Source organism: Paenibacillus sp. J31R98 (genome assembly GCF_056269245.1).
The window spans coordinates 1-57,671 of the sequence record NZ_JBWDNO010000012.1; the positions used below are offsets into that span (position 1 = coordinate 1).

A 57,671-nucleotide genomic window follows, 5' to 3' on the forward strand; every position below is an offset into this window, starting at 1 on the left:
ACGTGTGCAGCTGACGAATACTAATCGGTCGAGGGCTTATCCTAAATAAGTGAAATCCAGCTAAGCAAGAAACCTTCGCAAAGGTTCGTATCCAGTTTTCAGGGTGTTAAGCATTACCTGAACATTATATTGTTCCCTGATAGCTCAGTTGGTAGAGCACTCGACTGTTAATCGAGTTGTCACAGGTTCGAGTCCTGTTCGGGGAGCCATTTGCTCTCATAGCTCAGTCGGCAGAGTGCATCCATGGTAAGGATGAGGTCACCGGTTCGATTCCGGTTGAGAGCTCCAGTGACTTTTTAGTACGGCCCGTTGGTCAAGTGGTTAAGACACCTCCCTTTCACGGAGGTAACAGGGGTTCGAGTCCCCTACGGGTCACCATTTCTTATCTTTACGGAGGCTTAGCTCAGCTGGGAGAGCATCTGCCTTACAAGCAGAGGGTCGGCGGTTCGATCCCGTCAGCCTCCACCATCTAACTGATGGGGATTAGCCAAGCGGTAAGGCAACGGACTTTGACTCCGTCATTCCCTAGGTTCGAATCCTAGATCCCCAGCCATTTTATGTACGAGCCATTAGCTCAGTTGGTAGAGCACCTGACTTTTAATCAGGGTGTCGTAGGTTCGAGTCCTACATGGCTCACCATTTTCATCTCAATGTAGATGAAAATTTATAGTAAGCGCGTATGGCGGAATTGGCAGACGCACCAGACTTAGGATCTGGCGGGCGACCGTGGGGGTTCAAGTCCCTCTACGCGCATCAGACAAGAAGACCCTGTATAAGGGTCTTTTTTGTGTATAGATTTGTGAATAACAATTTCAAACGGCTAGAAACTCGGTAGTGTCGGGTTTTCTCTATCCATACTTCATGCTGATTTCATCCACAAAGTTGTTTAACTTACTTAATAGTAAACAGGATTAGGAAGAACAACATTTGTAACTTGACGCATTTACTGAGAATGATTATCATATAAAGTATTGAGAAATATTATCAAAGGATCGGTAATCGAAATTAAGGGGCTGTCGCAAGATGCAATCATTCGAAACATCGAAACTAAACATTGGCTATGAGGAACGTCTCATCGTCGAGGATCTAAATATCGCTATTCCAAAGGGCAAGATCACTGCACTCGTCGGTGCGAATGGATCGGGTAAATCAACGATCTTGAAGACGATGGCTCGGTTGATGTCGCCTTCCGCAGGCACCGTTATGCTTGACGGTAAGTCGATCCACAAGCAGTCTACGAAGGAAGTGGCGAAACAGCTTGCCATTCTGCCTCAGAACCCGACAGCCCCAGACGGCCTAACGGTGTCTGAGCTCGTCTCATACGGGCGTTTCCCTTATCAGAAAGGGTTTGGTTCTTTAACCAAAGAGGACCGCTCTGTGATCTCCTGGGCTATCGAGAAGACCGGGATGATGGAATTCGCTGATCGGCCAATAGATCGTCTCTCAGGCGGCCAGAGGCAGCGTGCATGGATTGCGATGGCACTTGCGCAGCAGACTGAAATGCTATTCTTGGATGAGCCGACTACTTTCCTCGATATGACGCATCAGCTTGAAGTGTTGGAGCTGCTCATACAGTTGAATGCAACGGCTGGTAGAACCATTGTCATGGTAGTTCACGATCTGAATCACGCTTCACGATACGCACAGCACATGATTGCGATTAAGAGTGGTAAGGTTGTTGGTGAGGGAGCTCCTCAAGCGGTTATGACGAAGGATGTCTTGCGTGAGGTATTCAGCATCGAAGCCGACATTATCCCTGATCCGCGTACTGGAGTACCGCTTTGTCTGCCTTATGCGCTCGCGCGCAAAGTATCACCTGTGGAAGTTGAAGCCAATGAATTGGTGGAAGAGGCGGCAATGATGAGTATCTCTGTCTAGATGGCATGTGTCAAAATATTTTCAAAAAAAGACTTGCAATCTTATATCGAGCATGATATATTATTACTTGTCGCTCAGGAAATACGACGACACAAATGCGGAAGTGGCTCAGCGGTAGAGCATCGCCTTGCCAAGGCGAGGGTCGCGGGTTCGATTCCCGTCTTCCGCTCCATTAGTGCCCTTAGCTCAGCTGGATAGAGCATTTGACTACGAATCAAAAGGTCGGGAGTTCGAATCTCTCAGGGCACGCCATTTCTTTAAAGCAGTAAGATACATAACGGGATGTAGCTCAGCTTGGTAGAGCACCTGGTTTGGGACCAGGGGGTCGCATGTTCAAATCGTGTCATCCCGACCATTTCTTCTGCGGGTGTAGTTCAATGGTAGAACTTTAGCCTTCCAAGCTAATAGCGTGGGTTCGATTCCCATCACCCGCTCCATAAAACAACAACCAAAGCCTTGGGTAACCAGGGCTTTTTCTTTTTATTCATTTATGTTTCCTTTTTTTAGATATAGTGAAAAAGCTTCAACCGTATGTCGTTTTGTAGTATGATATGGTGAGTTATATTCAAATCAGGTTGTATAAATAAACGTTTGAAGAAGAATTCATGCATGAAATTCGTAAAAACTAAGTACATGCTTTACGAAGTGGCTTTCTTCGCAAAACCTTGAGGAGGATTAGAATGTCGGAACAAGCTGGAACTGTTGCAACAACCAACCGGCCGCAATCCAATAACTTGCTGCGCCGCGATGTGCGTTTCCTGGGTAACATTCTTGGAGATGTACTTGTGCATCAGGGCGGACACGAACTGCTGGAGAATGTTGAGAAAATCCGCGAAATGAGCAAGGCGCTGCGCGCTGAATTTCTGCCGGAGCTGTATGAAGAGTTCAAGCAGGTGATTGATGCTTTGAACCCGGAGACGCGCCATCAGGTCATTCGCGCATTCGCGATTTATTTTCAACTTGTTAATATTGCTGAGCAGAATCACCGGATTCGCCGGAAACGCGATTATGAACGTTCTGCAGGCGAGGATGTACAGCCTGGCTCGATCGAGAGCGCGATTCAAGTTCTGAAAGAAAAAGGCATCTCTGTTGAGAATGTAAAAGACATTATTGGTGACATCTCGCTCGAGCTTGTCATGACTGCGCATCCAACGGAAGCAACACGCCGTGCGGTTCTGGACATTCATCAGCGTATTGCTGCTGAGATGATGGAGCTCGATAATCCGAATCTGACTTATCGTGAGCGCGAGAAGCTGCGTGAGAAGTTGCTGAACGAAGTGCTGACGCTGTGGCAAACAGACGAGCTGCGTGATCGTAAGCCAACTGTTATCGATGAAGTGCGTAACGGTATGTACTATTTTGACGAGACGTTGTTCGAAGTGCTTCCAAGCGTATATGAAGAACTGGAGCGTTGCTTGGACAAATACTATCCAGCTGATCGCTGGCATGTTCCGACTTACCTTCGTTTTGGCTCGTGGATTGGCGGCGACCGCGACGGTAACCCGTCCGTTACAGCCAAGATTACTTGGGAGACACTGACGCTTCAGCGCGGGCTTGTGTTAAAGAAGTATGAGCAGCTGCTCAAAGAAGTCATGGAACAGCTTAGCTTCAGCACGAATATTATTACGGTCTCTGATGAGCTGCTTGAGTCCATCAAGAAGGATCGTGAGACGATCGAGCTGCGCAGCGTAGAATTGTGGCGCAATGAGAAAGAGCCGTACAAGATTAAGCTCGGCTATATGCTCGAGAAGCTGGCGAATACGTCAGATGATTCTCTGAAAGGCTCTTCGAAGCGCTATAACAGCGCGGATGAGCTGAAGAACGATCTGTGTATTATCGACCACAGCTTGCGTAACCACTTTGCCGATTATGTTGCGGATACACATATCCGTAAGCTGATTCGTCAAGTGGAGCTGTTCGGCTTCCATCTGGCAGCGCTGGACGTTCGTCAGCACAGTAAAGAGCATGAGAATGCGATGACTGAAGTGCTTGCGAACATGAACATTGTAGAGAATTATGCTGCATTGAACGAGGAAGAGAAGATTGAGCTGCTTCATTCGCTGCTTAAGGATCCGCGTCCTCTGACTTCGCCGCATTTTGCATATTCGGATAGCACACAGGAATGTCTGGATGTTTATCGCACGATCTACCGCGCTCAAGCGGAGTTCGGCCTAAACTGCATCTCCAGCTACCTGATCAGTATGACACAGGGCGCGAGCGACATGCTTGAAGTTATGGTGTTCGCGAAGGAAGTCGGCCTGTTCCGCAAAGAAGCTAACGGTACGGTTCGCTGCACGCTGCAGGCGGTACCTTTGTTTGAAACCATTGATGATCTGCATGCAGCGCCTGGCATTATGGAGCAGCTGTTCGCACTGCCGATCTACCGTCAATCCGTTGAAGCGCGCGGCAACCTGCATGAAATTATGCTTGGTTACTCGGACAGCAACAAAGATGGCGGCGTTGTAACGGCAAACTGGGAATTGCGCGTAGCGCTTAATGCAATTACAAGTGCTGCGAAGAAATACGACGTGAAGCTGAAGTTCTTCCACGGTCGTGGCGGTGCGCTTGGACGTGGCGGCATGCCGTTGAACCGGAGTATTCTTGCACAGCCTCCTCACACAGTAGGCGGCGGTATCAAGATTACGGAGCAAGGGGAAGTATTGTCCTCCCGTTATTCCATGAAGGGTATTGCATACCGCAGCTTGGAGCAGGCGACTTGGGCGCTTGTGACAGCATCACGCCTTGCGAAGTACCCTGAGCAGGAAGCGGATGCTACTGCAGAGTGGGATGAAATTGCGAAGGGCATTTCGGAGACAGCGCTGAACAAGTATCAAGACTTGATCTTCCGCGATCCGGACTTCATGACGTTCTTCAAAGAGTCGACGCCGTTGTCGGAAGTAGGCGAGCTTAACATCGGTTCCCGCCCTGCTAAACGGAAAGGAAGCGACCGCTTCGAGGATCTGCGTGCGATTCCGTGGGTATTCGCTTGGACGCAGAGCCGTTACTTGTTGCCAGCATGGTATGCGGCAGGTACGGCGCTGCAAGAATATGTAGGCAACGATGTGAATCGTATGGAAACACTGCGCGTCATGTATGCAAAGTTCCCATTCTTCACGACACTCATCGATACGCTGCAAAATGCGCTGGCTAAAGCGGATCTGCAGATCGCCAAAGAATATGCGGGCATGATTGCGGATAAAGAAATTCGCGATCGGATCTTTACGCAAATCGAGAACGAGTACAAGATGACGTCCTCGCTTATCTTGCAAATTACAGGACAAGCGGAGATTCTGGACAACTTGCCGGTTATCCAAGAGTCGATCCGTCTGCGTAACCCGTACGTGGATCCGCTCAGCTACATGCAAGTTCAGCTGCTCAAGGAGCTGCGCGAGAAGCGCGCTAACGGTGAAGCTGACGAGCCGGATCTGCTGCGTGAAGTACTGCTTACGATTAACGGTATTGCAGCAGGTCTCAGAAATACGGGTTGATACCCGGATTCAAATACCGGATCGAGGCAGCTTAGCTGCTTCAGATCCGGTTTTTTTGTTTAAATATATTATTGCTGCAGAAAAGTAGTTTTTTGCCATATGCTTAAGTTTCCATGTATAATCATGGAGGTACGATTCGTTCCTTTCTATATATAACGATTGGCCGTTTGGAGGAGTAGTGTTGAAATCAGTTGAGGCGAGGTTAGCAAGATTAGCTCTGAAAGGCGATCAGCGGGCTTTTGCCGAGCTTGTTGAGATGTATCAGGACAAGCTTTATCATATGGCTTACCGAATGCTATATAACCGGCAGGAAGCAGAGGACGTTGTACAGGAAGTGTTCCTGCGGGTATACAAGAACTTGGAGCGCTACGACGATACGATGAAGTTCTCCACTTGGATCTACCGGATCGCAACGAATCTGTGCATCGATCGGCTGCGCAAGCGCAAGGCTGTTTATTCGCTGGATGCGGAATCGAACGAGCATGAAGGGCTCGATGGCTATGCAATGATTCCAAGTGATAACCGGACGCCGGAGAGCGAGTTGCTGCTGTCGGATACGCAGCGGATCATTCATCAAGCGATCGAGACATTGCCAGTGAAGTATAAGTCCGTTATGGTTCTGCGGTACTTAGAGGAGCTGTCGTTGCAAGAAATCGGAGACGTGCTGGGGATGCCGGTAACGACGGTGAAGACGCGTGTGCATCGAGGCCGGGAGTTCCTTCGCAAGAAGCTTGAGCATAAGCTGTAGCAGATGGGCGAGAGTGGAAAGTTACATTTTGGCAAGCGGAGCTTCTTAAAAAAGTGAAACATCTCTGTCGGTGACACGTAACCTATACTACTGTAGATTATAATGAAGAAAGGATTGGCTGCTATGAATTGCAACGTCGCCATCATGCAAATGCATGATTATTTAGATGATGAGCTGTCTTACGGCGAGCAAGCTGAACTAAAGCTTCATATAGATTCCTGCGCGTCATGCCGTACTAGGCTAGAGCAGCTCGAACGGACCGAGGCGCTCACCGAATCGATGATGGATAAGCGGCGTATAGTGTTGACGAACGAGCAGTCCTCAGCCCTTACAGCGCGTATAATGGACGCGGTTCCATTCAAGCGGCGCCGCAGAGCTGGATTCGCAAGCTGGGTGCGCAGTCATCCGGCGATCTCAGTCGCAGCGGTATTCTTCATCGTCATGTTCTCAAGCTTCCTCGCCATGTGGCAGCAGGATAGCGAGCTAACGGTAAGCGGCGCGGATCTGGCGCAAGTCGTCATTCAAGGCGATACGGTGACTGTCCCTGAAGGCGCTCACTTGAAAGGCGATCTGGTCGTTGAGAACGGCAAAGCGAATGTTTACGGTGAAGTGGATGGGGATGTAACGGTCATCTCAGGTAAGCTGTATCAAGCGTCTACTGCCCATATTTCCGGAGAAGTGAAGCAGATTGACCAGGCGCTGGACTGGTTTTGGTACAAAGTGTCACATTCCATCAGCAGTTTGGCGTACTGATTTGCATTGCTAACCTCCTACTATGGGAGGTTTTTTTGTGAGAAAAAAGGATTTGTAGCCCTATTTCTAGAAGATAATAAGGTTAGAAATAAGGTAAACAGATTAATGATACCTAGGCAGATGTGTTTGGGGGTGGACGATGGATGAACTATTTTGCTGATCTGACCTGGAAAGGCTGGATCAAAGATCTCATTGATATCTCGATCGTGAGTTATATTATCTATAAACTCATCTTGCTCGTTCGCGGAACCCGGGCGGTGCAGCTGCTCAAAGGGATTATCGTGCTCGTCGCGACTTGGGCGCTCAGTACGTGGTTTGACCTGTATACGCTAAAATGGCTCATGAATCAGATGTTCACTTTCGGTGTCGTGACGATTCTGATTATTTTTCAGCCTGAGCTTCGCAGGGCGCTCGAGCAGCTTGGACGAGGCAGCTTGTTCAGCCGATCGTCTGTGGTGGAGCGGGATATAAGCGACCGCATTAACGAAATGATTAAGTCGATTAATTATATGGCCAAGCGCAAAATCGGCGCGTTAATCGTGTTTGAACGGAGTACGGGGCTCTCCGACTATATTGAGTCCGGCATTCAGATGGAGTCGATTGTCAGCTCGGAGCTGCTCATTAATATTTTCATCCCGAATACGCCGCTTCACGATGGTGCCGTCATTATTCGAGGCAATCAGATTATGGCTGCAGGCTGTTATTTGCCGCTCTCGGAGAACCCGTTCATCAGCAAGGAGCTCGGGACAAGGCACCGCGCCGCAATTGGCGTCACAGAGGTGTGCGATGCCATCTCGGTTATTGTGTCTGAAGAGACGGGACAAGTCTCCCTTGCGGTCGGCGGCATGATCGTTCGCGACATTAAAGAGGAGTCGCTCATCTCGAAGCTGTTCGAGGAGCTGAATCCGAATTCGAAGGCGCGCGAGCGTGTGCGCAAAAAGACGCCTTTCTGGAAACGGAAAGGAGGCAGTCAGCATGGATAAATGGCTGAGCCATCCGACGGCGATCAAGATTATTTCGCTGATGATCGGGATCCTTATGTGGGCTGTTGTACATTTTGACTCGGAGAAATCGCCGAATACGGTTGCGACCTTAACGGAAACGCGTGAGATTGATGCGGTTCAGGTGAAGCCGATTGGCATGGATGATAAAAACTTCGCACTGCGTCTGCTGGACCCAGTCGAGGTGCATTTGACGGTAAGCGGCTCGCGGTCAGATTTCCTTATCGCGGAGCGCAACAATGATTATCAGGTCACGGTGGATCTCAGCCAAGCGACAGAAGGCCGGAAGGTACTGCCGCTTAAAGTGAATCTGCCTCGAGGACTTGAGCTCATTGAAGTAAGGCCAAGCAATGTCACGGTCGTTCTGGAACGGCTGCTTACGAAAGAATATGATGTGACGATACATACCGAGGGCAAGCCGGGCAAAGGGTACAAGACCGGGCAGCCGGTCGTGAAGCCTAACCGCGTGCATGTCACGCTGCCGCAGGATCAGATGGACCTTGTCGCCTCTGTCGGGGGCACAATCTCGGTAGAGGATGAAGAGGAAACCGTCGCAGATAAGAAAATGAAGCTAGCCGCTTACGATAAGGACGGCAATGAGCTGACGGATGCGGTCATTAGCCCGAGCGTGGTGGAGGTCGAGGTACCGATCACGAAGCCGTTCAAGAAGCTTCCGCTTCAGATCGGATTCACCGGACAGCTGCCCGAAGGGCTTGCGATTGCTTCCTTCAAGCAGAGTGTGGATCAGATCACGGTGTATGGACCGCAGGATGTACTCGATACCTACGAGTACTATGACGGCCTCATGATTGACTTGTCGAAATTGAAACAATCGGGTACGATGGACCTCAATGTGGTGCCCACCGGCGAGATCGCTTCGGTGGACCCGGTTAAGGTAACATTCGACTATACGATTGTGCCAGCGGAGTCACGAGTGATCTCAAGTTTGCCTGTAACGCTCATTGGGCTCTCGGATGGCTTGAAAGCGAATATTTCGCTGCCTACGACCGGCACGGTGGATGCGATTATACGCGGTGCGCCAGATACGCTGGCCGCGCTTGGCGTCAAGGATGTCCAGCTTATTGCCGACTTGAGTGGGCTTGGACCTGGCAGCCATGTTGTGCCGCTGGAGATGCATCTGCCGCGGTTCGTGGAGCAGGCACCGAATGCGCCGCTCAGCATTACAGTAGATATTACGGATGGTACGACGTCTTCGGTGACGCCAACGGATGCAGTCCGGACTGATGGACAGCCGAGTGCTGGCAGCGGCGGTAACAGTAGCGGTAACGCGACTGCGCCCGATAGCACAGGCAATGCGGCTGGTGGTGAAAGTGACGGCGGTACGGGCAATGGGACGGCAACGGAGTCTCCCGCTGGCGGAAATGACGCAACAGCAAGCGGCGGAAGCGGGCAGAATAGCCAGAATACCGCTGGCAACAGCAGCTCGAATAAGAACGATGGAGCGCAAGAATAGCTGGGCAGGGGAGCTTGTACTTACTACGAATAGACAAAAGGGGAATAAGAGAAATGGGTAAATATTTCGGTACGGATGGTGTTCGGGGCGTCGCGAATCGCGAGCTGACTCCGGAGCTTGCATATAAGATTGGCCGCTGCGGCGGATATGTACTTGCCGGACAGGCGGAGCGTCCGAAGGTTGTTATTGGCCTGGATACGCGTATTTCCGGTCCGATGCTGGAAGCTTCGCTGATTGCGGGGTTGCTGTCGATCGGAGCTAGCGTTGTGCGTCTTGGCGTCGTATCTACGCCGGCAGTCGCTTATTTGACACGTGAGCTTGGCGCTGATGCTGGCGTTATGATATCAGCTTCGCATAATCCGGTCGAGGATAACGGCATTAAGTTCTTTGGCGGTGACGGTTTTAAGCTGTCTGACGATACAGAGCTTGAAATCGAGCGTCTGATGGATGCTGAGGTAGATGAGCTACCTCGTCCAGAAGGCGGCGATATCGGTACGGTAACGGTGGATGAATCGGCGACGCGCAAGTTCATCGACTTCTTGAAGACGACAGTTAAGCAGAACTTCGCAGGACTGAAGATCGTCCTTGACTGTGCGAATGGTTCAGCCCATGAAATTGCGCCAACGGTATTCCGTGAGCTGGGCGCGGAAATTATCACAGTAGGCGCTGAGCCGAACGGCCTGAACATCAATGATGGCGTTGGTTCCACGCATCCGGAATATCTTCGCGAGGAAGTGCTGAAGCACGGCGCTGATTTCGGCTTGTCCTTCGACGGCGACGCTGACCGTCTCATCGCAATTGATGAGAACGGCGACGAGGTAGATGGCGACTTCATTCTATGCATCTGCGGCGACGCGATGAAGCGGGCTGGAACGCTTAAGAACGACACCGTCGTAACGACGGTGATGAGCAACATCGGCTTCTTCAAAGCGGCTCAGAAAATCGGACTAAGCACGGCTCAAACAGCTGTTGGCGATCGTTACGTAATGGAAGAAATGCGCCGTGGCGGCTTTAACCTTGGTGGCGAGCAGTCTGGTCATGTGATCTTCCTCGACTATAATACAACTGGCGACGGCATTCTGACAGCTCTGCAGCTGACAGATACGCTCGTGGCATCCGGCAAGAAGCTTAGCGAACAGAAATCGCTTATGCGCAAATTCCCGCAGGTGCTCATTAACGTGCGTGTAGCCGACAAGAGCACATATAAGGACAATGCAGCGATTGCAGCTGTTATTGCTGAAGTGGAATCGGAGCTTGGCGACAACGGCCGTGTGCTCGTTCGTCCGTCCGGTACGGAATCGCTGATTCGCGTTATGGCTGAAGGACCGGATAAAGAGCAAGTCGAAGCCTATGTGAGCCGGATCGTCGATACGGTACGCGCTGAGCTTGGCGCAGAGTAACTGCTAGTTGTTGGTAAGGTTAACATAGTTAACATGTCTGCAAGCAATCCTGGACGTGCGGCAACCGCGGCGTCCAGGATTGTTTTTTTGCGCTCAGAAAAAAGTACAAAATGATGACAAACCTCGACTGTTTTTGAAAGCGATTACGGAAATTATTTGTTGCACCTTCGCATAAAAATGAATATAGTAAGAAAGTACATTTAGGAATGGAAAGCGAGGGTCGTGGTTAAGATTTACTCAAGCGCCAGAGCTTGCGCGGGTTTGTATAGCTGCTGTGTATCGTTCATATTGGAAATGGACGCACGGCGTTTCACCGGCTGTACCAATCGGCAAGCTGACGAGGTGGAGGTGTTCGGAATGTTCGGCGGGGACCTCCCGGTATTGCATTTGACCGTAAGCCGATACTCAAATAGACTGGGCAACTGGTCTGACAAAAGTTCGGTAGAATGCTCTATAGCTAGAATGGATGCGCACGCGGCAACGGAGGCCGTGGTGTGCGGTTATGATTCGAAGCAGACATAATGGACTGCTTTTATTGTGTTATTCTCGAATGTAAGCATTATTTTGCCATTTGCATGCAGGGCGTGCTCTTTATTTCTTATTGTCTTTTTCCCTGGATGATTTCATTCATGATTCATATTTAACCCTTGGCAGGACGGAGCCGGCGATGAGGCGGCCTTGCGCCGCCATGCATAGCAATCGAGGCATCCGACTGAAGCGGGGGTACTATACCCAAATTCGGAGGTCTATATATATGTGTGGAATTGTAGGATATATCGGTAAACGGGATTCGCAGGATATTTTGATTGAGGGCTTGAAGAAGCTGGAGTACCGCGGTTATGACTCCGCTGGTATCGCTGTTTTCACGAAGAATGGATTGGAAGTACAAAAGTCGATCGGCCGTCTTAAGAACCTGGAAGAGAAGCTGGGTGGTCAGCCGCTTGAAGGTTCTGTTGGTATCGGTCATACGCGCTGGGCGACGCACGGCAAGCCATCTGACGTAAACTCTCACCCGCATACGGATAACACGAATAAGTTCTCCGTTGTGCATAACGGCATTATCGAGAACTACCTCGACTTGAAGGATGAACTGATCGCAAAAGGTGCGCAGTTCGTATCGGAGACAGATACAGAAGTAATATCCCACCTGATCGCATCGGAATACAATGGCGATATCGTCAAAGCGGTTCAGCGTGCGGTGAAGCGCATGCGCGGTGCATATGCCCTTGGCGTATTGACGGAGTTCGAACCGGACCGCCTCGTAGCCGTTCGTTTTGCAAGCCCGCTCGTTATCGGCGTAGGTGAAGGCGAGAACTTTATCGGCTCGGATATTCCAGCAATTCTGGAGCACACGCGCGATGTGTACATCCTGAATGACGGCGAGATGGCGCTTCTGACGAAGAACGCTGTCGAACTGATGACAATCGAAGGGAATTTTATTTCCAAGGAAATATTCCGTGTCGATTGGGATCTGGTAACAGCTGAAAAAGCGGGCTTCGATCATTTCATGCTGAAAGAAATCTATGAGCAGCCTAAAGCATATCGCGACACGATGATGGGCCGTATCTCGGATGATGGCCGCAGTGTTGTCCTGAAAGAAATCGGCATGACTGCAAATCAAATCCGCAGCATCCGCAAAATCCATATCGTTGCATGCGGTACAGCTATGCATGCTGGTTTGGTAGGCAAAACCGTCATTGAAAACCTGGCTCGCATTCCGGTTGAGACGGACGTTGCTTCCGAGTATCGTTACCGCTCGCCAATCATCACGCCGGATACGCTTGTTATCGTTGTTAGCCAATCCGGTGAGACAGCAGATACGCTTGCGGCACTGCGTGAAGCGAAGCGCTGCGGCGCACGTGTCATGGCTATCACGAACGTGGTTGGCAGCTCGGTAGCGCGTGAAGCGGATGATGTTATCATCACGCAAGCTGGTCCTGAGATTGCCGTAGCTTCGACGAAAGCTTACACGTCGCAGCTGATCGCGTTCTTCCTGTTCGGCTTGTTCCTAGCCGACACGCTTGGCACTCGCGACGCGGATGCAATCGCAGAAGTGGTTGCAGCGATGCATGAGCTGCCCGAGAAAGTGGAGCGGATTCTGACGGAAGCACCAGTGCTGAAGACAATCGCGGAATCGCTCGCGAAGCATAACAACCTGTTCTTTATCGGCCGCGGCGTAGACTTTGCAGTTGTGCAAGAGGGCTCGCTGAAGCTGAAAGAAATTTCGTATATTCATTCCGAAGCGTATGCAGCAGGCGAACTGAAGCATGGTACGCTGGCGCTGATCGAGGATGGCATTCCGGTCATCTCGCTCATTACGCAAGAGGATCTGTATGAGAAGACACTTAGCAACATTAAAGAAGTGAAAGCTCGCGGTGCGCATGTACTTGGTGTTGTGAACGAAGGCTTGGAAGTAGAAGTCGGCAAATCCGTCGACGAGCTGTTCGCGATTCCGAAGACGCTGCCGTTGCTTTCTCCAGCATTGTCGGTCGTGCCATTACAGCTGATCGCGTACTATGCGTCGCTTGCTCGCGGTAATGATGTTGATAAGCCACGTAACTTGGCGAAGAGCGTTACGGTGGAGTAGTTAATGTGAAAAAGTGAATTATATATATCACTTATTAGAAAAGTTCCGATGATGTTCTATATGTCATCGGGACTTTTCTATGAAGGATTCAATAAAGGTCGGAAACAATCGGTACCCGAAGCGTCGCTCCTAAATCCCGTTTTCTTTTGACCCCTGGGATGCTACAATGAAGCCAGATTTATTGATATTCGGCAGAGGCCATAGAAGCCACTTGTCCCCCTTTGTGAGAGGCACAGAGGGATAGAGTGGCTTTTTTATTTCTTCATTAAAATGATAGCGCTAACATAGGAGGTTCATTCATGTCGGTTGATACGATATGCGACATTGTGCTGGTGGACGACGAAGCACTAATTAGACAAGGAATCAAGCACTTTCTCGCTTGGGAAAGTGAGGGCTTTCGCATCGTTGGCGAAGCTGCGAACGGTAAGGAAGCACTGACCATCATCGAGAAAACCCGCCCCCACATCGTGCTGACGGACATCGTGATGCCCGTGATGGACGGCGAAGAGCTGACCCGCCGGATCAAGTCCCTCTATCCCGAAATCGAGGTTATCGTCTTGAGCAGCTTCGGAGAATTCGATTATGTCCGGTCCACCTTCCAGAGCGGCGTCGCCGATTATATTCTGAAGCCGAAGCTCGAGGAGAGCGAGTTGCTGCGAACTTTGAAGAAAACCGCGGCCCGAATTCCGGCGCTCTCCGGTAAGGCGTCGGTATCTCCGGGGAAGAAGGCGCTCCGGCAAGCGGTTGAAAAGCTCATGGATGGATTCAGTGAAGTGCTGGACGAGACGCTGATAAAGACGTTTCTCCCTCACGCTTATTTCTACCTAATTGGCGTCCAGATTCAGGGGCAGAGTGCCATGAAGCCCGAGACGACTGGGGTCATGGCGACAAGCTTTGAGGAAACACTGGCTCTCATAGCGCCTTCGGCGGCCTTCTGCATGCTGGAGCCGAAAGATGGCACCATCCTGGCGCTGCTGAATACGGAGAGTCGCACGGTTGAAGACGCATTTCATGTCTTGAAGACGGTATCACAACTGACGGAGGAGCGTTTCCCGCTGGCCGTTTTTGCCTTGAGCGGCGTTTATGAGGATGCCGCCCGGACCGCGGACGTGTATAGGAACGAGCTAATCAATTTGTTCCAGCGCCGCTTCTACTTCCCGAGCCTGCGTGTCATCCTAGAGGAGGATTTGCCTCCTCCGGGTCAACCGCCCGGCCCGTTTCCGCTCAATCGGTTTGCCGATAAGCTCCGCGGGCGTCACGAGGAAGCTTTCGAGGACTTAAAGGCCTACGTAGCACAATCGGCGACCTGCCACGGGATGGATGTGTTTGCATTTAAATCGTTCCTCACTGCGATCATATTCAATATCACGGTGCTGCTGGTAGAGGGTCAACATAAGTTTCGAGAGCTGGAGCGGGCGAAATACGCGTACTTCAATGAAATTAACGTGGCAGTCTCCGCTGTCGAGGCAGTTAACTGTCTCTATGCTTTCATGGAGGAAGCGAAACGGTGCATCAGGGAGTCGGAGCCTCAGGGAGGCAGCAATATGAAGATGTTGCTGGAATATGTCGAGAACAATTATGCAGAACCCCTCACGCTGAAGGATATGGCCCGGCATTTCCATTTCAATCCTTCGTATCTCTCCAGTTATTTCGCAGCTCACAATAAGGAAGGTTTTACAGAATATCTCAATAAAATCCGCACGGGAAAAGCCGCCGATCTGCTCAGGGAACGGGAGGCGACTATTGCCGAGATTAGCGAGCGAGTCGGCTACTCGGACCACAGCTATTTCTCGCGAGTATTCAAGAAGGCGACGGGCTACTCCCCGAGCGAGTACCGCCGTTATCACTGGAAATTGTAGAGGGTGGAGAATGTGAAAGCAATGAAGCCGAGTATAAAAGGGATGAAATTCCATGGCTTGTTCATCAAGATGTTCATCGTTATCGTGGTCAGCATCGTCTCCGTATCTATCCTCATCTCATGGAGTACGATCCGGATCTCGGAGCGCCTGTTCATGGATACGTTCGGCATCACGAACGCCAAGGTCATCACTCAGATCAGGTCTGGATTCGAATCATTTAACGACTCACTATCCACGTCCATTGTCAATATTCAGCAAAGCGGGACTGTGCGGCAGTTTCTTACGGAGGGAGAGGCTGATTCGGCAAGTTTAATGAAGACTTATTACAACATGAGCAAGCAGATCAAACCGAGTAGATCCAACCTTGAAGCTTACAACGTCGATCTCCTGCTGCTTGGGCGCAACGGTCGCACATTCTCCACCAGCCGCAGTGTCTGGGCTGTAACGGATGCGGAGCTAAAGGCGAGTCCGCTGACCGAGCAGGTCTACTCGAATCCGAACAAGCTTCTGTATCATTTCAGCTACGATCGGGCGGATCAAGAGCCGATTATCGTCGTGGCCAAAGCACTGATGGACAGGACGAGCCGAAAGATCTACGGGGCTTTTTACGCCGCCTTTCCCGAGAGCCAGTTGCGCAGCTTCTACAGCAGCTTTACGAGCCGAGGCAACTCAGTGGTTATCCTAAGCAAGACTGGCTTCATCGTCTCCAGCGACATCCCCGCTCTCGTCGGTCGCAATTCGCCCGAGTTACTCCAGCAAGTGCGGGACATTGAGGAGAGGGGGCTTGCTTACAAGGACGTCAAATTCATGGGCAAGAAAGACTTGATTCTCGCGGAGAATCTCTCCTCCGATGACATGTACATCGTTAACTTAATCGACAAGCAATGGGCACTCGGACAGCTCATCGACACGCGGTCGATCATCCTTATCTGTGTTGCGATCGTTGCCGGAGCCTTGATCGTGGTTTTCTTCATCACTCGAAGGATGACAAAGTCGCTGACCCGCTTGGTCAAACAGATCTCAACCATTTCCAAATACGAGTTCCATCATTATGTGAGCGTATCCGGGAGCTACGAGACCCGGCAGCTCGCAACGGCATTTAACTTTATGCTGGACGAGCTTCATGAATACGTGGAAGAACTTGTGCAGACTCAGCAAAAGCAGCGGAGGGCAGAGCTAGACGCCTTGCAGCGCCAAATCAATCCCCACTTCCTGTACAACACGCTCGCTTCGGTGAAGTTCATGGTCAAGCAGGGCAGCCGCGAGAAGGCAGCCGAAACGATCAACGCGCTGATTTCACTGCTGCAGAACGCCATTGGAAACGTCAGCGAAACGGTAACGGTCGAGCAAGAGTTGGAGAATTTGGGACATTACGTCTTCATTAATCAGGTTCGGTACGGCGAACGCATCCGAGTCCAGTACTTCATCTCGCCCGAATGCAGGGATGCCCTGCTACCGAAACTTGTTATCCAGCCATTCATCGAAAATGCCTTCTTCCACGCCTTCAACTCCAAGCCGGAAGGCTACATTTACGTCTCGATTATCCGGGAAGGCCAGTCGCTGGTCTGCGAGGTCGTAGACAACGGTGAAGGCATGGATGCCTCTGGATCCGGCGGCAAGCAGACCACAAACAAGCGGCAGTTGTTCACGGGAATCGGCGTAAAGAATGTCCATGACCGGTTGATTCTGCTCTATGGGGAGCCTTATGGAATTACGATTGACAGCAGGATAGGGGAAGGCACTCGAATCACGATTCGGATTCCTTTTCAGAAAGTATAACTTCAGTCCTAAATTCAAAAAAAAGTCCAAATGAAAGGGCTGTCATTTGCAAGGAGGCAACGATTGTACCAGTTGAAGCAAATAATGTGCTACCTCTCTCAAAAACGAAAGTGCTACGATGATGTCAAAGCGGAAAACGCTTACAAAATGCATCGAATGGGGGGTAATACACGATGAAAAAGATGATCATGCTATTGGCTGTCGCTATGCTTCTGGTATTAAGCGCATGCGCTTCCAATGGAAATTCTTCAAACGGATCCACTTCATCAAACGAATCCAATTCATCAAACACATCGAACGCCAATACGAGTGAGCCGGCTCAAGGCGGGACGGACGATTCGCAGGAAATCACAATTTGGGCGTGGGACAAGAATTTTAACATCAAAGCGCTGAACTTCGCCAAGGACTTGTACATGAAGGACCATCCTAACGCGAAATTCAACATCGTGGAGAATGCACAAGCCGACATCGTGCAGAAGCTGAACACTGGCTTCGGCTCTGGCTCCACGAAAGGCCTTCCGAATATCGTCCTAATTGAAGATTATCGCGCTCAGAGCTTCTTGCAGGCTTTCCCGGATATGTTCACCGACCTGACGGGCTCTATTAATGGCTCTGAATTCGCACAATACAAAATCGGACCTACGAGCCTTGATGGAAAGAACTACGGCCTTCCGTTCGACTCTGGCGTAACCGGCCTGTTCGTTCGTACGGACTACCTGGAGAAAGCCGGCTATAAAGTAGCCGATTTGCAAAACATCACGTGGGACCAGTACATAGAGATCGGCAAGAAGGTGAAAGCGGCTACGGGCAAAGACATGCTCGGCCTTGATCCGAACGATCTCGGTATCATTCGTACCATGATTCAGACAGCTAGTTCCTGGTACATGGATAAAGACGGCAAGAAGCCTTACCTGGCAGACAATGCCGCGCTTAAGGAAGCGTTCAACGTCTACAAGAGCATGGTAAAAGGCAACATTGTCAAGCCGGTTTCCGACTGGAGCCAATACCTAGCAGCCTTTAACAGCGGCGATGTTGCTTCCGTTCCTACAGGCAACTGGATCAGCGCATCCATCAAGTCGCAAGCCGATCAATCGGGCAAATGGGCAGTCGTACCGATTCCAAGACTCGCTGGTCAGCAAGGTTCCGTCAATGCTTCCAACCTGGGAGGCAGCTCCTGGTATGTCCTGAACGTGCCGGGCAAAGAGGCGGCAGTTGACTTTATGGCTAAGACTTTCGGTTCCAATTCTGACCTCTATCAGAAGTTGATTACGGATATCGGCGCTATCGGCACATACGCTCCGGCTACTTCCGGAGAGGCGTACACCAAAGAGGATCCGTTCTATAACAACCAAAAAGTGCTCACTGACTTCGCGAACTGGACGAACCAAATTCCACGTGTAAACTACGGCGCAAGCACTTACGCAATCGAAGACATTCTGGTTGTGGAGATGCAAAACTTCCTGAACGGCAAGTCGGTTGACGATGTGCTGAAGGATGCTCAACAGCAAGCTGACGCTCAAATTCAATAATGATTGAACCTACCCGGGCGTTCGGCGGCAGGCGGAGTCATTCCGGCCGGCTGCTGGACGCCCTTCCCTTTATTATCAAGCTCATCCGAAAGGAGCTGCTTCGTCATGAATGCGAAGTCCACGGCTAGCATGCAGCGCAAATCACAGGCCATCGGCTGGACATTCATTTCCATCGCCGTCGTGCTAATCTGCGTCTTTTATTTTTATCCGATGATCCAAGCCTTCTTGCTGTCCTTAAAGACGGGCAAAGGGACTAATCTGCATTATGCGGGTTTCGCCAACTATAGACGCCTGTTCGGCGACGTCACGTTCATAGCGGCCGTGAAAAACACGTTCACCTTCCTGATCGTTCAGGTGCCGATCATGATCGTGCTGGCCTTGTTCATATCCGTGCTGCTCAACGACAGAGGGTTGAAGTTCAAGGGCTTTTTCCGTACGGCTATTTTCCTGCCTTGCGTGACTTCCCTGGTTGCTTATTCCGTTATTTTTAAGTACATGTTCGGCCAGGACGGCCTCATCAACACCGCGCTGGTCAACTTGCACTTGATTTCCCAGCCGATTGGCTGGCTGACCGACCCGTTCTGGGCGAAAGTGACGATCATCGTTGCCATTACGTGGCGCTGGACTGGTTACAACATGATTTTCTATCTCTCCGCGCTTCAAAATATCGACAATTCGATCTACGAAGCAGCACGTATTGACGGTGCAAGCCCGTTCCGCCAGTTCTTCGGCATCACCGTACCGCTGTTGAAGCCCATTATTCTATTCACCTCGATCACGTCCACCATCGGCACGCTTCAATTGTTCGATGAGGTTATCAATATTACCAAAGGCGGTCCCGGCAACGCGACCACATCCATCTCGCAGTACATTTACAATTTGTCATTCAAATACACGCCGAACTTCGGCTATGCGGCCACCGTATCCTACTCCGTCGTGTTACTGATCGTCCTGTTCTCCTTTATCCAGTTCAAATTGGCAGGTGATCGCAATGGTTAAAACGAAAAAAATGTTCTCTTACCTATTTTTGATGGTCGCCACCATCGTATCAGTCTTTCCGTTCTTGTGGATGATCGTTAGCGCAACCAACAAATCGGTCGACGTCACGCAAGGCCGCTTGTTCCCTGGCAGCCATCTGCTGGTCAACTTACGCAATTTGTTCAACCAGTACGATGTCATGACCGCGCTTGGCAATTCCGCAAAGATCTCGGTGTCAACCACAGTCCTGGCACTTCTCATCGGCTCCTTGGCCGGGTACGGCTTCGAAGTGTACCGCAGCAAGGCAAAAGACGTCGTATTCAACATCCTGCTGCTATCGATGATGATTCCGTTCGCATCGCTGATGGTCCCGCTGTACCGGATGTTCGCGGATATCTCCAAGACATTCCCGTTCATAGGCATCAATACGGCAAGCGCTGTCGTGTTGCCGACGATGACGACCGCGTTCCTGATTTTCTTCTTCCGGCAAAGCACGAAAATGTTCCCTAAGGATCTGCTAGAAGCGGGGCGCATCGATGGTGTCAGCGAGTGGGGACTCTTTATTCGTATCTACGTCCCTACGATGAAGACGACTTACGCGGCTGCGGCGATCATCACGTTCATGTCCAGTTGGAACAACTATCTCTGGCCGCTCATTGTGCTCCAATCGGAGGATACCCGCACGATTCCGCTGCTTATCTCCAATCTCGGAGCGGGTTATACGCCGGATTACGGCATCATTATGACCGCGATCGTCATCGGTACGCTCCCGACCGCGCTCGTATTCTTCCTCATGCAGAAGTATTTCGTCGCAGGCATGACGGGAGCGGTCAAATAATTGCCGCAAGAGATCATACAAAAAAGAGCAGAAGAGAACTTCTGCTCTTTTTGTATCCTCTTATCTCTTAACCACAGGAACCCAAAACTCCCCGTAGAACGTGCCGTCGCCGTTATCCTTGCGATAAGTCGCATTGGGACCGCCGATGTAAGCATAATCCGTAACTTGGGCCAAGACTTCGCCAAAAGCGCGGTAAGTCAGCTGATCAAACAACGTTTCCTTGTCGCCATTTCCTGCGACCACGATGTACTCGCTCTCTGGAAACTCGATGATGCGCGTGGCGTCAGTCACGGATTTGCCAGCTTCTACTGCGAAATAATTCCACGGTTTTCCTTGATAAACCTCATTGACGGACCACTCGCGATCATCTTTTGCCGCGTTCTTGAGCTTATTGAAACGACCGTCAGCCCGAAGTCTGCCCCAGAACTCGGTCTTTTCCTTCTGCATAGCCGGCATGTCTTGAAAATTCGATTGGATGGAGAAACCATAAGCGGTCAGCGTGAATGACTTCTTGTGTTCAAGTGTGTACTCTGCCATGTGAGTGCTGCTCCTTTATCGCGAGATTAGCCTTCGACTTTCTTAACGCGAAGCCACATTTCTCCGTAGAATTGACCGTTCTCATCTGCTTTGACGAATGTTGCGTTGCCAGGACCAACGTAGTTGTACCCTGTGATTTCTTGCAGTAATCCGCCGAAAACTTTGCCTGTAATTTCGTCAGCAAGGCGGTCTTTGTCAGCGCCTGTGCCAGGCACGACAAGGTAGTCGCCAGCGAGGAAATCGAGAACGACCGCGCCTTCCACGTCGAACTCGCCCATCACGCCGAAACCACGCCAAGGCTTGCGGTCGAGGTTGTAGTTGATTTGATATTCTTGCCCGTCAGCGAGCGCGAGAAGTTCGGCAAGCTTGCCGTTTTCCGTGATTTCAGCTTTTTTCGCTGCCGTTTTTGCCGCATTGCCCGCCCAGTCGTTGAAGTCTTCGAATATAACACCAAATGCAGTCATTTTGTAATTTTCTGAGATGGTTTGGATGGAGTAGTTAGTCATATTATTCTCTCCTTTGAAATGATTTATCTTCTACAAGACTGATTCTATTTCCTGAATGTATCATAAATTGATACCTTTATTTTGCTACATTTTTGATACAATAAAATCATGAAGAAAACAGAACGAGTGAACCTGATCATGCGCTACATTAATAACCGTGCGCATTTTACGATTGCTGAGATTCAGCGGGAGTTCAAGATCTCCCGTGCGACGGCAATACGAGACATTAACGAGATTCAAGCGATGGGTTTCCCGCTCACGACCGAGCTTGGGCGAGGTGGCGGGTACTATGTGCTGCAGAATCAGTATCTGCCCGCGGCCCGCTTCACTCCGGATGAGCTGAAGGCGATCTTTATCAGCTTCATCGCTTCGAAAAATTCGCAGCTGCCTTATCTGCAGAATCGCCGCTCCATCACTGAGAAACTCATCGGCATCGCATCGCAAACTCAGCAAGACGAGCTCATCGAGCTGAATAATATCCTGTTATTTGAGAACACGAATCCGGCGAATCCGAATCTTCTAGAGCTCGATGACGCAGCGCCTCCGGAGCTGAATCAACTCATTTCACTCGCTGTGCGGGATAAGCATTTGCGCGTGACTTATGAGCTGAGTCTGGGCTGGCCGCAGTTGCTCGACGTTTATTTGCTGCATATCTTTAACTCGAACGCGCAGTGGCTTGTCGAGGTGTATGATTTGGATACGGATGAGTTTCGCTATTTGCCTGTTGATATGTTGCGGGATTCGGCTATTTCCGAGCAGGAGATGAAGCTGTCGGAGCAAGAGATTCTAAGCAAAAAGCTGCTTCGTGCACGGGAGTCCAACCTTGTTGTGAAGCTTGATGCAACGGGGATTCAGCGCTTTAAGCGCATGCACCCGCCGGGGATCATTCTATCCTTTACCGGGATGTTTCAGTCGAGCGGGATATTCAGTGTTCAGCTGGATGTGACCGATGATGAGGCGCTGGAGTATTATGCGGATTGGCTGTTATTTCTGGGGCGAGGTGTCCGGTTTGACCGGATTCCGGATGAACTGCGCATGATCTTGGAAGAGCGATTAGCAGAGTGGAATGCACAGCATTGACAATAGCTAGTAACCGATCCATAATTGAACTGACTAGTCAGTTCAATTCATGGGAGGTTGTTTATGATGAAGTGGGCGAGCCAATATGATTTGCTTCCTCTAGAGCGGTACCAACAACAGCGTGCGGCAGGTGCGGCGTTGTTCGACTCGGATAACGGTTCATGGTCGGTCTATACGCATGATAGCGTCAAGCGCATTCTTGCCGATTTCGAGCATTTCTCTTCTCAGATGCAAGAGAATCCATCGGAAGAAGAACCGATCGAGGGCAGCATTTTGCGGCGAGATCCGCCTAAGCATAAGCAGATGAGATCCCTCATTGCGAAAGCCTTTTCTGCGAAGGTCATAGCGTCAATGGAACCTCGAATCCGGAAGATTGCGGAGGAACTGCTTGAACGGGCTGCCGACGCTTGCGTATTTGAAGTCGTCAGTGATTTTGCAAGTCCGCTGCCGGTAATCGTGATTGCGGAAATGCTGGGCATTCCTCCGGAAGATCGAGTTCTGTTCAAGAGGTGGTCCGACGACCTCGTTGGAAAAGACTATTCACGTTATTTGCAATGCCAGAAGGAAATGACGGATTACTTCCGAATCCAGATCGAAGCGCGGCGCGTGCAGCCTCAGGATGACCTGATCACTGCGCTCGTGCAATCCTGCATGGCCGATGAGAACGGGCTTAGCGAGCTGGAAGTGATCGGCATGTGCATCTTGCTGCTCGTAGCTGGGAACGAAACGACGACCAATCTCATCTCGTCGATGATCATGTGCCTTGAGAGCAGCCCGGGAACATACAGCGAGCTTCGGCTGGATCGTGCGTTAATTCCCGGCACGGTAGAGGAAACGCTCCGTTTCTGCTCGCCGGTGCAGATTATGGAACGCAGGGTGAAGGCCGATATAGATTGGAACGGGCATTTAATGAAAGAAGGGCAAAGGGTTTACACTTTCATTGGAGCATCAAACCATGACGAGAGCGTATTCGAGAGCCCGGAGAAGTTCGACATTAGGCGGAGCCCGAACCCGCATCTGGCTTTCGGTCAAGGCATTCATTTCTGCCTGGGGGCGATGCTGGCTCGGCTTGAAGCCAAGGTAGCCCTTAACGTCATCGCTGATCGGATCGAACGGCTGCAGCGTGAAGGCGACGAACCGCTCGAAAGGCTGGAAAGCGATATGATGTTTGGCATTAAACAACTGAGGATTCAGATATGAATGGAGGCTAACGCCTATGAGCAGAGCCAAAATATTGGACGCGGCGGCCCGAATGTTCTCGCGCAGCGGCTATCACCGCTCGAGCATGGACGATATCGCGCTGGAAGCGGGCGTTGCCAAGGGAACGCTGTATTATCACTTTCCGAGCAAGGCGCAGATGTTCCAGGCGCTGATCACGGAAGGATTACAAATGATTACCGATACGATCAAGACGGAAATCAACAAGGATCGTTCGCTTCAAGAGCAGATTGAGCTGGTCATTCGGCTTAACGTCGATCTTTTCTTGGAATACAGCGAATTGGCGCATATCTTCTTCAACGAGATCACGAACGGCATCGAGGAAGAGGCGCTAATCGCCGTACGGAATGAACGCGACGCGTACATTCAATTTATTGCCGATATTCTTGTAGAAGCCGGCATGGCAGAGGAAGACGGACGAATGGCAGCGTCCGGCGTTCTAACGATGCTGAACGGCTTGTGCAGCTATTATTTGCGGCACCCTAGCGAAGCGCAACGCGAGCAGATCAACCGACTCCTGTATGCTGCGGTGACGACAGGATTACTGAAAGAGTCGGAGTGAACGTATCGACGTCGTCTGTTTGAACAGGTATCATAGTCGAAGTGAATCACCGCCTGCATGATCTTACATGATTCGGTTGCTCTGTGCTCTGCGCAGGGCAACCTTTTTTCTATTAAATTGCCTTGACATCCTTCGGCTCGCAGGTAAACATTGGAGAAGGAAGAAACTACGAGCATAAGGTGGAATATAGAGTGACTCTTCGAATTGGGATAGCGGGTACGGGCTGGTTTGGACGGATGCATGCGGAGAAGCTTGCTGCGATGGAGGGTGTCAGCGTTGGCGCTTTCTGTGGGACAAGTCTCGAGAAGGCAGAGATGGCGGCAAGGCCATATCGCGATGCACGCGGTTATGAATCCATTGAAGCGATGCTGGAAGATCGCAAGCTGGATGCGGTATATATCTGTACGCCTCCATTCGCGCATGGCGAGATTGAGTTAGCGCTTGTGGAGCGGGGCATTCCTTTCTTAGTCGAGAAGCCGATTGGCGTTGATGAAGAGACGCCGTCCCGGATCCGGCAGGCAATTGCAGATAAAAGACTTATTACATCGGTTGGTTATCACTTCCGTTATATGGACAGCACCGATATAGCGAAGGAGCTTCTTGCGGGCCGAACGCCGCTCATGGCTTTGGGGCAATGGATGGGCTCGATGCCCGGCGTGTACTGGTGGCGTAAGATGGAGACCTCTGGCGGGCAATTCGCAGAACAAACGACACATATCGTTGACCTGATGCGTTACTTGCTCGGCGAAGTGAATGAAGTGTATGCGGCGTATGGCAGCAGACATATGACTCATGTAGAAGAAGGCGTGACGGTGCCGGATGTCGGTACGGTAACGATGAAGCTGTTGAGCGGGGCGGTTGCTACCATCAGCAATACATGCGCGATACCGGCGGGAGATTCTGCAGGTTTGCAGATCTATACCAATACAGGCGTGCTGCAAGTTACAGGCGAAAGCCTTGTGGATATTGAGACGGACAAGAAGACTGAATACAAGTCTGCGAACAACCCGTACGAACGGGAGAATGAAGCTTTCCTTCATGCAGTCCGAACAGGTGACATCAGCCGAATTCGATCGACCTACGAGGATGCTTGGGAGACGCATCGCGTGACCATGGCAGCTAACCAATCAGCAAGAACAGGACTGCCTGTTAACCTCAGATAACGTTTGCCTAATGGATCGACGGATTCTGTAAATCGGATAGTTCAAGTGTAATTTGTTCACTAGGAATGCGAACAAGCCCTATGCTATATTCTCACCGAGAAGTAAAAACGAATCGAGGAGGAAATGTAGATGGGCAGCAAGAAAACAAAACTCGTTCCCGCGGCATCCTTGGTTTTATCTGTTCTGGTAGCAGGAACAGTATACGCAGGCGACACGTGGCCATTCACCGGCAGCAGTGCGCCTGGCGTAAACCAGCCGAACATCCACGGATACACCAGCGGGCAAATTCTTAATTGGAGTGCGACAACGGACCCGGATGCAGTGAATCTGCGCTCCAGAGTGCCTCTGCAGTCGCGAAATGCTGCATTCACGGCAACGCAAGCGAACCCGAGCATTGACCCGAACGTGCAAATGAATACGGTTGCGGGTGATTATGGAAACGCATTCATAGACAATGCGGCGTATACAAACAAGTTCGCGCAGTACCATTTCAACTACTGGCAGTACCTCGATTATTATACGTTCTGGCATGGCACGGCGACAGCCTACACGCCTCCGTCCTATTACGATGCGACTGCACAGGCGGATTATACGCAGAAGTGGTTTGAATTCGGGATCTTGAACATTCCGAATCCGACGTACACGGATGCTGCGCATAAGAACGGAGTTAAGTCACTGGCGGGTATTTTCTTCTCCAATAATGATCGAGGACAGCAGACGTATAAGCAGATGATCGTGAAGGATGCGAGCGGTAATTATCCAGTTGCACTGAAGCTCGTGGAGATGGCGCAGTATTTTGGCTATGATGGCTACTTCTTCAATCAAGAGGAACTGTCGCCTAACGTTGCAACCGCGGACATTCCGAATTACAAAGGGTTCCTGAAGACATTGAAGAACGCAGGCCTGTATGTCTTCTGGGACGACTCCTTGAATACAAGTACAGGGGCCAATGCTTTCGCAAGAACATTCAACTCGACAAACGCCTCCATGCTGCATGATAGCTCGCTCGGTCAGATTTCGGACTCGTTCTTCTTTGACTATGGCATGACCAATTCGTTAATTACGAGCGCGAAAAGTTACTTGAATACGATGAATAGCACGTATGGGACAACCTACAACATCTTCAAGCAAGGTTTCGCAGGTATCGAAGCGGGACGCGATCGGTTTACGTCCACCAACGGAACGGCATTAAGCAATAAATCCACCAGCGGTTTGTTGAATGTTAGCCTAGTTACGCTTGGCGCGGATTTCGTACATGCCGGACTTGATGAAGATATGGGTCTTGCTTATCCGAGCAACCGTCGTGCGGACAACTCCTACCAGTGGATGACCAACGTTCGGGAGCAGTTATGGTGGTCGGGTCCTAACATTAATCCGAAGAACACCACGGTCTCGTCAACGAATACCGCATCCGATGTGTACGCCGATAATCGTTATTGGAAGGGAATCTCATCCGTCATTGCGGAGCGTTCCGTTATTAACGGCACTAACTTCTATACGAACTTTAATACGGGCCATGGTCTGAACTATTACGCGAATGGTGCAATCAACAATAGCGATGAGTGGTCCAATATCAGCCTTCAAGATATTCCGCCATCATGGCAATGGTGGCAGGATACAACGGGCAACCGGCTCGTGGTTGACTTTGACTACGGCAGTGAATACAACATCGCGACGACAAGCCGCTTCGATTATCAGCAGATTGGCGGCTACAATGGCGGCAGCTCACTCGTTGTGAACGGTAACTTGAATGCGGAGAACTTCCTTCGCCTCTATAAATCGAATTTGAGCGTGAATGCCAACTCCAAAGCGTCGATTACGTACCGGAAGCCTTCTGCAACCGATGCTTCTACGATGTCGCTTGGACTTGTCTTCGCAGATAACCCAAGTACCGTCGTCAAAGTTGCAGTACCGAGCTCCGGCACGCAGTCCAGCAGCTGGGTTACGCAAGAACTGAACTTAAGCGCCTACGCTGGCAAAACAATTGCAGCATTCGGCCTTGTATTTAATAATGGTACCGGCACGATTACGAATTACCAGATGAATGTGGGCCAATTGCGTATTTACGACGGTTCCGCGGTTACGCCAGCAGCGCCAACAGGCCTTGCGGTCTCCCAGGCTTTCCAGAACTCGGATGAAATGAATATCAAGTGGAATATGAGTACGAACTACAGCCAGGTCAAGCAATATAATGTTTACGTCAATGACGTCTACATGGGCGGCAAATTTGATGATAATTTCTACATTAAGAAGCTCCCTGCGAAATCCGGAACGATTAAGGTTGTGCCTGTAGGCGCGAACGGTCTCGAAGGAACAGCAGCGACGCTTGCCTACAACTTGGGCACTGGCGCCTCAGGCATCAACGTCACTTCCAACGCTAGTGGACAAGTGAATGTAAGCTGGACGAATCCGACAAGCGGTCCCGGCTCCACTACAGTTGCGATCAAATCGGTGAATTGGACGACAACGGCTTCTCCGGTGAACACGCAGACGACCGTTGCTTCCGGAGTAACCACAGCAACGTTTACAGGAATGCCGACCAATGGAGACGATTATATCGTCACACTCACCACAGGAAGCGGCAACCCAGTTACAATCAGCGGTAATTTCATCGATACGACGATTGCTCCGTATGCGGAGGCTTGGTCGTGGAATGGAAATACGCTCAGTCTGCCAATGCCGAATACGAGAGATTGGCGCTACATCTACGTTTACGAGAATGGCGTAGCCAAGTCGTTCGCCACCACGTACAGCAGCGGCAATAAACCGAGAATTATTCGCGGACGCTCGACGAAGGCGAGCTTGAGCTTCACATCGACGGCAGCGAATGTATCCATCGTGATGGAGGACTACGCAGGTAATCTCTCAACTCCTGTGTTCGTTCGCGGTAGCTAAGCGGGCGATGATCTCACGAAATGAGAACGAATTAGGATAGGCTTTGTTCAGATGTACGATGTACGGGATTGCTCCTTAGAGGGCAATCCCGTTATTTATAGCAATCTATAAACTAGGACATAGAAGCGAACAGGAGATTGGGCTATGAAGATTTCATCTGTACTCGGGCGCAGATTCACCATTTTCCCCAAAATCATTATTGCTTTGCTCGTTGTCGTTGTTCCTATGGATATTCTGAATCTCCTGATGAACCAATCCGGAGTAAGGACGGTCCGCCAAGAAATATTGCAATCCAGCGCGTCGAATGTTCACTTTTATTTGAGCTCGCTGGAAACAGAGATGAACCGAATTATGAGACTGGAGCGGGAATATATCAGCAGCGATGACGATTTCCGCAAGGTGGGCGTCATACCTGAATCGATGGATGATTACGAGAGAGGGTTAACGATTCTTCGGATCGAGAACAAGCTGTCGATTCTCAAGAGTTCAAGCCCGTATATTAAGGACATTAAGATTTATTTTCCGAGACTGGGAAGGACGATATGGACGACTACATTCAGCGAGACGATTCCTCGCGATGAGATAGATGCAATAAGGCGCAGTGAAAGAACGTCAACCTCACCGTTCACCTTTATCAACAACAGAATGGTACTGGGAATGGTGTATCCTTCGATAGGCCGTGAAATGTTATTTACGATGGAGGTCGAGTTATCCGTTCCGCTCCTGCGTGAATCGCTTGCCCAAATGTCCAATAAGCAAAACTCAGGCTCCTTGCTTCTCAACGAGTCCGAGCATTGGCATGTGAGCGATAAAGGGCAAGAGACGATCGAATCGGAGATCCGCTCCTTCCTGGCGAAGCAAGGCGATGAGGGAGCGCTCTATGGAAACAAACGAATGAAAATAGGACATCAAATGTATTTGCTCTATTACGAGCGTTCCAAGTCGCTGGGGCTGACCCTTGTTCATTATGTGCCGGAGACGGAAGCGATGGGCGTGCTGAACCAATATCAAACCTGGTATGTCTACATTGTGCTCGCTTCGCTCGTATTTGTGTTTATTTTCTCATATGGGATTTTCCTGCTTATCCATAAGCCAATGCGGCGGTTAATTAATTCATTGTACCAAGTAGGGAAAGGGAATTTGAGCATACGGCTGCATCATCGATTCAATGACGAGTTTCAAGATGTGTACCTTCAGTTCAATACGATGGTTTCTCAAATTCATAAGCTTATCGGGGAGGTTGCGGAACAGCAATCCAGATCGCAGCGGGCGGAGCTCAAGCAGCTGCAATCCCAGATTAATCCGCACTTCTTGTATAACAGCTTGTTTGTCTTACTGTCCTTAATTAAGCAGGAGAACCTTCACAGTGCGGAGAGACTCGTCATTCATATGGGCAATTACTTCCGCTATATTACGCGTAACGGCGAGGATGAGATTGAGCTGGAGAAAGAATTCAGGCATGCCAAAGCTTACGCGGGCATTCAATCCGTCCGGTTTCCGGATATTCAGATTCATTTTGACCCGATTCCCGAGTCTTATCGAGACATTAGAATTCCACGGCTGATTCTTCAGCCTTTAATCGAGAATGCCTATCTTCACGGATTAGAAGAGTTGGACGGCTATGGCGCGCTTCGCATTCAAGTCTTGGAAGGGGAGAACTGGCTTGAAATCAGCGTTGAGGATAATGGCAATGAGCTGACAGAGCTTAAGCTCAATCAGCTTATCTATAAGCTAGAGCAAGCGGGACAATTAGATAAGTCGGAAGAGACGACTGGGATCATTAATGTGCATCGAAGATTGCAGCTTAGATATGGGACAACGTATGGCCTTACGCTGACAGTGGGGCAACTAGGCGGGATGAAGGCAACGTTCAGAATACCATTGATCGCGGAGGTAAGACATCATGGCTAACCTATTGATTGTCGATAACGAGAGAGTCATTGTGGATGGACTTGTTGGCTATTTCATCGATTTGAAGATTGAGGGATTGGAAGTGTACGGAGCGCACTCGGGGAAGGATGCCATCGAGCTGCTGGAGAGAGGGAAGTTCGACGTCGTGCTCTCTGATATTCGGATGCCGGGCATGAGCGGACTCGAATTGCAAGAGGAAGTGGTACGGCGATGGCCGCGGTGCAAGCTGATCTTCCTATCCGGGTATGATGAATTTGAGCTCGTCCAGCAAGCGATTCGGGGCGGAGCACGCAATTATATTCTAAAAACAGAAGGCTATGAGGTTGTTGCCGAAGCCGTACGTACCGCTCTGAACGAGCAGCTCGAATCCGCACGGTTCGAGGAGTTGCTCGCAGAGTCAAGGCAGCAGCTGACTGCGTCTCTGCCCCTCATGAGAAAAGAGCTGATGCAAGGCATCTTGTTAGGCGATCCGCTGTCTGAAGAGTATCTGTCCAAGCAGTTCACGCAGCTTCAATTTCCGTTAAACGATAAGGAGCAATCGCTGCTAGTCGTTGGACGTATCGACAACTGGAGGGGAATATCCACTCCATCAGATCGGGCGCTTGTGACGTATTCCATCCAGAATGTTGCCGATGAATATTTTAAACCTTTCGTTCGTCAGTACTCCTGTGTCTATGAAGGCTCACGAGTGATATGGGTGATTCAGCCCTTCAACCATTCCAGCGAAATGGATCGCGCAGAATTTCAGAAGCGATGCATGCTGTTCGTCCAGCATTCCACCCAAGATATTCAATCCGCATGCCGGGAATTGCTCAATATTAAGCTATCCTTCGCGGTTGGAAGCTCGTTCCTCTCGTGGAATCAGCTTCAAGAGCAGTTTGAAGCATTGAAGCTATTGCTCAATATGGGACTTGGCACATATGAAGAAGCGATTCTGCTCCATAATCCGGAGCGTGAAGATGCCGATATAATGAATATGGAAGATTCCGCCCAGACGATATCGTATAGGATTCAGAAACTGCAAAACTATCTGGAGGTCGGTGAGAAAACAGACTTCTTCGGTTTATTGGCTAACTTGTTATTGTTCCCTGCGCAGCACGGTGAGGTAGAATCCAAGCTGGAAATTGCTTTATCGCTTGGAGGCGTGTTTCTATCCGCCATTAATAAGTGGCGCTTGCATCAAGAAGTCGGCAAAAAGATCAATCTGGACCTGCTGTATCGGCTGGACATGGGACGCGAATGGAAGGAGTATGTGGATTTCTTCAACAAATTGGGTGAAGCGTTATTCGCGCTTCGTGTGTCCAAGAGGGTCGATCAGGAGAACGATGTGGTCGAGAAGATACAGTCCTATGTTCACGCTCATCTGGCCGATGACTTGTCGATGACCAGGCTTGGTTCCGTGTTTGGACATCATCCCTACTATCTATCGCGCATGTATAAACAAATTACGAGAGAAGGACTGCTCGAATATATTACGGATGCCCGTATGGAGAAAGCCAAACAGCTGCTTCGCGAGAGCGAGCTGAAGATCCACGAGATTGCGAGAGCGGTAGGCTTCGTGTCGGAAGGGTATTTCTATCGTTACTTTAAGAGGGCGTTCGGGCTAACGCCAAGCGAATATCGCGAATTGCCTAAACGTTAAATAAGTCAGTGAAAGTGCAATTCCTTCAGTAGAGGGCAAAGAAATTGCTATGCTATAGTCAAAAACAGGAAGAGCGGCCCTCTTCCTTAAGCACCGGGGGGAACATAAAAGAATGATCCAGATCAGCACCAGAAATCGCACCGTGATGGTCAGTTTAATTTCGGTTACAGCGATAGCAGCCATGCTATCAGCATGTGCCACTGACGACAATATCAGCGATTATGTATCGTCATCCAAGAATGGAGCGGGCGACTCCTCGTCGTCCGCGAACGGTTCCGGCTCTAATCGTGCTGCGGCGAAGAACCTCAATGCCAAATATGATCCTCCGATTACAATTAAGGCGGCTCAGCTTGCCGAGTCAACCTGGGTGTATGATGCTGGTGACGATCTGGACAATAACGTATGGACAAGGCACTTTGCCGATGCGCTTGGCATTAAGTTTGATATCGACTGGACGGCCGCCAAGGTAGAGGATTACACGAACAAACTGAACGTCATCATAGGTTCCGGCGACACTCTTCCGGACATGTTCCAGGTCGATGCGACTCAGCTGCAGCAATTGGCTGAAGCGGGCCAGCTCGCTGACTTAACGGAAGTCTTCACGAAGTATGCGAGTCCGCTGACGAAGCAATTAATGAGCAGCGACGGTGGCATCGGTCTTAGCTCCGCTACCTATGGCGGCAAGCTGATGGCGATCCCGAATCTGGCAGGCACAATTACGGCCAATGATGTGCTATGGCTAAGATCCGATTGGCTTACGAAGCTAGGGTTGTCTGCACCTAGATCCATTGATGATCTGGTGGCCATCTCAGAAGCGTTCGTCAATAAAGATCCGGATGGCAATGGAAAGAAGGATACGTTAGGTCTTGGTTTGACAACGGGCCCATTCCTCACTCCGGGTGATATGGCGGATCTCGGGGGGTTCTTCTCCGCTTACCATGTTCATCCCGGCATGTGGATTAAGGATGAATCCGGGAGGATTGTATATGGGGGCATTCAGCCTGGCGTAAAGGCTGCGCTATTGAAGCTCCAGGAGATGTACAAGAAAGGGTTAATCGACCGGGAGTGGATTGTTAAGGATGGCGGTAAAGTTGGCGAGGATATCGCGAACAACAGACTGGGCATGTGGTATGGCGCGAACTGGAACAGCTACTGGCCGGTTAATATGAAGAGCAATAAAGACCTTGTGAACTTGAAACCCTATTCGATCGTATCTGTGGATGGGAAGCAGCCCGTTGTTCAGGTCGTGAATCCTTCTGTGGCGCAGTACACGGTGGTGAAGAAGGACTTTAAGCATCCGGAAGCCATTATTAAATTATTGAATGAGTTCCAAGAGAAAATGTGGGGAGCAACCTCGGATAATGCGAAGTTTGGGGAGAACAAGAATGTCACGCCTTCGATTAGCTACTTTAAATATCCTCTTGTGCAATCCTGGCCGATGACGAAGGATGTTCCCGATAACCTTGATGCCGTTAACCATGCATTCGCTACGAGCGATACATCTAAGCTGAATTCGGAGCAGCTGGGGGTCTACGACGCGATCAAGGCATTCAATGACGGCGACGTTGTGAGAGGCTTCGGCAACAAACGGCAGTATGATGCTTTCGAAATAATTAAGAAGGATAACTTGTACAATCAGCAGTATTCCGAGTTCTACGGAGCGCCTACACCGACCATGATCCTGCTCAAAGCCTCGCTCGATAAGCTTGAACAAGAAACGTATACGAAGATCATTATGGGCAGAGGCATGGGAGAGGACTTCGATAAATTCGTAACGGACTGGAACAAGCTAGGCGGAGAAGAGATTACGAAAGAGGTCAATGACTGGCGAGCTGGGCACTAACGGGGTAGATGACAATGGGGTGAACGATAGGTATGAGCCTATTAAAGAGTGTGAAAGAGCATGCGTTGTTGCATGTGATGCTGCTTCCTGCCGTTGTTCTTGTTCTGGTGTATAGCTACTATCCGATGGTTGGCATCGTCATTGCATTTGAGAAGTTCTCGGCGTTTAAGGGCATGTTCAGATCCGACTGGGTGGGTCTGGCAAACTTCGAGTACTTATTCAGAATGCCGGAGTTTCCAGTCGTCATCAAGAACACAGTAGGGATCGCACTCTTGAAAATCATCGGTAATCTGACAGTGCCGCTTATCATCGCTTTACTGCTTAACGAGGTAATGAGCAGTATGGTGAAACGAGGCGTTCAAACGCTCATTTATTTGCCTCACTTTCTATCCTGGGTCATACTCGCCGGTATATTGAAGGATGTCTTATCGCCGTCGTCTGGCATCGTGAATCAAGTCATCTCTTCCTTTGGAGCAGATCCGGTGTTCTTCCTAGGGGATAATCGCTGGTTTCCCTTCGTGCTGGTAGGCACAGACGTATGGAAGGAATTTGGATTCCATACAATCGTATATTTAGCTGCGTTAACGGCGATCAATCCGGCCTTGTATGAAGCGGCGCTAATGGACGGAGCCTCCAGGTGGAAGCAGACGTTATGCGTTACGTTGCCGGGCATCGCGCCAATTGTTATTTTGCTAGCGACACTTAGTCTTGGCAATGTGCTGAATGCGGGCTTTGATCAAATCTTTAACCTTTACAGCTCAGCCACTTACGATTCTGGCGACGTTCTGGATACGTTCATATACCGTGTTGGTGTTGCGAATGCGCAATATAGTATCTCGACGGCAATCGGGCTCTTCAAGTCAGTTGTATCGCTTGTGTTGATTTCCTCTTCGTACTACTTGGCATACCGGCTAGCGAACTACAGAATCTTCTAACTTTCTAACCAAGAAAGGTCTGCGATATGCGAAACCGAGCCTTAAGCCGCAAAATATTCACCTGCTGCAATTATACGTTTCTGATTGCGCTGTCCATCGTATGCCTGCTGCCCATGCTGAATGTGCTTGCGGTTTCGTTCAGTTCGGCGGGGGCTGTTAGCGCGGGAAGAGTGACGTTCTGGCCGGTGGAGCTGAACCTCGAATCCTATTCGGCGGTCATGAGACAGGGTGCGTTCATGGATGCCTTCCTCGTATCTATCGAACGGCTACTGCTCGGGTCATGCATGAGCATGCTTCTTTGCGTGTTGACCGCGTACCCCCTTTCCAAAGAAAACGAACGGTTCCCATGGCGAACGATCTATGCTTGGCTGTTCGTCATCACAATCCTGTTCAGCGTCGGCCTGATTCCTTGGTACTTATCGGTGAGACAGACGGGGATTATGGACTCCATCTGGGCGTTAATCCTGCCAAGTGCGGTGAATGTGTTCAACATCATTCTGATTCTTAATTTCTTCAGAGGACTTCCTAAGGAGCTAGAGGAATCGGCCCATATGGACGGTGCCAATCACATGACAATCCTCTGGCGAATTTTCGTTCCGCTCTCCGTTCCCTCACTTGCTACCGTACTGCTGCTCACGATGGTATTCCACTGGAACTCTTGGTTCGATGGCTTAATGTTCATCAAGAAACAGGGCGATTATCCACTGGCGACGTACCTGCAAGCCGTGACGATTGATGCAAGCTCGCTCAAGAACCTGCAGATGCAGGACCCGGACACTTTGAAGTTTGTTTCGGATCGTACGGGCAGGGCGGCGCAGATATTCTTAACGGCATTGCCTATTCTACTCGCCTATCCGTTCCTGCAGCGATACTTCGTGAAAGGCTTGGTGCTTGGCAGCGTGAAAGGATAGAAGGGGAATAGAGGGACACTTTCTTGTTGACAAAACCTAATGAACACCTTTACATTATCGTTAAAGTAAGGGTTCTTTTATTGTTTCTGCATACTTGTTCCAATCAGGAGGAAGGGAGAGCAAAGTCATGTTGAAGTTGTTTGTGTCCGATATCGACGGCACTTTAATGAATGCCCGTAAGGAGATTCTCGAGGAGGATGTGCGAGCCATTCAGGAGGCGAGCCGCCTTGGAGTAGCGATCTGTCTGGCTTCAGGGCGGATGTATGAGGAAATTACAAAGGTAATGGAGACGCTGGACACGGCATGTTACGCGGTTTGCCAGAACGGGGCCACCATTATTGGCCTCGATGGGGAGGTTCTGCGATCGAATGCGTTTGACGCGGAGCTTGCTCTATCCTTAGAAGCGGCCACGAAGCTGCCGGGGTTCGTACCAGTCATTTGCAGTGCGGATTGCAATTATGTCATACAGGCTACGGATCATACCGAGCGGGTCGGCCGGCGGTTCCTGACGCCTCTTCAAGAGAATCCGCAGCTCGTAGATGAAATACGTGATGGACTGCCTATCACGAAGTTCTCCATCTATGGTGAGATCCCAGCGCTGGAAGCTCTTCTTGAACAGCTGCAGGCTCAATATGGGGATCTGATTACGGCTTCTTTCTCCGATCCGGACGGTATAGATGTCATGCCTCATCAAGTAGATAAAGGCGCCGGCATTCGCTTGTTAATGAATCATATCGGGGTCCCTGCTGAGGGAGTAGCCTGCATTGGAGATTCGTTCAACGATCTAGCGATGTTCAGGGCATGCGAGCAGAGCTTTGCCATGTCTCATGCTCCGCAAGCCATACGGGATCAAGCGGCATTCGTTGCGGATACGGTTGAGAATGCGCTTCGGAAGCTGTTTTGAAAGCGATAACAAACTTTTGATTTACATACAGTAACGTTAATGATAACCTTATTGTGAATTTACATTAACGTTAATAATGAGCCGTTGTTCGAGTCAGTCAGCAGCAGTAAACCAAGGATCTGCAATACTTACTTTATATAATTTGGATGGAGGAATACACAATGAGCAGCATCACTAACGTACCGCAAAAGATGGCTATCCCTTTATTTATCGGCAATGGAAAAATCAATTACGGCGAGAGTCCCGTTCCGGTTCCCGGCGAAGGCCAGCTTCTTCTACAGGTGAAAGCGAATGCTCTATGCGGCTCAGACCGCCATCAGTTCTACGAGGGAAGCGTAGTGACGCCAGGGCATGAAGCATCCGGCATCGTAGTTGCTGCTGGTCCAGGAACGAAGACGTCTGTCGGTACGCCTGGCGTCGTCTTCCTGATGGATTTCTGCGGCGAGTGCCGCAGCTGCAAGCAAGGCTTCACGAATCAGTGCTTGAGCAAGAGAGCGGATTATGGCTTCTCGCATAGCGGCGGATATGCCCCGTACATGGTTGTGAACGAGAATGTATTCTTCGCGATTGATCCATCTATTCCGCTAACAGAAGCTACGATTCTGCTCGATATTATGGGCACTGGCGGACATGCCATTAAGCGGGCTCAGCTCGTTCACAAGGACATCCAATCCGTGCTCGTGGTCGGCGCGGGTCCAATCGGTCTAGGCGTGCTCGCGATGGCGAAGATTCTGCTAGGTTTCCATATCCCTGTATTCATTATGGATTTTGTTCAATATCGACTTGATCTTGCTCAGCAAATGGGCGCGATTCCGGTGAACCTGGCGAATCGTTCGATCAAGCAGGCGCTTGAGGAAGCAGGTTACCAGGGCGTCGATGCAGCAATTGATACAAGCGGCAAAACCGCTGGACGGCATGCCGCGCTTGAAGTACTTGCGCAGCGGGGAGCTCTCGTCTGCGTAGGGCACGGCCAGGAGTTGAACCTCAACGTATCCAGCGATTTGATCGCTCCGGAACATAGCGTGCTGGGCAGCGAGTACTTCCAGTATCACGAGATTGCGGAGAATCATCCGCTGCTGCTTAACCATATGGCCTATATGCAACAAATTATCACGCACCGCTTCGGCATGGACAAGATTCAAGAAGCGTACGAATTGTTCTTCCAAGGCGACACGGGGAAAGTTGTGATCGAACAATGAGCGACAACAAGAAGCTGAAAGTCGCTTTGATCGGCGCGGGCGGCTCTTCTGGCGGCCGCGGATTGTCTGCCGGGTTTACGAGTGCAGGCAGCTGGGGACTTCAACACGCAAGAATTTTCTCGACGCGCCCGGACGTAGACTTCTGCGCGATCGTAGGAAGAGATGCGAAGAAGACAGCGGACAAAGCCGCCGAGTACGGTACGAGGCCATACACTTCGATTGCCGAGATGCTGGAGAAGGAAACGCCGGATTTGGTGAGCTTGTGCCTGCCGAACCAAGGCCATTTTGCAGCTACACTAGAGATTATTCAGGCCGGTGTTCCGCTGCTGGTGGAGAAACCATTGGTGTTCGATCTGAAGGAAGCCGATATTCTCCTTAATGAAGCTGCGAAGCGCAACCTCTTCTTCGCAATTAACTTCAATCACCGCTATGCGAAGCCTGTGGAGCTGGCTTATGAAGCGATTCGCTCCGGTCGTCTCGGCGATCTGACCTTCGCTTCGTGGCGCTTCGGCGGCGAAGGGGGAGCTGGTCATCCCCATGCGAACCTCATTGAAACCCAGTGCCATGGCTTCGATTTGCTGGAGCATCTGTGCGGACCGATCGAGTCCGTGATGGCGGAGATGACGGACAAGACAGGCGGAGGCTACCGGACGATGTCCCTTGCGTTTCGTTTCGCGAGCGGCGCGGTAGGCAGTCTGATCGGTACCTACGATTCCTCCTATGCTTATCCGGACACGCATCGCATTGAGCTTGACGGCACGCGAGGGCGCGCCGTTATCCACGATACGGTGAAGCAATATACCTTCCACTCTGCAGGCAATGAGATCGGGGAGAGCTGGGAAGCAGGATACTTCAATGACGTCGACCGCGACTTCCATCGGACGTTCGATAAGCATGTCGATGGCTTGCTTGACGCGCTCCGCAAGGGTGAAGCACCTCCGATTCACGCAGAATCCGGATATCGAGCACTGTTAATTGCAGAGGCGGCTATTCAGTCTTACGAGAGCGGGAAGCGGGTTAAAGTCGGGGGCGCATTGTAATCATGATCCTATTACAGGGATAAGAGGTGTACGAGTAGCAATGATAGACAACGATACGGTTCGAAAATCCAGTCAATCCGTAAAGCCTACGACATACGACAAGCAGAAAATTACGAATCTGCCAGTAACCGCGGTCCGAATTACCGACCGCTTCTGGAGCCCAAAGCTGCAAGTTTTGCGTCATGTAACCGTACACGATGTGCTGAATAAATTCGAGAGCGACGGCGCCTATCGCAACTTTGATTTTGTAGCGGGAGGCAAAGGGGGCTATCATTGCGGTGAGCCTTGGTTCGACGGCCTCGTCTATGAATCCATTCGCGGCATATCTGACCTATTGGCAGCCGAGTATGATCAGGCTATCGATAGCAGGGTCGACCAGATTATCGAGAGAATTAACAAGGCGCAGCTCGCAGTTGGAGACGGCTATATCAATACCTATACACTGCTAGACCGTCCTCACCAAAGATGGGGAGATAACGGAGGCAATCTGGTCTGGCAGCATGATGTCTACAATGCCGGATGTTTGGTGGAAGCGGGAGTTCATCATTATAAAGCGACCGGCAAAATCTCGCTGCTGCAGGCCTCCGTCAGATTCGCGAACCATATGAGCGACTTGATGGGACCGCCGCCGAAGCGCAATATCGTTCCGGGACATTCGCTGCCGGAGGAAGCATTGCTTAAGCTATCCCAGCTCGCGAAGGAGGAGCCGGAGCTTGCCGCTCGCCTCAACTTGCCGTTCGATGCGGACAGCTACTTGGAGCTGGCGACATTCTGGATTCACCATCGCGGCAATCATGAGGGCAGAACCTCATTCAAAGAGTACGCCCAGGATCATAAGCCGTTCGCTGAGCAAGACGAGGCAGTAGGGCATGCGGTTCGGGCAACGCTCTTCTACACGGGGCTGTCCGCGCTATACCTCTCAACGGGCGATGAGCAATATTATGAGCCTGCGAAGAAGCTTTGGAATAACATTGCATACCAGAAATCGCATATCAGCGGCGGAATCGGAGCCGTTCATAATGAAGAGAAGTTCGGCGAGAACTACCAGCTTCCAGATGACGGGTATCTGGAGACATGCGCAGCGGTCGGCATGGGGTACTTCAGCTGGAATCTCTTCTTGGCGAGCGGCGAAGGACGATACGTCGATTGCTTGGAGAACATCCTCTATAACATTTTGCTAGCAGGCCGTTCGATGAATGGTCATAAGTATTTCTATGAGAATCCGCTCGTCAGCAATGGAAGAATGCACCGCTGGGAATGGCATGGCTGTCCATGCTGCCCGCCGATGATTCTGAAGATGCTGCCTGAGCTTCCTGCATTCGTATATGCTCATGACGCGCAAGGACTCTTTGTGAATCTGTATGTGGCTAGTGAAGGAGAGCTCAAGGTTGGCGATGCGGTTGTTCGTATTGAGCAGCGGACCAACTATCCGTGGGACGGAGCAGTCGACATTGCGTTGACGCCTGATGGCGCCGCTAGTTTCCCAGTTCGCTTGCGCATTCCGCAGTGGTGCGAGCATTACACGATTCAGGTAAACGGTCAGTCCGTCGACTACGAAATCGCTGACGGATATGCTGTCTTAACGCGAGAGTGGAGCGAAGGTGACTCGATCCAGCTTCATCTGGATATGCCCGTGAATCTGGTCGAAGCGCATCCGAACGTAACGACTCACGCGAACAAGGCAGCTATCAAGCGTGGTCCGATGCTCTATTGTTTGGAGTCGATGGATAACGAGAAGTTCGTCATTCGTCGCGGAGAGGTGCAGTACACGCGCGAATCGTCCGATGCGCAGAAGGGCGTTCATCGCAAGCTTCCGGTTCAGCCCGTGTTTGAGCTCGAGCAGGCAGAGGACTTCTTCGACGGTGCGGTCCTCCTGCACACGAAGGATGCGGACGGGGACGAAGTTACCGCCATTCCGTATCCGTATTGGGATAACCGGGCAAGAGGCGCGATGAACATCTGGATGGAGTATGATCGAGAGAGCGGCCTTGACCTTACGGGTTGGGAGCAACGCTTGTACCGGAATGTGAAGCTCGAATAGTTTGTTAGTATCGAAGCCAAGCGGCCGTTTTACCGCTTGGCTTTCTTCATCAGAAAGCCTATGCAAAGGGTACTCCTGCTTAACATTGACGAAATAATTGGACAAGTGATATGTTGTAGCTGTGAACGTTAATGTAGCGGAATATCGGTGCTTTATTGTTCGAGTCGGCTTTTGTTAGGAGAGGAAGACATGGAAGGCAAGAAAATAACACTGAAGGATATTGCCGGCAGAGCAGGGCTATCCATTAATACGATCTCCAGAGCGCTCAAGGATAAAGAAGATATTGCTCCAGCTACCCGGGAAGTCATTAAGACATTGGCGAAAGAAATGGGCTATGTCGGCAATTCCGTTGCGGGCTCCCTTCGTTCCGGGCATACAAGAACGATCGCGGTTATTGTAAGCGACGTCGCCAACCCGCATTTTGGCATTATGGTTAAGGATATCGAGCAGGCTGCCAGGAAGCATAACTATACGATCTTCGTTATCAATACGGAGGAAGATAATGAATTAGAAGAGCGGGCGATCCGCACTGCAATAAGCAAGAACGTCGACGGCATTATCATCTGCCCGGCGCAGTGCAGCACCGAGAATATACAGTTCATGAAGCGTAATGGCATTCCGTTCGTGCTCATTGGTCGTCGTTTCTTGGAAGAGAACGATTACGATTACGTCATATGCGACGATGAGAAAGGCGGATATCTCGCCACGAAGCATCTGCTCGACACAGGGCATAAGCGAATCTTGTTCTTGAATGGGCCGAAGCGGATTTCGAGTGCTCAGGAGCGATATATGGGCTATAAGCGGGCGCATGAAGAAGCGGGGCTGACGGTGGATCCCCTTCTTGTGAGAGATGTGGGGCTTCCGGGCGATACGCGAAGAACGGTTAAATTGATGGTCGAAAACGAGTCTTTTACCGGGATCTTTGCCTTCAATGATGTTATTGCTTGGGAAGCGATGTACGTCCTTCAAACAATGGGCTGCCGAATTCCCGAGGAGTACGCGATTATTGGATTCGACAACATCCATTCCAGAATGTTCGTTCCGTTCCCGCTCTCATCAATCAGCAGCTCCAAGGGGGAGATGGCGCGGCGCGCGCTGGATATTCTCCTTCGTAAGATCAACGAGCCTAATGATAAGAGAGCGTACAGAGAAATCGTCGACACTAATCTAATATGGCGTGTAAGCACGATCGGTAACAACGAGAGCTAGTGAGCCGCATCTCACATCTTGCACCCTGCACCTTGTATCAAGAGAAAAGGGCTATCCCATTGTCATCAGCGACGGCATGTGGGACAGCCCATTTGTTTATTTTGCGTTCTCATCCGGCTGATGGATACCGATAATATTGCCTTCGGTGTCAATGTAGTAGCCTTGCCAAGCCATGCCGGGCAGCGCATACTTCGGCAAAGCGACCTTCCCGCCTAGCGCGAGGATCTTGGCCTCCGTCGCATCGTAGTCGCCAATGCCCATCGTGCAGGCAAAGCCGTTGACGGCTTGACCCGGCTCTGGCGGAGGCCCCATACGCTTCACCAAAGCGCCGTTAATGCCCATCGATTCGGCAGCGCCAGTTACCGCTCCAAAGTAAGGCATGCCCGCATAGCTGCTCCAATCCTCAAAGGTCCAACCAAAAACCTCACCATAGAACTGCTTTGCGCGATCCATGTCATCAACGTGAATCTCGAAATGAACGACTCTTCCCATGATATCCTCCTCAGGTTTGCTTTTCTTATCCCTATCTCTTTCTTTAATCAGGGTGTCCTTTCCTACTTGATCTATAATCGCAGGTGATATAATTTTCTAGCCGAACAGAGGCTTCAGCGAAAATAGAGAGGTCAGCGAAAGAAGTCAATTGCCCATCCGGCGTTACGGTCGGTATCATGTTCGCATGTAGGATGTAATGCTAATTATTTCATTAGAGTGGAGCGTGAGTGGAAAGTGGCGAATGAAACGCAAGTGATTGCGAAGAAGGAATATATATTTGAAGAAGGTCAGCCGTTCCGAAGCAGCCATGCCTCGACAGTTGCTGTACTTCCTGGCGGAGACGCCGTTGCGGCATGGTTCGCTGGCAAGCATGAGAAGTCGAGCGATGTGGCGATCTGGATGTCACGGCGAGTAGAAGGCGTCTGGTCAGCTCCGTATAAGGCAGCAGATGAAGAGGGAATTGCTCACTGGAACCCGGTGCTGTACGCACAAGGGAATTCTCTGACTCTGTTCTATAAAGTAGGTCATGAAATTACCGATTGGTATACATGTGTCAGCCGCTCTGAGGACGGAGGGGTCAGCTGGGAGCAGCCTCGCGAGTTAGTTCCGGGGGATGTCGGAGGCCGCGGCCCTGTGCGGAACAAACCGATTGCGCTGCCGGATGGAACGCTGCTCGCACCGGCGTCGGTGGAGCGGCATGATCCTGCTGCGGAAGGGAAGCAAATTTGGGAAGCATTCGTTGATATCTCGCGCGATAACGGACAGACATGGACAAGGAGCGAGCTTGTGCCCATGGATTTGGCTTCGTATGTCGGCGCTGACCATTGGTTTGCGAAGGGCCTCATTCAGCCAACGCTATGGTCTTCGGGCGGCGAGCATGTACATATGCTGCTGCGCAGCACCGAGGGCTGGATCTTCCGCAGCGATTCGGAGGATAACGGGCGGACATGGTGCCAGGCGTACAAGACTGCGCTTCCGAACAACAATAGCGGCATAGATGCGGCTTTGATGGATAACGACAGGCTGGCATTGGTCTTTAACCCGGTTGCCGGATATGCGACGGATAGCCCGCGAACTCCGCTTGTCGTGCGTTTCTCGAGCGATAACGGCATGACTTGGGAGGATGAGTTCGTCCTTGAGAACGGACCCGGGGAGTATTCCTACCCCGCTATCGTCGCCAAAGGTAATGAGCTATATATCACTTACACGTGGAATCGGGATCGGATCGCTTTCTGGAAATTGACTGTCAGGGATTAACGTGATGTATAATGTAGTCTATAAATTCACGGAAACGAGTTGATCCTGCAAATGACAATGGAGAAGAAGTATCAGTCTCTTCACGAGAATCGAATCTTCATGGGTGGAGCGGCTGATGTTGAAGCCATGATTAAGAACGAAGGCGTCGACGTCATTGTCGACCTTCGCGGGGAAGCGACCGGCAGCGAGTATCCGCAAGCGAATGTGGAGTGGATTCAAGTGCCGCTTGGCGATAACGCTACGGAGCCGCAGGATATCCTGTTCGCGCGAGCGATTGACCACGTGGTAGACGCATACAAAAGCGGCAAGAAGGTAGGCTTCCACTGCAATGGAGGCGGAGGCAGAACAGGCGCTGTTGCAGCAGGAACGTTAATCAATCTGGGCATTAGCAGTGACTTGGCGGATGCGGAACAGAAAGCGAAGAATATAAGAGCCAAGATCAACATTAAACCGCAGCAGCGTGAAGCGCTTGAGAAGCTGTATCCGATCACAAATAATGAAAGTTGAAATCGAGCAGCGAATCATTGACGTACATGTGGTTTATGGACAGGGAACGAAGCTCGCGATCCAGATCGAATCGAACGGATTTGTAACGGTTAAGGCGCCTAATGGCACGAGCGAAGATGGAATCGCCCGAGCGGTGAAGAAGTATGGGAAACAGATTGCAGCCAAGCTTGATGCGCTTGAGCAGGCTCGCGAAGCGCCGCTGTTAAAGGAATATCAGGAGGAGGGAAAGTTCCTTCACCTTGGCCGATATTATAAGCTGCATGAATTAATCGACACGGCGGGACTCGGGGAAGAGGAGCTTAGGCTGCAGCTGAGGAAGTTTTATTTTGCAAGCTGCAAGAAAGTGATTGGGCAGCGCATTCAAGGCTACCAGAAGCAGCTGAAAGCAGCGCCGAAGTCGGTTGAAATCGTAGACTCCAGCACCAAGTGGGGAAGCTGCAGCTCGAAGAAGCAGTTGACCTTCAACTATCGCCTTGCGATGGCGCCGGTGGAGGTTATTGATTACGTCATCATTCACGAGCTTTGCCATCTCATGCATATGAATCACGATCGTTCGTTCTGGAGGCTGGTTGGAAGCATCATGCCGGACTACAAAGAGAAGGAAGCGTTCCTCGCAAGGTATGGCCAAGCGATGACGCTATAGGTAGCAGTGTGTTCTGTAGCGGAGCACACTGCTTTTTGCTTTCGATTATTAGTTCATTTGAAATCTTGATCGTCATACGAAACTCTCGCACGGCGTATGGTATATTTTGGATAGAACGGCTGGGAGGGAGTGAAGGCGGTTTGGCGAAAGTAATTCCAGGCAGATACACGGCTCAAATGGAGGGTGATTTCGTCGTATTCCTAATTGGCATGCGTGTGAATCGGCTATGGGCCATACATAAGTGGCTGCCTGTCTTTCTATCGATGGGACCGATGATTAAGGAGCTGTATACCAATGAAGAGCTAGGCTTCAGAGGTACGGAATTTATGTTCAGTTGGCGCAGCGTTCATCTGCTTCAATACTGGGACTCGTACGAACAGCTCGAGGCGTATGCCCGCGGCGGACAGCATCTGACAGCATGGAAGAATTTCAACCGTAAGGTCGGAACTGATGGTACAGTCGGAATCTATCATGAAACCTACAAAGTGCGGGCCGGGGAGTATGAGTGCGTATACGGAAATATGCCTGTGATTGGCCTTGCGAGGGTGTCGGAGCATGTTCCGGCTACTGGGCGAAAAGAAACATCGCGCCGCCGCATGGGCGGGGAGAATGAGCCTGCCGTACCAACTCCGGAGAACCCTCAGTGATAGAACATGCCCCCGTAATGAGCTTAATCATTGCGGGGGTTAACTATGATTTCAGCTTCTTGCCTAGAAGTAATCGCAGGAGCAGCAGAAGCACCGGCAAGCCGAAAGCAATCGGCAGCGCGATCCGTGGCCAGGTCACCTCAAGAAAATCTATTGCCCGGTAATGGTCATCCACAATCCAGTAGCCGAACACGCCTAGAATGACACAAACGATTGGAATGGTCGTTCGGTTGCTCCTCAGTCCCACGATTCGTGCGGTACATACCGAGGTCGCATAGATGCAGAACATCACCTCGAACAAGATCGGAATGGAGTACAGAGCGATCATGATCATTTCGTAGCGCTGCAGGAAGGTGCCGATATGCGAGTTGCGCGCTAATTTCATGCACGAGACGGTATACTGGCTTGTTACCTCTGATGATAGAACGGCTCCTTCGAGGATGGACCAAATCATGGTGAGCAGTCCGCTTGCCACAATTCCAGTCATTCCTGTCGTGCCGCCAATGCGACCCGCATTCTTCAGGGAGGGCATCACTATCGCCGCCAGCATCGTCGCGAGTGCCCAATCGGTGTCGAAATTCAAGCTGGCAACGAAGGTACGGGGAAATCCGTTCTCCAGGACAGGCAGCAAATTTCGAATATCGAATTCATGCGTTGAACCGATAATAATGAGCACATTCAGGAGGAAGATAAAGAGCAGCCCTACAAGCGAGAGCCGAGCCATCACCTCCAGCCCGTAATAGCAGCCGAGAGCGCCGACGATTAGCGGTGCGATGACGAATAGAATAAGCGGCGCCTCTGGCAAGAAGTAGTCCTGCAAATGATAGACGAATGTAATCATGATCGGCCCGAAGCCAGCCAAGAAGAACAAGAAGACGACTAGCGCGATCAGCTTGCCGAACCATTTGCCAAGCAGCCGCTGGCTGAGCGACATGAAATCGAGATCCGGTGTTTTGCGTAGAACGAGGTAGGTGATGTACATGATGACCATCCCCTGGAGTGTGCCCAGAAGGGTGGCGATCCACATATCCTGGCCAATTGTCCGGGCGAGCACGCCTTGCGTCACGCCGATCGCCTTGACGAAGATGAGATTGACCATCATCGCGATGAACATCCCATTCGTAATTTGGAATTTGCTCTGCTGATTCATCTGATCTCCGTCCCAACCGCTTTAACTACGCCGCTCTTAATAGATGCCTTCACTTCCACGTCGAACGTAGCCTTCGCAAACATCAGGTCCCAATTCTGCTTCATGCCATGCCACTCCATCGGATACTTATTCCGGAACACATCCCCGAGCTTTAGAAAATCACTGTGATAGCTCTTCTGCGCCTTGCTGAGGACGCTCGTAATATCGAGCTTCAATTGTTCTTCGAGCTTCTTCTGTGTCGAGAGGCGTATCTCTTCATCCAAATTAATGCCGCATCCGCTCTCTACGATATCCGCATTGGCCTTGATTTGAACGCGAAAATGCGGCTCTTTATTCGGGAAGCTCGGCGTCACTTTTGTACGGGCCTCTTTGAACTCAACGGACAGCTTCTCATTGTTGTTGGTGCATTTGACGACTTCAATGCCGCTGCCAAGCCGCTCCAGGAAGAATAGGAGGCCGCGCGTTTCCCTCGTATTCAGCCAACCGACCATTTTGTCGCCATGAAATGCTGCTGCGCCGGCGAGATCAACCTGCTCCAAGGAGCCATGCTCCTTTGGCTTCTTATTGGAGATTCCTCGCTGTATCAGCGTAACTTTGGCAAGGACAGGCTCCGTCGAGCTGCTTAAGAAAGCTTCTTCGAGGTTCATCATGTTGCTGGCCGGCGCGCGACCGACGATATGATTATTTCGGAACAGTCGGTCAATTGCTTCGCCGGGTACGACTTCAAGGCCGGTAATCGTAGCAATGACTTCATCTGGCCGATTCGGCGTTACCGCGACCCATGTATTCATACGAAGCTCATGATTGCGGGTGAAGAAGTCGACCATATCTTCGATACCTTTCTTCGCGTAGTCTTCATGCATGACAATGACGAAATTATGGGCCCAGTATACTCGCCTCGAAGAGAACCGGCCAAGATTGCGAATGGCATCGAAGATGGTCTCTCCCTCCGCGCTGATGGAGTAGATCGGCTGCCCTGTCCCGCCTGACGGCGCACCGGTCTGCCCGCGAGCATCAGCGGGTCGGATAATCTGCACCGAGACGCGTACCGTACCCGGCGTATCGCCAATATCGAGGCCGACGGCTGTAACGAGGGCGAGTTCATTAATTTGCCTCAGACCAAGACAAGCGGTTTGAGACAGCAGGATGAGGAGGCTGAGGAGCAGTGCGGCAGCTCGTTTCAACATGGTTGGCTTCAGCCTCCCTTAGGTGATGACTTGGGCATTTGATGCTCGCCCAGCCGCTGCTTGTCTTGGGCAAAATCCGGCCGCTCATTCATCATCCAAATCGGCATCCGCAGCAGCATGTCACGCTGATCTGCCGGACGGAACGGGCTTGCCGGCGCCAAGTACGATTCGCCGAAGGAGCGGATCGACAATGCATGCAGCAGCAAGGCGAAGAACACGGTCGCGAAGCCGAGCAGGCCGAGCACGCCGGACGCGATAAGAAGCGGGAACCGGAAGATGCGCAGCGCGAGCGACGAGGAGTAGCTCGGAATGGCAAAGGACGAAATTTCCGTTATCGCGACGACGATGACCATGAACGGGGAGACCAGCCCGGCTTGCACGGCTGCCTGCCCGATAATGAGCGAGCCTACGATGCTGACCGCTTGTCCGATAGGCTTCGGCATGCGCAGGCCGGCTTCGCGCATGAGCTCGAATGCGATCTCGAGCATTAACGCTTCCAGCAGCACGGGGAACGGCACCACTTCGCGTCCGGAGGCGATCGTCAGCGCCAGCGCGGTCGGAATCATCTCGTGATGGAACGAGACGAGCATGACATAGAGGGACGGCAGCACGAGACTGATAATGAGCGCGAGATAGCGCACGCTGCGAAAGAACGAGCCGACCCAGTAGCGGTTATAGTAGTCGTCCGGCGCTTGGATGAACTGCCAGAAGAACGTCGGCACGATGAGGACGACGGGCGTATTGTCGATGAAGATCGCGACTCTGCCTTCGAGTAGCGCAGAGGCGACCTTATCCGGCCGCTCCGTGCTCTGGATTGTATTGAACGGAGATAGCGGTGCGTCTTCAATGAGCTCCTCAATGTACCCGCTCTCGAGAATAGCATCGATCTTAATGCCGTTGAGCCGCCTTTTGACTTCGTCCACGAGTCCTTCCTTCACGATGTCCCCGATGTAGGCAATGTTAATGTCCGTTTGCGAACGAGTTCCGATGATCATCGGGTCCATGCGCAGCATCGGATCCTTGATACGCCGGCGCACATGCGCCGTATTGGTGCGGATGCTCTCTGTAAAGCCGTCGCGCGGACCGCGAACGTTATTCTCCGATGAAGGCTCTTCGATGCTCCGGTCTTTCCAGCCCTTGGAGCTGACGATAATGGCTTCTTCCATCCCTTGAACGAGGACAAGCGTATCTCCGGACAAGATTGCGGCTATCCCGTCTCTCATCCGGGTCGCTGTCTTCGCGGAAGCGTTCACGAGCAAGGTTGTCCGAAGGTCTTCTGCCGTGGGGATCCCAGCAGGATCGCGATGCAGATCTTCGCCGAACACGATGAGCGCTTTCAGAATCGCTTCGACGATGAGCGTATCCGCCAGCCCGTCGACAAAACTGCAGATACCGGGATATTGCGCATTGCCGCATAACCGGAATTCCCGCTGCTGGACATCGGCGCTCTTCCCGAGCAAGGCGTCAATAATCGCGAGATTATCGGCAAGCTTCGGCGAGAAGGAAGCGCTGAGCCGTTCCTCCTGCAAGGCTTGTGCTTTCTGTACAGCTTGGTCCGCTTGCTGGTCCGCTTGCTGATCTGCTTGTGGCTGCTTTTTTGCGGACATCTTCGACACCATCCTTTCTCTGCTGCTTGGTATAGACGAGACCCCGCCTGCTTACAATAACAACGGCATTTATGTGTGAGTTATGGCAGAACAGGATAAAGGAGCCAGGCCGGTATGGATTTCTATCATTCTTGGATCTATCAGAAGGTGTTCAATACGGTATGGTTTATGTGGATCGTCGTTTACCTCATTCTAGGCGTGAACATTATTGCACCGCTGATCGTCTGGTACTTCATTACCGGGAAGAAGTTTCTGAAGCGCTATATCGCGCATAAGAAGCAGAATCAGCAGCAGCGTCCTGGAACTGGAACGACATCATAGGAAGAACATTCCAACCTTGGAGGCAGAAGGTAGCTTCCCCGAAAATGGCTTGTTTTATGCGGAATAGGAAGGCAGGGAGGCTCAGGGCGAGGCATCAGCTCGTTTGGGTCTCTTTGTTGTGCCAGGGCACACACAGGCGTTTCGTCAAAGCCAAACACCATTCCGTACTATGCGAAGTATGATAAAGACCAGATGCCTGCTTTGCTGTCTGAAAAATACGCAAAATTTCGTGAAATTTTTGTTTGGGTAAAGTTTACAAATTAAGAAAAATATAATAAGATAGAAGCGAACGTGTATTCGTATTGGGCAGAAGTGTACAGGTTAGTGTAAGCGATTACTTGTCTGCCGATAACTTGCGATTGAGGAATGGGAGGAAACCATGTCGATCCAGAATCAGCTTCCGGAGGCACTTAGGAAGCAATTAACGGCTGAGCTGTTGTTCAGCGCAAAGACCGATCTCCTAGATGATGGATGCTTTGGGGAGCAGTGGCTGGCCATTACGGATCAAGCGATTACCGTATGGAAGAAGGATGGTACCCAGCTGCTTCAGCTGGCAATCTCTACGCTTACAGACGCGCGCGCTGTTGGCGGAGTCGGCGGTGGTACGCTGGTTGCCGATACGAGCAACGGACCTGTCGTCATTGCACGCTATACGGCTGCGTCATCGCCATTGTTTAGCTTCGCTGCGAAGCTGCTCGGCGCACTTGCCAAAGGGGAAGATCGCCCTGTTGTCTCGGAGCGGGAGCTGCCTCGCAACTGCCACAGCTGCGGCAACCCGCTATCGGAAGGCACGCAGGTGTGCCAATTCTGCAAGGACAATTCGAAGGTAGCGGCGCGGATGCTGCGCTACACGAAACCGTATAAGCTGCACATGGTAGCCGCAGCTTGCCTATTGATTACAACAACGCTTGTCGAGCTGATACCCCCTTATCTGACGAAGGTCATCATCGACGATGTGCTTGGACCGAAGGACCTCGGCTCGACGCTGCTGCTTGTCGTGCTTGGACTTGGCGTAACGATGCTGCTCATGTCAGTAATGCAGACGATTCGCGGTTTAATCGGCGTCTGGGTCGGCTCCAAGCTGATGGGAGATCTTCGCAAAGACGTTTACAGTTCACTCATGCGGCTTTCGCTCGCATTCTTTGATCGAAGACAGACGAGCCAATTCATAGGCAGGGTGAATAATGACTCTGAGGCGATGCGGCAATTTATGACCGATGGGGTCGTGTTCATATCGGCGGAGCTCCTGAAGGTTGTAGCAATCTTTATCATTATGTTCGGACTTGATTGGCAGCTGACGTTGTACGCGATACTTCCCGTTCCGATTATGGTGGCGTTGTCGATGACGATATGGCCTAAGATTGGACGGCGCTGGTATCAGCAGTGGCGCTCCATATTCCGGCTCAACACGCTTGTCGGAGACTCGCTGCAAGGCATTCGCGTGGTAAAGGCGTTTGGCCGTGAGCGCGATGAGCTGTCTCGTTATGCGCAAGCGAATAAAGAAGTTGTGAAGCGGAATATCCACATGGAAGGGCTCTGGTCGTTTGTGTTCCCGGCCTTCGCTTTTATTGCGGGGCTTGGCACACTTCTGATCTGGTATAACGGCGGCAATAAGGTGCTGCACGGCAATATGCAGCTCGGCGTGCTGATGGCGCTCATCGCGTACCTTGGCATGCTATTCGGTCCGCTCCAATGGGTGAGCCAGATGATTAACTGGGCCAGCCATGCAATGGCGGCTGCACACCGCGTATTCGAGATTATGGATACGCCGCCCGATGTGCCGGATGTGCACAATCCGGTGCCGATTGGCGTTATTAAAGGAGAGGTTGAATTCGAGGCCGTCACCTACGGTTACGAGAGGCATCATCCCGTTCTTAAAGATGTGAATCTGACTGTTCAGGCAGGCGAGATGGTTGGCTTGGTCGGCCATTCCGGCGCAGGGAAGTCGACGTTCATCAACTTGATCTGCCGATTCTATGATACGGATGAAGGTGCAATCCGGATCGACGGCACGGATCTGCGCAGCATCAGCCAGGTTGACCTGCGCAAGCAGATTGGCGTCGTGCTGCAGGAGACGTTCCTATTCGACGGCACGATTGCGGAGAACATTGCGTACTCGAAGCCTGACGCAACGCCGCTTGAGATTATGCGTGCAGCGAAGATTGCGAATGCGCATGACTTCATCGTTCGGCTGCCAGATGGCTATGACACGCGCGTAGGCGAGCGCGGACATAAGCTCTCCGGCGGGGAGAAGCAGCGGGTTGCTATTGCCCGCGCGATCATTCACGATCCGCGAATTCTTATTCTGGATGAAGCGACCGCATCCGTAGATACCGAGACTGAGCGTCAGATTCAAGAGGCCATCTCGCGCCTGGTCAAGGGCCGCACGACGTTCGCCATCGCGCACCGTCTGTCAACGCTTCGCAATGCAGATCGGCTCGTCGTGCTTGAGCGGGGCAAGATCGTGGAGGTCGGCACGCATGAGCAGCTTCTCGACAAGGAAGACGGTGTATACCGCAAGCTCGTGGATGCGCAGCGTGAGCTGTCCAAGATTAAGGGGGTTGAAGGTTAATGGAGACAGATAAGTATGATATCCGGCTCTTCTCGCCGGATGACGTCTACCTCAGCCGCGGTCAGGGCGGTGTGTTACAAGGCATCGTGGACGGCAAGACGTATGATGAGCTTGAAGTATACCGTGCATTCCCGTTCCTCTACGCAACGCAGTATATCTCGATTCGCAATACGAAGGGCGAGGAGCTAGGCATCGTTGCGGATGTGAAGGAGCTCTACGAAGAGAGCGCGATAGAGCTTGAGAAGGAGCTGGAGCTGCGCTACTTCATGCCGCGCGTCACGCGAGTGGAGAGCGTGAAGAACAAATCGGATCTATGGATTTGGGAGCTGCAGACGCATCTTGGCCCAACCCGCATCGTCATGCGCAATCTGCATGAGTTTATACAGTATCCGGCCGAAGGTCGAGTGGTGCTCTTAGATGTTAGCGGCAAACGCTGCGAAATCTCCGATTGGCGACAGTTGGACCCACACAGCCGCAAGCAGCTCCAAGAGGTGCTGTAGGTTGTAAGAGAGAGGCGTTCGAAGGCGAGCGTTGGGCCTTTGAACGTCTTTTTTCGTTAAGTAGAGATAATAGCAAGTTGCATCCAGATGCTCCATCAGAGGTGTTCATATGTTAGTCGACAACCATTCCGGCAGAAGTGTTCAAATTATCATTCAATTAATGACATCGAGAGATCTTGTATTCATGCAGCCGAAATGGACATCGGGATTCAATTGGAGGATCTACTTTAGATACCCTAATGTTGAGATCTATAAGTTATGTATTGTAGGCTCAAACCGAATCGAGGGAGCCATTGCATTTGAAAATCGCGGTGATCATATGTGGATTCACCTTATCGAGAAAAACCCATTGAACCGTCCTCCACAAGATCAATATAAGTATGTAGCTCACCATTTGTTTGCTTTTGCTTGTCAAAGACACATGGAGCTTGGCGGTGACGGATTTGTTGCATTTGAAGCTAAAACAGGCCTGATCGATCATTATGTGAAAGAATATGGAGCAGTACAAATGGGTGCAAGTCGAATGTTTATACCTGATATTGTTGGGCGTGATCTAATTGGGTTATACTTATACTAAAGGCGGTGGTTCTATGGTAAAGATAAGATTGCGTGGTGCTGCAGTTCGTAGCCATAGCGGACTTTCATCTCAACGAATCGATGCTTGTGAAGTCACCCCAACGTTACCTGGACAGAATGACAAAGTTCGAGATCATGAAATTAGTGAAGCGATAGCAAAGTGGAAAAATGGTGAAACCATTGAAATTGCTAGCAAAGTTGAATAAATAAACGAAACGCAGCCGAGAGTGGCTGCGTTTTCTTGTTTTTTGGAATACGTCCCCGATAACTCCTTCTATTACGCACCATGATCTTCGAGAATAGAGCGAAGCTCTCTTACAGAGCGAATCGTACGGAACGGAGCTGGTCTATCATCTGCATCGTGCCGAGCTGCTCCGCTGGGATTGACCCATATCCCTCGAATGCCGAGCTGCTGGGGTGCGATGATTTCCCATTCGTAATTGTCGCCAATCATCCAAGTTTCATCGGTGCGAGCATCCAGCTGATTCAGCGCATGCTGGTAGATGCGGTGGTCAGGCTTCCCGTGGCCGAACTCTTCTTCAATGAGAATGCAGTCGAAGTAGGGGGCAAGCTGGAATCGGTTGATTTTGTCACGCTGGCCGGATGCGCTGCCATTGGTGAGCAAGGCGAGCTTGATGCCAAGCGACCGCAAATGCTCAAGTGTCTCGATGGCATCGGGATGAAGCGTAATCGCCAGATTGCGCTCTGAGCCATAATCGATTGCAATGCGTTCAGCTGCAAGTGAGGATGTGCCGGGAAGGCCCAGTTTATCGCAGGCTGTCCTGATAATCGTGGTTCTGGCTTTATCCAGATCAAGCCGTCCGATTCGGTGCCTCTCGGGATCGCTCCAATACCAGCGTGCTTCAGACTTAATGTGAGTAATCAGTTCATCTCGTTCATGCGGATCAAGCTGCAGATGGTTGCTGCAAGCGATCTGCCAGCAACGATCAAGGTCGAGGCCATGCTCAAAGGCGATGAGCGTATCGTCTAGATCGAATAGAATCGCTTTCGGCTGCATATGGGCGGCTCACTCCTTTTTATATGGATGAAACTACCAATTTATTATACCTGGTAAATGGACATTCGTTAAGGCGATTCCATAGACATACGCATTTGGAAGTTTCCCAGAGGGGCAGCGCAGTCTGCAGCTAATTGGAGAGCGTTGCAGGAAAGATACTCTAAGGTGCAGAAAGCAATAAGTATGATGCTAGTGAATCGACAACCAAACGTAGGAGACATGCCGTCGCGTTCATTAAGGCGATTAATAAAGCACTTATTCACTGAAATAAGGAGTGAGCAAGGTGGAAGCAACGACGATTTACAATGAGGTGAAGACAGAGGAGAAGCTACTGGCGTTCACGTTCGACGACGGGCCAAACCCGGAATGGACGCCTCAGTTCCTTGATTTGTTCAAGCAGTATGGCGGGAAGGCGACATTCTACGTATTGGGCACGAATATGGAGAAATATCCGGAAACGGCGAAGCGAATCGTGGAAGAAGGACATGAACTCGGCAACCATAGCTACTCGCATCCGCATCTGCCGGAGCTTGACCGAGAGGGACAAGCACGGGAACTCCAGCGGGCAGAGCAGCTGATCGCTGCGGTAACCGGGGCGCGTCCGAATACGTTCCGCCCACCTTATCTCGCTGTGAATGATGAGCTGCTTGGCGTTGCAGGAGAGTTCGGTTACCCGGTCATTCACGGCGTTAATCTTGATGCGAATGATTGGGATACACCGGGCATTAATCACATCGTTGATACGACTCGAGCGGTCTTGCGAAACGGGAGCATCCTGTTGTTCCACGACGGATTCGGCGATCGTTCACAATCACTAGCTGCCATCTCGATTCTGCTCGAAGAGGCGGCTGCGCAAGGGTACCGGTTTGTTACAGTCAGCGAACTGCTCGGGCTCGATTCTTAGGATGTTCAATATCGCGGTCGGAAGCTTGCTAAGCTCCTGATCGCGTTTTGTTTATTAAAGCTATTAAACTATCGACAAAAGTACGATAATCACCTACGATAAATGCAGGTTTTGGTAATTACATCCGTTCAAAAGGAGCGAAAAAAGCCAATGTCCAAGCAGTTCTCTCTACTCAGCAGCAAACTTTCTTTTATGGTGCACGACGCCAATTGTAATTCGATTCCATGGCTGCAATGCGGCTCTGCGAAGGAGGGGGCTGCGCAATGAATAAGCATCTGGCTGCGCTTCAGCACAACTACCCCGACATTGCCGAGTGCCTCCCTGTCATCGAGCAAGTCTATGCGCTGCTTGAGCAGTGCTACCGCGAGGGCGGGCAGCTGCTCGTCGCCGGCAATGGCGGCAGCGCCTCGGATAGCGAGCATATCGTCGGCGAGCTGATGAAGGGCTTCCTGCTGCCGCGTCCCGTACCGCAGCAGTTCCGAGATGCCGTCGCAGGGCTGTTCCCCGAAGACGGCGATAAGCTATGCGACCAGCTGCAGGGTGCACTACCCGCGCTGTCGCTTGTTAGCCAGAACGCCTTCAACACGGCGTTCGCGAACGATCGGTCGTACGAGATGGCTTTTGCCCAGCAGGTGTACGGATATGGCAGAGCAGGCGATGTGTTCCTAGGCATCAGCACATCGGGCAATTCACGCAATGTCGTCCATGCCGCGCAGGTCGCCAAGGCGAAAGGCCTTCGGACGATCGCTCTCACCGGCGGCTCCGGCGGCAAGCTGAAGGAGCTATGCGATGCCACGATCGTGGTTCCTTACTCAGAGACGCCGGCCATTCAAGAGCGGCATCTGCCGATTTACCATACGCTGTGCATTATGCTGGAGGAGGCGTTCTTCGCATAATGTTAACTTTTGCCGGACTTGATATAGGCGGAACCAAGTGTGCAGTTACTCTTGGACGCACCACCGATCACGACATTGACATCATCGCGAAGACATCTTTTCCAACCGCTCCATCTCCTCAAGAAACCCTTCAACAACTACTTCATGAGCTAGACCATTTACTAGAGCAGCAACCGGAAGACAAACAAAGACTGCAAGCCATCGGCATCAGCTGCGGCGGACCGTTGGATAGCACGCGGGGGCTTATTCTCTCGCCACCAAATTTGCCGGATTGGGACCATATTGATGTGATTACGCCGTTTCAGCAGCATTTCGGAGTACCAGTCGGTCTTCAAAATGACGCTAATGCCTGCGCGCTCGCCGAATGGCAGTGGGGGGCAGGACGAGGCACGCGCAATATGATCTTCCTCACCTTCGGCACCGGCATGGGAGCAGGGTTAATTCTGGATGGTCGGCTCTATTCGGGGACGAATGACAATGCCGGCGAGGTCGGTCATATGCGGCTGGCTGAGGATGGACCTGTCGGGTACAATAAGGCTGGTTCGTTCGAAGGCTTCTGCAGCGGAGGCGGCATTGCAAGGCTAGCGCAGTCGCTTGTAACCCAGCGATTAGAGAATGGTGAGCAGGCGCCTTCCTTCGGATCGCAGGATGTCATCACGACAAAAGCCGTCGCGGAAGCGGCGCAGGCTGGCGACCCGGATGCGGTGCGGATCTTCGAAGAGGTCGGGCGTCAGCTGGGCCGTGGATTAGCGGTATTAATTGATATTTTGAATCCGCAGAAGGTTGTCATCGGCAGCATCTATGCGCGTCAGCAGGAGCTGCTGCAGCCTTGTATGCTGGAGGAGCTTCGCAAAGAAGCGCTGCCTGGCTCGCTGTCTGTCTGCGAGATCGTCCCCGCTGGGCTTGGCGAGCAGGTTGGCGACTACGCAGCGTTGTCAGTTGCAAGGGCGCTGTATTTGAAAGAATAGCGTTAGAGGAAATTTGCCGAAGGGGCAGGGAGGCAGCTAGAGATGACACATCCGATTGGCATGCAAACGGCTGAGGGGAAGGAAATGCTCAAGCAGGTGCGCCGCATCTGCAAGGCGCTGCCCGAGGCGACCGAATTCATCGACGGGCATGGTCACACGTCGTTTAAAGTAAGAGAGAAGACGTTCATTATGATGAGCGACTATGGCATGAACTTTAAGTCCGATCTGGAGACGCAGGAGATCCTTATCCAGGAGGAGCGCTTCTACCGGCCCGCTTACATCGGGCATCGGGGCTGGATCGGTATTCGCGAGCCAAAGGATTGGACGGAGATGGCGACGCTGCTGAAGGAAGCTTACCTTCGCGCCGCTCCGAAGCGGTTAGTGAAACAGGTGCTGGAGGCGGAGTAAGCGGGCTAGGCTTGCCAGAACGAACGAGAATGTTTCCGAAGTTTGTGTGCAGCAGCGACCAGAGGTCGCTGCTTTCTTTTGTTTGCCGATTACGGTTACCTTCCGGCTGC

49 protein-coding genes and 11 tRNA genes are annotated in these 57,671 nt (G+C 51.2%); 53 read left to right on the forward strand and 7 right to left on the reverse strand.

Translation table 11 applies throughout. The annotated features are described in order from the left end of the window. Positions 1 to 133 precede the first annotated feature (133 nt). The 25 genes from AC0YNX_RS29095 to AC0YNX_RS29215 all read left to right on the forward strand — a co-directional run bounded on the left by AC0YNX_RS29095 (position 134) and on the right by AC0YNX_RS29215 (position 20,312). A tRNA-Asn gene (locus AC0YNX_RS29095) sits at positions 134 to 209 on the forward strand. Positions 210 to 212: 3 nt separating this feature from the next. Next, positions 213 to 288: transfer RNA gene (locus AC0YNX_RS29100), tRNA-Thr, on the forward strand. A gap of 15 nt (positions 289 to 303) precedes the next feature. Continuing rightward, positions 304 to 378 (forward strand) — tRNA-Glu (locus AC0YNX_RS29105). Between the two features lie 14 nt (positions 379 to 392). Continuing rightward, positions 393 to 468 (forward strand) — tRNA-Val (locus tag AC0YNX_RS29110). A gap of 9 nt (positions 469 to 477) precedes the next feature. After that, positions 478 to 553 (forward strand) — tRNA-Gln (locus AC0YNX_RS29115). A 10-nt stretch (positions 554 to 563) separates the two neighbouring features. Next, a tRNA-Lys gene (locus tag AC0YNX_RS29120) sits at positions 564 to 639 on the forward strand. A 34-nt stretch (positions 640 to 673) separates the two neighbouring features. Then, positions 674 to 753 (forward strand) — tRNA-Leu (locus tag AC0YNX_RS29125). 270 nt (positions 754 to 1,023) lie between these two features. After that, positions 1,024 to 1,878 carry an ABC transporter ATP-binding protein gene (locus AC0YNX_RS29130; protein WP_475819213.1) on the forward strand — a complete coding sequence of 285 codons (855 nt, stop codon included), beginning with the start codon at positions 1,024 to 1,026 and terminating at the stop codon, positions 1,876 to 1,878. A gap of 97 nt (positions 1,879 to 1,975) precedes the next feature. Then, a tRNA-Gly gene (locus tag AC0YNX_RS29135) sits at positions 1,976 to 2,050 on the forward strand. A gap of 3 nt (positions 2,051 to 2,053) precedes the next feature. Continuing rightward, a tRNA-Arg gene (locus AC0YNX_RS29140) sits at positions 2,054 to 2,130 on the forward strand. Between the two features lie 26 nt (positions 2,131 to 2,156). Next, positions 2,157 to 2,233: transfer RNA gene (locus AC0YNX_RS29145), tRNA-Pro, on the forward strand. A gap of 8 nt (positions 2,234 to 2,241) precedes the next feature. Next, positions 2,242 to 2,315, forward strand: a tRNA-Gly gene (locus tag AC0YNX_RS29150). Positions 2,316 to 2,558: 243 nt separating this feature from the next. Then, positions 2,559 to 5,366 carry a phosphoenolpyruvate carboxylase gene (ppc, locus tag AC0YNX_RS29155; RefSeq protein WP_475819214.1) on the forward strand — a complete coding sequence of 936 codons (2,808 nt, stop codon included), beginning with the start codon at positions 2,559 to 2,561 and terminating at the stop codon, positions 5,364 to 5,366. A 181-nt stretch (positions 5,367 to 5,547) separates the two neighbouring features. After that, on the forward strand, positions 5,548 to 6,114 hold the full coding sequence (gene sigW / locus AC0YNX_RS29160; protein ID WP_475819215.1) for an RNA polymerase sigma factor SigW: 567 nt from the start codon (positions 5,548 to 5,550) through the stop codon (positions 6,112 to 6,114). A gap of 123 nt (positions 6,115 to 6,237) precedes the next feature. Next, positions 6,238 to 6,867, forward strand: coding sequence for a zf-HC2 domain-containing protein (locus tag AC0YNX_RS29165; protein WP_475819288.1), 630 nt, complete (start codon positions 6,238 to 6,240; stop codon positions 6,865 to 6,867). A 143-nt stretch (positions 6,868 to 7,010) separates the two neighbouring features. Further along, complete coding sequence (gene cdaA / locus AC0YNX_RS29170) at positions 7,011 to 7,850, forward strand: diadenylate cyclase CdaA (protein WP_475819216.1); 840 nt, start codon at positions 7,011 to 7,013, stop codon at positions 7,848 to 7,850. After that, positions 7,843 to 9,342 (forward strand): CdaR family protein, encoded by a 1,500-nt coding sequence (locus AC0YNX_RS29175; RefSeq protein ID WP_475819217.1) that lies wholly within the window; start codon positions 7,843 to 7,845, stop codon positions 9,340 to 9,342. Before cdaA ends, AC0YNX_RS29175 begins: the two co-directional genes overlap by 8 nt. A 53-nt stretch (positions 9,343 to 9,395) precedes the next feature. Then, positions 9,396 to 10,742 (forward strand): phosphoglucosamine mutase, encoded by a 1,347-nt coding sequence (glmM, locus tag AC0YNX_RS29180; RefSeq protein ID WP_475819218.1) that lies wholly within the window; start codon positions 9,396 to 9,398, stop codon positions 10,740 to 10,742. Between the two features lie 754 nt (positions 10,743 to 11,496). Then, on the forward strand, positions 11,497 to 13,329 hold the full coding sequence (glmS, locus tag AC0YNX_RS29185; RefSeq protein ID WP_475819219.1) for a glutamine--fructose-6-phosphate transaminase (isomerizing): 1,833 nt from the start codon (positions 11,497 to 11,499) through the stop codon (positions 13,327 to 13,329). A gap of 299 nt (positions 13,330 to 13,628) precedes the next feature. Then, a complete protein-coding gene (locus tag AC0YNX_RS29190) occupies positions 13,629 to 15,188 on the forward strand; it encodes a response regulator transcription factor (protein ID WP_475819220.1) in 1,560 nt (519 codons plus the stop codon). 21 nt (positions 15,189 to 15,209) lie between these two features. Then, positions 15,210 to 16,967: a sensor histidine kinase gene (locus AC0YNX_RS29195; protein WP_475819221.1), complete on the forward strand. Its 1,758-nt coding sequence runs from the start codon at positions 15,210 to 15,212 to the stop codon at positions 16,965 to 16,967. A gap of 173 nt (positions 16,968 to 17,140) precedes the next feature. Next, a complete protein-coding gene (locus AC0YNX_RS29200; protein ID WP_475819222.1) occupies positions 17,141 to 18,496 on the forward strand; it encodes an ABC transporter substrate-binding protein in 1,356 nt (451 codons plus the stop codon). Then, positions 18,496 to 18,624, forward strand: coding sequence for a hypothetical protein (locus AC0YNX_RS29205; protein ID WP_475819223.1), 129 nt, complete (start codon positions 18,496 to 18,498; stop codon positions 18,622 to 18,624). Before AC0YNX_RS29200 ends, AC0YNX_RS29205 begins: the two co-directional genes overlap by 1 nt. Next, entirely contained in the window at positions 18,602 to 19,495 is an 894-nt protein-coding gene (locus AC0YNX_RS29210; protein WP_475819224.1) for a carbohydrate ABC transporter permease, read from the forward strand. The genes AC0YNX_RS29205 and AC0YNX_RS29210 overlap by 23 nt, the downstream gene beginning before the upstream one ends. Further along, positions 19,488 to 20,312: a carbohydrate ABC transporter permease gene (locus AC0YNX_RS29215; RefSeq protein ID WP_475819225.1), complete on the forward strand. Its 825-nt coding sequence runs from the start codon at positions 19,488 to 19,490 to the stop codon at positions 20,310 to 20,312. Before AC0YNX_RS29210 ends, AC0YNX_RS29215 begins: the two co-directional genes overlap by 8 nt. Positions 20,313 to 20,372: 60 nt before the next feature. Here the strand turns inward: AC0YNX_RS29215 and AC0YNX_RS29220 are convergent, their stop codons facing one another. Beyond that, positions 20,373 to 20,849, reverse strand: a complete 477-nt coding sequence (locus tag AC0YNX_RS29220; protein WP_475819226.1) for a GyrI-like domain-containing protein — start codon at positions 20,847 to 20,849, stop codon at positions 20,373 to 20,375. Positions 20,850 to 20,875: 26 nt separating this feature from the next. Beyond that, complete coding sequence (locus AC0YNX_RS29225) at positions 20,876 to 21,355, reverse strand: hypothetical protein (RefSeq protein ID WP_475819227.1); 480 nt, start codon at positions 21,353 to 21,355, stop codon at positions 20,876 to 20,878. Positions 21,356 to 21,463: 108 nt separating this feature from the next. On the opposite strand from AC0YNX_RS29225, the gene AC0YNX_RS29230 reads away from it, so the two are divergent. From AC0YNX_RS29230 to AC0YNX_RS29300, 15 genes are all read left to right on the forward strand, one after another. Then, positions 21,464 to 22,435 (forward strand): helix-turn-helix transcriptional regulator, encoded by a 972-nt coding sequence (locus tag AC0YNX_RS29230; protein WP_475819228.1) that lies wholly within the window; start codon positions 21,464 to 21,466, stop codon positions 22,433 to 22,435. Between the two features lie 63 nt (positions 22,436 to 22,498). Continuing rightward, complete coding sequence (locus AC0YNX_RS29235) at positions 22,499 to 23,635, forward strand: cytochrome P450 (protein ID WP_475819229.1); 1,137 nt, start codon at positions 22,499 to 22,501, stop codon at positions 23,633 to 23,635. Between the two features lie 16 nt (positions 23,636 to 23,651). After that, positions 23,652 to 24,215 (forward strand): TetR/AcrR family transcriptional regulator, encoded by a 564-nt coding sequence (locus tag AC0YNX_RS29240; RefSeq protein ID WP_475819230.1) that lies wholly within the window; start codon positions 23,652 to 23,654, stop codon positions 24,213 to 24,215. A gap of 191 nt (positions 24,216 to 24,406) precedes the next feature. Further along, entirely contained in the window at positions 24,407 to 25,378 is a 972-nt protein-coding gene (locus AC0YNX_RS29245) for a Gfo/Idh/MocA family protein (RefSeq protein ID WP_475819231.1), read from the forward strand. Positions 25,379 to 25,507: 129 nt separating this feature from the next. Continuing rightward, positions 25,508 to 28,273 carry an endo-beta-N-acetylglucosaminidase gene (locus tag AC0YNX_RS29250; protein ID WP_475819232.1) on the forward strand — a complete coding sequence of 922 codons (2,766 nt, stop codon included), beginning with the start codon at positions 25,508 to 25,510 and terminating at the stop codon, positions 28,271 to 28,273. 144 nt (positions 28,274 to 28,417) lie between these two features. Next, positions 28,418 to 30,184, forward strand: coding sequence for a sensor histidine kinase (locus tag AC0YNX_RS29255; protein WP_475819233.1), 1,767 nt, complete (start codon positions 28,418 to 28,420; stop codon positions 30,182 to 30,184). Continuing rightward, entirely contained in the window at positions 30,177 to 31,826 is a 1,650-nt protein-coding gene (locus tag AC0YNX_RS29260) for a response regulator transcription factor (RefSeq protein WP_475819234.1), read from the forward strand. Before AC0YNX_RS29255 ends, AC0YNX_RS29260 begins: the two co-directional genes overlap by 8 nt. A gap of 145 nt (positions 31,827 to 31,971) precedes the next feature. After that, entirely contained in the window at positions 31,972 to 33,669 is a 1,698-nt protein-coding gene (locus AC0YNX_RS29265; RefSeq protein ID WP_475819235.1) for an extracellular solute-binding protein, read from the forward strand. Positions 33,670 to 33,701: 32 nt separating this feature from the next. Further along, positions 33,702 to 34,604, forward strand: a complete 903-nt coding sequence (locus AC0YNX_RS29270) for an ABC transporter permease (protein WP_475819236.1) — start codon at positions 33,702 to 33,704, stop codon at positions 34,602 to 34,604. Between the two features lie 26 nt (positions 34,605 to 34,630). Then, positions 34,631 to 35,515 (forward strand): carbohydrate ABC transporter permease, encoded by an 885-nt coding sequence (locus AC0YNX_RS29275; RefSeq protein WP_475819237.1) that lies wholly within the window; start codon positions 34,631 to 34,633, stop codon positions 35,513 to 35,515. Between the two features lie 127 nt (positions 35,516 to 35,642). Beyond that, positions 35,643 to 36,419 (forward strand): HAD family hydrolase, encoded by a 777-nt coding sequence (locus AC0YNX_RS29280; protein WP_475819238.1) that lies wholly within the window; start codon positions 35,643 to 35,645, stop codon positions 36,417 to 36,419. Positions 36,420 to 36,580: 161 nt separating this feature from the next. Continuing rightward, entirely contained in the window at positions 36,581 to 37,618 is a 1,038-nt protein-coding gene (locus AC0YNX_RS29285) for a zinc-dependent alcohol dehydrogenase family protein (RefSeq protein WP_475819239.1), read from the forward strand. Continuing rightward, entirely contained in the window at positions 37,615 to 38,658 is a 1,044-nt protein-coding gene (locus AC0YNX_RS29290; protein WP_475819240.1) for a Gfo/Idh/MocA family protein, read from the forward strand. Before AC0YNX_RS29285 ends, AC0YNX_RS29290 begins: the two co-directional genes overlap by 4 nt. 40 nt (positions 38,659 to 38,698) lie before the next feature. Beyond that, positions 38,699 to 40,699, forward strand: a complete 2,001-nt coding sequence (locus AC0YNX_RS29295) for a glycoside hydrolase family 127 protein (RefSeq protein WP_475819241.1) — start codon at positions 38,699 to 38,701, stop codon at positions 40,697 to 40,699. A 189-nt stretch (positions 40,700 to 40,888) separates the two neighbouring features. Beyond that, positions 40,889 to 41,908: a LacI family DNA-binding transcriptional regulator gene (locus AC0YNX_RS29300; RefSeq protein WP_475819242.1), complete on the forward strand. Its 1,020-nt coding sequence runs from the start codon at positions 40,889 to 40,891 to the stop codon at positions 41,906 to 41,908. Between the two features lie 96 nt (positions 41,909 to 42,004). Here the strand turns inward: AC0YNX_RS29300 and AC0YNX_RS29305 are convergent, their stop codons facing one another. Beyond that, positions 42,005 to 42,400, reverse strand: a complete 396-nt coding sequence (locus tag AC0YNX_RS29305) for a VOC family protein (RefSeq protein WP_475819243.1) — start codon at positions 42,398 to 42,400, stop codon at positions 42,005 to 42,007. Positions 42,401 to 42,634: 234 nt separating this feature from the next. Here AC0YNX_RS29305 and AC0YNX_RS29310 point away from each other — a divergent pair, with 234 nt between their 5' ends. The 4 genes from AC0YNX_RS29310 to AC0YNX_RS29325 all read left to right on the forward strand — a co-directional run bounded on the left by AC0YNX_RS29310 (position 42,635) and on the right by AC0YNX_RS29325 (position 45,454). Continuing rightward, complete coding sequence (locus tag AC0YNX_RS29310) at positions 42,635 to 43,657, forward strand: sialidase family protein (protein ID WP_475819244.1); 1,023 nt, start codon at positions 42,635 to 42,637, stop codon at positions 43,655 to 43,657. A gap of 57 nt (positions 43,658 to 43,714) precedes the next feature. Beyond that, entirely contained in the window at positions 43,715 to 44,164 is a 450-nt protein-coding gene (locus AC0YNX_RS29315) for a protein-tyrosine phosphatase family protein (RefSeq protein ID WP_475819245.1), read from the forward strand. Beyond that, the gene (locus AC0YNX_RS29320; protein WP_475819246.1) at positions 44,154 to 44,807 is read left to right on the forward strand and encodes a M48 family metallopeptidase; all 654 of its coding nucleotides are present in this window, start codon (positions 44,154 to 44,156) and stop codon (positions 44,805 to 44,807) included. Before AC0YNX_RS29315 ends, AC0YNX_RS29320 begins: the two co-directional genes overlap by 11 nt. Before the next feature lie 140 nt (positions 44,808 to 44,947). Continuing rightward, a complete protein-coding gene (locus AC0YNX_RS29325; RefSeq protein ID WP_475819247.1) occupies positions 44,948 to 45,454 on the forward strand; it encodes a DUF4188 domain-containing protein in 507 nt (168 codons plus the stop codon). Between the two features lie 43 nt (positions 45,455 to 45,497). On the opposite strand, the gene AC0YNX_RS29330 is transcribed toward AC0YNX_RS29325, so the two are convergent. From AC0YNX_RS29330 to AC0YNX_RS29340, 3 genes are read right to left on the reverse strand one after another with little or no spacing between them, the layout of a single operon-like run. After that, positions 45,498 to 46,604: a GerAB/ArcD/ProY family transporter gene (locus tag AC0YNX_RS29330; protein ID WP_475819248.1), complete on the reverse strand. Its 1,107-nt coding sequence runs from the start codon at positions 46,602 to 46,604 to the stop codon at positions 45,498 to 45,500. Continuing rightward, on the reverse strand, positions 46,601 to 47,791 hold the full coding sequence (locus tag AC0YNX_RS29335) for a Ger(x)C family spore germination protein (protein WP_475819249.1): 1,191 nt from the start codon (positions 47,789 to 47,791) through the stop codon (positions 46,601 to 46,603). The genes AC0YNX_RS29330 and AC0YNX_RS29335 overlap by 4 nt, the downstream gene beginning before the upstream one ends. Positions 47,792 to 47,799: 8 nt before the next feature. Further along, a complete protein-coding gene (locus AC0YNX_RS29340; protein ID WP_475819250.1) occupies positions 47,800 to 49,398 on the reverse strand; it encodes a spore germination protein in 1,599 nt (532 codons plus the stop codon). Positions 49,399 to 49,512: 114 nt separating this feature from the next. Between AC0YNX_RS29340 and AC0YNX_RS29345 the strand changes: the two genes are divergently transcribed. The 5 genes from AC0YNX_RS29345 (at position 49,513) to AC0YNX_RS29365 (ending at position 53,573) form a co-directional block, all read left to right on the forward strand. Continuing rightward, on the forward strand, positions 49,513 to 49,719 hold the full coding sequence (locus AC0YNX_RS29345) for a hypothetical protein (RefSeq protein ID WP_475819251.1): 207 nt from the start codon (positions 49,513 to 49,515) through the stop codon (positions 49,717 to 49,719). 379 nt (positions 49,720 to 50,098) lie between these two features. Further along, positions 50,099 to 52,291 (forward strand): ABC transporter ATP-binding protein, encoded by a 2,193-nt coding sequence (locus AC0YNX_RS29350; protein WP_475819252.1) that lies wholly within the window; start codon positions 50,099 to 50,101, stop codon positions 52,289 to 52,291. Continuing rightward, a complete protein-coding gene (locus AC0YNX_RS29355) occupies positions 52,291 to 52,791 on the forward strand; it encodes a DUF1854 domain-containing protein (RefSeq protein ID WP_475819253.1) in 501 nt (166 codons plus the stop codon). The genes AC0YNX_RS29350 and AC0YNX_RS29355 overlap by 1 nt, the downstream gene beginning before the upstream one ends. A 184-nt stretch (positions 52,792 to 52,975) precedes the next feature. Further along, positions 52,976 to 53,368: a hypothetical protein gene (locus AC0YNX_RS29360; RefSeq protein ID WP_475819254.1), complete on the forward strand. Its 393-nt coding sequence runs from the start codon at positions 52,976 to 52,978 to the stop codon at positions 53,366 to 53,368. A 13-nt stretch (positions 53,369 to 53,381) separates the two neighbouring features. After that, positions 53,382 to 53,573: a hypothetical protein gene (locus AC0YNX_RS29365; protein ID WP_475819255.1), complete on the forward strand. Its 192-nt coding sequence runs from the start codon at positions 53,382 to 53,384 to the stop codon at positions 53,571 to 53,573. 71 nt (positions 53,574 to 53,644) lie between these two features. On the opposite strand, the gene AC0YNX_RS29370 is transcribed toward AC0YNX_RS29365, so the two are convergent. Next, positions 53,645 to 54,385, reverse strand: a complete 741-nt coding sequence (locus AC0YNX_RS29370) for an HAD family hydrolase (protein ID WP_475819256.1) — start codon at positions 54,383 to 54,385, stop codon at positions 53,645 to 53,647. Positions 54,386 to 54,668: 283 nt separating this feature from the next. On the opposite strand from AC0YNX_RS29370, the gene AC0YNX_RS29375 reads away from it, so the two are divergent. The 4 genes from AC0YNX_RS29375 (at position 54,669) to AC0YNX_RS29390 (ending at position 57,561) form a co-directional block, all read left to right on the forward strand. After that, complete coding sequence (locus AC0YNX_RS29375) at positions 54,669 to 55,289, forward strand: polysaccharide deacetylase family protein (protein ID WP_475819257.1); 621 nt, start codon at positions 54,669 to 54,671, stop codon at positions 55,287 to 55,289. Between the two features lie 263 nt (positions 55,290 to 55,552). Then, positions 55,553 to 56,185, forward strand: coding sequence for a D-sedoheptulose-7-phosphate isomerase (locus AC0YNX_RS29380; protein ID WP_475819258.1), 633 nt, complete (start codon positions 55,553 to 55,555; stop codon positions 56,183 to 56,185). After that, positions 56,185 to 57,153 carry an ROK family protein gene (locus tag AC0YNX_RS29385; protein ID WP_475819259.1) on the forward strand — a complete coding sequence of 323 codons (969 nt, stop codon included), beginning with the start codon at positions 56,185 to 56,187 and terminating at the stop codon, positions 57,151 to 57,153. Before AC0YNX_RS29380 ends, AC0YNX_RS29385 begins: the two co-directional genes overlap by 1 nt. Before the next feature lie 42 nt (positions 57,154 to 57,195). Beyond that, the gene (locus AC0YNX_RS29390; RefSeq protein WP_475819260.1) at positions 57,196 to 57,561 is read left to right on the forward strand and encodes an MmcQ/YjbR family DNA-binding protein; all 366 of its coding nucleotides are present in this window, start codon (positions 57,196 to 57,198) and stop codon (positions 57,559 to 57,561) included. Positions 57,562 to 57,671 lie beyond the last annotated feature (110 nt).

Excerpts from the sequence above, each read along its gene's own strand:
- AC0YNX_RS29130 (WP_475819213.1), top strand. The coding sequence starts at position 1,024 with ATGCAATCATTCGAAACATCGAAACTAAACATTGGCTATGAGGAACGT.
- ppc (WP_475819214.1), top strand. The coding sequence starts at position 2,559 with ATGTCGGAACAAGCTGGAACTGTTGCAACAACCAACCGGCCGCAATCC.
- AC0YNX_RS29165 (WP_475819288.1), top strand. The coding sequence starts at position 6,238 with ATGAATTGCAACGTCGCCATCATGCAAATGCATGATTATTTAGATGAT.
- cdaA (WP_475819216.1), top strand. The coding sequence starts at position 7,011 with ATGAACTATTTTGCTGATCTGACCTGGAAAGGCTGGATCAAAGATCTC.
- AC0YNX_RS29175 (WP_475819217.1), top strand. The coding sequence starts at position 7,843 with ATGGATAAATGGCTGAGCCATCCGACGGCGATCAAGATTATTTCGCTG.
- glmM (WP_475819218.1), top strand. The coding sequence starts at position 9,396 with ATGGGTAAATATTTCGGTACGGATGGTGTTCGGGGCGTCGCGAATCGC.
- glmS (WP_475819219.1), top strand. The coding sequence starts at position 11,497 with ATGTGTGGAATTGTAGGATATATCGGTAAACGGGATTCGCAGGATATT.
- AC0YNX_RS29190 (WP_475819220.1), top strand. The coding sequence starts at position 13,629 with ATGTCGGTTGATACGATATGCGACATTGTGCTGGTGGACGACGAAGCA.
- AC0YNX_RS29195 (WP_475819221.1), top strand. The coding sequence starts at position 15,210 with ATGAAGCCGAGTATAAAAGGGATGAAATTCCATGGCTTGTTCATCAAG.
- AC0YNX_RS29200 (WP_475819222.1), top strand. The coding sequence starts at position 17,141 with ATGAAAAAGATGATCATGCTATTGGCTGTCGCTATGCTTCTGGTATTA.
- AC0YNX_RS29205 (WP_475819223.1), top strand. The coding sequence starts at position 18,496 with ATGATTGAACCTACCCGGGCGTTCGGCGGCAGGCGGAGTCATTCCGGC.
- AC0YNX_RS29210 (WP_475819224.1), top strand. The coding sequence starts at position 18,602 with ATGAATGCGAAGTCCACGGCTAGCATGCAGCGCAAATCACAGGCCATC.
- AC0YNX_RS29215 (WP_475819225.1), top strand. The coding sequence starts at position 19,488 with ATGGTTAAAACGAAAAAAATGTTCTCTTACCTATTTTTGATGGTCGCC.
- AC0YNX_RS29220 (WP_475819226.1), bottom strand. The coding sequence starts at position 20,849 with ATGGCAGAGTACACACTTGAACACAAGAAGTCATTCACGCTGACCGCT.
- AC0YNX_RS29225 (WP_475819227.1), bottom strand. The coding sequence starts at position 21,355 with ATGACTAACTACTCCATCCAAACCATCTCAGAAAATTACAAAATGACT.
- AC0YNX_RS29230 (WP_475819228.1), top strand. The coding sequence starts at position 21,464 with ATGAAGAAAACAGAACGAGTGAACCTGATCATGCGCTACATTAATAAC.
- AC0YNX_RS29235 (WP_475819229.1), top strand. The coding sequence starts at position 22,499 with ATGATGAAGTGGGCGAGCCAATATGATTTGCTTCCTCTAGAGCGGTAC.
- AC0YNX_RS29240 (WP_475819230.1), top strand. The coding sequence starts at position 23,652 with ATGAGCAGAGCCAAAATATTGGACGCGGCGGCCCGAATGTTCTCGCGC.
- AC0YNX_RS29250 (WP_475819232.1), top strand. The coding sequence starts at position 25,508 with ATGGGCAGCAAGAAAACAAAACTCGTTCCCGCGGCATCCTTGGTTTTA.
- AC0YNX_RS29255 (WP_475819233.1), top strand. The coding sequence starts at position 28,418 with ATGAAGATTTCATCTGTACTCGGGCGCAGATTCACCATTTTCCCCAAA.
- AC0YNX_RS29260 (WP_475819234.1), top strand. The coding sequence starts at position 30,177 with ATGGCTAACCTATTGATTGTCGATAACGAGAGAGTCATTGTGGATGGA.
- AC0YNX_RS29265 (WP_475819235.1), top strand. The coding sequence starts at position 31,972 with ATGGTCAGTTTAATTTCGGTTACAGCGATAGCAGCCATGCTATCAGCA.
- AC0YNX_RS29270 (WP_475819236.1), top strand. The coding sequence starts at position 33,702 with ATGAGCCTATTAAAGAGTGTGAAAGAGCATGCGTTGTTGCATGTGATG.
- AC0YNX_RS29275 (WP_475819237.1), top strand. The coding sequence starts at position 34,631 with ATGCGAAACCGAGCCTTAAGCCGCAAAATATTCACCTGCTGCAATTAT.
- AC0YNX_RS29280 (WP_475819238.1), top strand. The coding sequence starts at position 35,643 with ATGTTGAAGTTGTTTGTGTCCGATATCGACGGCACTTTAATGAATGCC.
- AC0YNX_RS29285 (WP_475819239.1), top strand. The coding sequence starts at position 36,581 with ATGAGCAGCATCACTAACGTACCGCAAAAGATGGCTATCCCTTTATTT.
- AC0YNX_RS29290 (WP_475819240.1), top strand. The coding sequence starts at position 37,615 with ATGAGCGACAACAAGAAGCTGAAAGTCGCTTTGATCGGCGCGGGCGGC.
- AC0YNX_RS29295 (WP_475819241.1), top strand. The coding sequence starts at position 38,699 with ATGATAGACAACGATACGGTTCGAAAATCCAGTCAATCCGTAAAGCCT.
- AC0YNX_RS29300 (WP_475819242.1), top strand. The coding sequence starts at position 40,889 with ATGGAAGGCAAGAAAATAACACTGAAGGATATTGCCGGCAGAGCAGGG.
- AC0YNX_RS29305 (WP_475819243.1), bottom strand. The coding sequence starts at position 42,400 with ATGGGAAGAGTCGTTCATTTCGAGATTCACGTTGATGACATGGATCGC.
- AC0YNX_RS29315 (WP_475819245.1), top strand. The coding sequence starts at position 43,715 with ATGGAGAAGAAGTATCAGTCTCTTCACGAGAATCGAATCTTCATGGGT.
- AC0YNX_RS29320 (WP_475819246.1), top strand. The coding sequence starts at position 44,154 with ATGAAAGTTGAAATCGAGCAGCGAATCATTGACGTACATGTGGTTTAT.
- AC0YNX_RS29330 (WP_475819248.1), bottom strand. The coding sequence starts at position 46,604 with ATGAATCAGCAGAGCAAATTCCAAATTACGAATGGGATGTTCATCGCG.
- AC0YNX_RS29335 (WP_475819249.1), bottom strand. The coding sequence starts at position 47,791 with ATGTTGAAACGAGCTGCCGCACTGCTCCTCAGCCTCCTCATCCTGCTG.
- AC0YNX_RS29340 (WP_475819250.1), bottom strand. The coding sequence starts at position 49,398 with ATGTCCGCAAAAAAGCAGCCACAAGCAGATCAGCAAGCGGACCAGCAA.
- AC0YNX_RS29345 (WP_475819251.1), top strand. The coding sequence starts at position 49,513 with ATGGATTTCTATCATTCTTGGATCTATCAGAAGGTGTTCAATACGGTA.
- AC0YNX_RS29350 (WP_475819252.1), top strand. The coding sequence starts at position 50,099 with ATGTCGATCCAGAATCAGCTTCCGGAGGCACTTAGGAAGCAATTAACG.
- AC0YNX_RS29355 (WP_475819253.1), top strand. The coding sequence starts at position 52,291 with ATGGAGACAGATAAGTATGATATCCGGCTCTTCTCGCCGGATGACGTC.
- AC0YNX_RS29360 (WP_475819254.1), top strand. The coding sequence starts at position 52,976 with ATGCAGCCGAAATGGACATCGGGATTCAATTGGAGGATCTACTTTAGA.
- AC0YNX_RS29365 (WP_475819255.1), top strand. The coding sequence starts at position 53,382 with ATGGTAAAGATAAGATTGCGTGGTGCTGCAGTTCGTAGCCATAGCGGA.
- AC0YNX_RS29370 (WP_475819256.1), bottom strand. The coding sequence starts at position 54,385 with ATGCAGCCGAAAGCGATTCTATTCGATCTAGACGATACGCTCATCGCC.
- AC0YNX_RS29380 (WP_475819258.1), top strand. The coding sequence starts at position 55,553 with ATGAATAAGCATCTGGCTGCGCTTCAGCACAACTACCCCGACATTGCC.
- AC0YNX_RS29385 (WP_475819259.1), top strand. The coding sequence starts at position 56,185 with ATGTTAACTTTTGCCGGACTTGATATAGGCGGAACCAAGTGTGCAGTT.
- AC0YNX_RS29390 (WP_475819260.1), top strand. The coding sequence starts at position 57,196 with ATGACACATCCGATTGGCATGCAAACGGCTGAGGGGAAGGAAATGCTC.